The 55,135-nt window shown below is 68.7% G+C and carries 52 protein-coding genes, 7 tRNA genes and 1 pseudogene (2 of these 60 cut by a window edge); 27 read left to right on the plus strand and 33 right to left on the minus strand.

Annotation, left to right across the window (positions count from 1 at the left end; all coding sequences use genetic code 11):
* The 4 genes from fmt to D3654_RS07250 form a co-directional block, all read right to left on the minus strand.
* On the minus strand, window positions 1-772 hold the 5' portion of the coding sequence (gene fmt, locus D3654_RS07235; protein WP_120520838.1) for a methionyl-tRNA formyltransferase. 146 nt of this gene lie to the left of the window's left edge; the window shows 772 of its 918 coding nt (coding positions 1-772); its start codon is at window positions 770-772; the stop codon falls past the left edge of the window.
* Window positions 769-1,335, minus strand: coding sequence for a peptide deformylase (gene def, locus D3654_RS07240; RefSeq protein ID WP_120520839.1), 567 nt, complete (start codon window positions 1,333-1,335; stop codon window positions 769-771). Before def ends, fmt begins: the two co-directional genes overlap by 4 nt.
* A gap of 51 nt (window positions 1,336-1,386) precedes the next feature.
* A complete protein-coding gene (locus D3654_RS07245) occupies window positions 1,387-2,268 on the minus strand; it encodes a cytochrome (protein ID WP_120520840.1) in 882 nt (293 codons plus the stop codon).
* A gap of 135 nt (window positions 2,269-2,403) precedes the next feature.
* Window positions 2,404-2,475, minus strand: a tRNA-Val gene (locus D3654_RS07250).
* Between the two features lie 294 nt (window positions 2,476-2,769).
* Here D3654_RS07250 and D3654_RS07255 point away from each other — a divergent pair.
* The 9 genes from D3654_RS07255 to D3654_RS07295 all read left to right on the plus strand — a co-directional run bounded on the left by D3654_RS07255 (window position 2,770) and on the right by D3654_RS07295 (window position 6,839).
* Window positions 2,770-2,842: transfer RNA gene (locus tag D3654_RS07255), tRNA-Gly, on the plus strand.
* A gap of 54 nt (window positions 2,843-2,896) precedes the next feature.
* A tRNA-Cys gene (locus D3654_RS07260) sits at window positions 2,897-2,967 on the plus strand.
* A gap of 40 nt (window positions 2,968-3,007) precedes the next feature.
* Window positions 3,008-3,079: transfer RNA gene (locus D3654_RS07265), tRNA-Val, on the plus strand.
* Window positions 3,080-3,139: 60 nt separating this feature from the next.
* Window positions 3,140-3,212, plus strand: a tRNA-Gly gene (locus D3654_RS07270).
* A gap of 52 nt (window positions 3,213-3,264) precedes the next feature.
* A tRNA-Val gene (locus D3654_RS07275) sits at window positions 3,265-3,339 on the plus strand.
* 42 nt (window positions 3,340-3,381) lie between these two features.
* Window positions 3,382-3,454, plus strand: a tRNA-Gly gene (locus tag D3654_RS07280).
* A 286-nt stretch (window positions 3,455-3,740) separates the two neighbouring features.
* Complete coding sequence (locus tag D3654_RS07285; RefSeq protein ID WP_120520841.1) at window positions 3,741-5,201, plus strand: amino acid permease; 1,461 nt, start codon at window positions 3,741-3,743, stop codon at window positions 5,199-5,201.
* 88 nt (window positions 5,202-5,289) lie between these two features.
* Window positions 5,290-5,508, plus strand: coding sequence for an antitoxin (locus D3654_RS07290; protein WP_205571752.1), 219 nt, complete (start codon window positions 5,290-5,292; stop codon window positions 5,506-5,508).
* Between the two features lie 92 nt (window positions 5,509-5,600).
* Window positions 5,601-6,839, plus strand: a complete 1,239-nt coding sequence (locus D3654_RS07295) for a benzoate/H(+) symporter BenE family transporter (RefSeq protein ID WP_162943672.1) — start codon at window positions 5,601-5,603, stop codon at window positions 6,837-6,839.
* A gap of 12 nt (window positions 6,840-6,851) precedes the next feature.
* Here the strand turns inward: D3654_RS07295 and zapE are convergent, their stop codons facing one another.
* On the minus strand, window positions 6,852-7,889 hold the full coding sequence (gene zapE, locus D3654_RS07300) for a cell division protein ZapE (protein ID WP_120520842.1): 1,038 nt from the start codon (window positions 7,887-7,889) through the stop codon (window positions 6,852-6,854).
* Window positions 7,890-8,105: 216 nt separating this feature from the next.
* Between zapE and D3654_RS07305 the strand changes: the two genes are divergently transcribed.
* The 3 genes from D3654_RS07305 to ybaK all read left to right on the plus strand — a co-directional run bounded on the left by D3654_RS07305 (window position 8,106) and on the right by ybaK (window position 10,052).
* On the plus strand, window positions 8,106-9,026 hold the full coding sequence (locus D3654_RS07305; protein WP_120520843.1) for a sulfurtransferase: 921 nt from the start codon (window positions 8,106-8,108) through the stop codon (window positions 9,024-9,026).
* A 69-nt stretch (window positions 9,027-9,095) separates the two neighbouring features.
* On the plus strand, window positions 9,096-9,557 hold the full coding sequence (locus D3654_RS07310) for a SufE family protein (protein ID WP_205571753.1): 462 nt from the start codon (window positions 9,096-9,098) through the stop codon (window positions 9,555-9,557).
* Window positions 9,558-9,560: 3 nt separating this feature from the next.
* On the plus strand, window positions 9,561-10,052 hold the full coding sequence (gene ybaK, locus D3654_RS07315; protein ID WP_120520845.1) for a Cys-tRNA(Pro) deacylase: 492 nt from the start codon (window positions 9,561-9,563) through the stop codon (window positions 10,050-10,052).
* A 16-nt stretch (window positions 10,053-10,068) separates the two neighbouring features.
* Here ybaK and D3654_RS07320 read toward each other — a convergent pair whose 3' ends face one another.
* A complete protein-coding gene (locus D3654_RS07320; RefSeq protein WP_245413131.1) occupies window positions 10,069-11,325 on the minus strand; it encodes an alpha/beta hydrolase family protein in 1,257 nt (418 codons plus the stop codon).
* Between the two features lie 107 nt (window positions 11,326-11,432).
* On the opposite strand from D3654_RS07320, the gene D3654_RS07325 reads away from it, so the two are divergent.
* The 7 genes from D3654_RS07325 (at window position 11,433) to D3654_RS07355 (ending at window position 17,958) form a co-directional block, all read left to right on the plus strand.
* Window positions 11,433-11,924, plus strand: coding sequence for a hypothetical protein (locus D3654_RS07325; protein ID WP_120520846.1), 492 nt, complete (start codon window positions 11,433-11,435; stop codon window positions 11,922-11,924).
* Window positions 11,925-11,938: 14 nt separating this feature from the next.
* A complete protein-coding gene (msrB, locus tag D3654_RS07330) occupies window positions 11,939-12,430 on the plus strand; it encodes a peptide-methionine (R)-S-oxide reductase MsrB (RefSeq protein ID WP_120520847.1) in 492 nt (163 codons plus the stop codon).
* Between the two features lie 170 nt (window positions 12,431-12,600).
* Window positions 12,601-13,968: a DUF6421 family protein gene (locus tag D3654_RS07335; protein ID WP_120520848.1), complete on the plus strand. Its 1,368-nt coding sequence runs from the start codon at window positions 12,601-12,603 to the stop codon at window positions 13,966-13,968.
* Window positions 13,968-14,693 (plus strand): SDR family NAD(P)-dependent oxidoreductase, encoded by a 726-nt coding sequence (locus D3654_RS07340; protein WP_120520849.1) that lies wholly within the window; start codon window positions 13,968-13,970, stop codon window positions 14,691-14,693. The genes D3654_RS07335 and D3654_RS07340 overlap by 1 nt, the downstream gene beginning before the upstream one ends.
* Before the next feature lie 24 nt (window positions 14,694-14,717).
* Window positions 14,718-15,806 carry a threonine aldolase family protein gene (locus tag D3654_RS07345; RefSeq protein WP_120520914.1) on the plus strand — a complete coding sequence of 363 codons (1,089 nt, stop codon included), beginning with the start codon at window positions 14,718-14,720 and terminating at the stop codon, window positions 15,804-15,806.
* Between the two features lie 93 nt (window positions 15,807-15,899).
* The gene (locus tag D3654_RS07350) at window positions 15,900-16,556 is read left to right on the plus strand and encodes a DUF3000 domain-containing protein (RefSeq protein WP_120520850.1); all 657 of its coding nucleotides are present in this window, start codon (window positions 15,900-15,902) and stop codon (window positions 16,554-16,556) included.
* A gap of 76 nt (window positions 16,557-16,632) precedes the next feature.
* On the plus strand, window positions 16,633-17,958 hold the full coding sequence (locus tag D3654_RS07355) for an HRDC domain-containing protein (protein WP_120520851.1): 1,326 nt from the start codon (window positions 16,633-16,635) through the stop codon (window positions 17,956-17,958).
* Here D3654_RS07355 and D3654_RS07360 read toward each other — a convergent pair.
* Genes D3654_RS07360 through D3654_RS07370 form a run of 3 tightly spaced genes read right to left on the minus strand, consistent with a single transcriptional unit; the run spans window position 17,955 to window position 21,052 of the window.
* The gene (locus tag D3654_RS07360; RefSeq protein WP_120520852.1) at window positions 17,955-18,629 is read right to left on the minus strand and encodes a response regulator transcription factor; all 675 of its coding nucleotides are present in this window, start codon (window positions 18,627-18,629) and stop codon (window positions 17,955-17,957) included. The genes D3654_RS07355 and D3654_RS07360 overlap by 4 nt on opposite strands.
* Window positions 18,626-19,903, minus strand: coding sequence for a sensor histidine kinase (locus tag D3654_RS07365; RefSeq protein WP_162943673.1), 1,278 nt, complete (start codon window positions 19,901-19,903; stop codon window positions 18,626-18,628). The genes D3654_RS07360 and D3654_RS07365 overlap by 4 nt, the downstream gene beginning before the upstream one ends.
* 18 nt (window positions 19,904-19,921) lie before the next feature.
* Entirely contained in the window at window positions 19,922-21,052 is a 1,131-nt protein-coding gene (locus D3654_RS07370; protein WP_120520854.1) for a hypothetical protein, read from the minus strand.
* A 167-nt stretch (window positions 21,053-21,219) separates the two neighbouring features.
* Between D3654_RS07370 and D3654_RS07375 the strand changes: the two genes are divergently transcribed.
* Complete coding sequence (locus tag D3654_RS07375; RefSeq protein WP_120520855.1) at window positions 21,220-22,509, plus strand: thiolase family protein; 1,290 nt, start codon at window positions 21,220-21,222, stop codon at window positions 22,507-22,509.
* Entirely contained in the window at window positions 22,506-24,671 is a 2,166-nt protein-coding gene (locus D3654_RS07380) for a 3-hydroxyacyl-CoA dehydrogenase NAD-binding domain-containing protein (RefSeq protein ID WP_120520856.1), read from the plus strand. Before D3654_RS07375 ends, D3654_RS07380 begins: the two co-directional genes overlap by 4 nt.
* Window positions 24,672-24,778: 107 nt before the next feature.
* Here D3654_RS07380 and D3654_RS07385 read toward each other — a convergent pair whose 3' ends face one another.
* The 9 genes and pseudogenes from D3654_RS07385 to dxs all read right to left on the minus strand — a co-directional run bounded on the left by D3654_RS07385 (window position 24,779) and on the right by dxs (window position 33,507).
* Window positions 24,779-26,356, minus strand: coding sequence for an ABC transporter ATP-binding protein (locus D3654_RS07385; RefSeq protein WP_120520857.1), 1,578 nt, complete (start codon window positions 26,354-26,356; stop codon window positions 24,779-24,781).
* Window positions 26,353-27,126: an energy-coupling factor transporter transmembrane component T gene (locus tag D3654_RS07390; protein ID WP_120520858.1), complete on the minus strand. Its 774-nt coding sequence runs from the start codon at window positions 27,124-27,126 to the stop codon at window positions 26,353-26,355. Before D3654_RS07390 ends, D3654_RS07385 begins: the two co-directional genes overlap by 4 nt.
* The gene (locus D3654_RS07395; protein WP_120520859.1) at window positions 27,123-27,959 is read right to left on the minus strand and encodes an ECF transporter S component; all 837 of its coding nucleotides are present in this window, start codon (window positions 27,957-27,959) and stop codon (window positions 27,123-27,125) included. The genes D3654_RS07390 and D3654_RS07395 overlap by 4 nt, the downstream gene beginning before the upstream one ends.
* Window positions 27,960-28,035: 76 nt before the next feature.
* Window positions 28,036-29,116: pseudogene (locus D3654_RS07400) on the minus strand (nucleoside hydrolase).
* Window positions 29,116-30,093, minus strand: a complete 978-nt coding sequence (locus tag D3654_RS07405) for an aldo/keto reductase (RefSeq protein ID WP_120520860.1) — start codon at window positions 30,091-30,093, stop codon at window positions 29,116-29,118. The pseudogene D3654_RS07400 and the gene D3654_RS07405 overlap by 1 nt, the downstream one beginning before the upstream one ends.
* A 51-nt stretch (window positions 30,094-30,144) precedes the next feature.
* Window positions 30,145-30,360 carry a helix-hairpin-helix domain-containing protein gene (locus tag D3654_RS07410; protein ID WP_120520861.1) on the minus strand — a complete coding sequence of 72 codons (216 nt, stop codon included), beginning with the start codon at window positions 30,358-30,360 and terminating at the stop codon, window positions 30,145-30,147.
* 32 nt (window positions 30,361-30,392) lie between these two features.
* Window positions 30,393-30,953 carry a hypothetical protein gene (locus D3654_RS07415; RefSeq protein WP_120520862.1) on the minus strand — a complete coding sequence of 187 codons (561 nt, stop codon included), beginning with the start codon at window positions 30,951-30,953 and terminating at the stop codon, window positions 30,393-30,395.
* Window positions 30,950-31,537: a DUF402 domain-containing protein gene (locus tag D3654_RS07420; RefSeq protein WP_245413132.1), complete on the minus strand. Its 588-nt coding sequence runs from the start codon at window positions 31,535-31,537 to the stop codon at window positions 30,950-30,952. The genes D3654_RS07415 and D3654_RS07420 overlap by 4 nt, the downstream gene beginning before the upstream one ends.
* Window positions 31,534-33,507, minus strand: a complete 1,974-nt coding sequence (dxs, locus tag D3654_RS07425; protein ID WP_120520863.1) for a 1-deoxy-D-xylulose-5-phosphate synthase — start codon at window positions 33,505-33,507, stop codon at window positions 31,534-31,536. The genes D3654_RS07420 and dxs overlap by 4 nt, the downstream gene beginning before the upstream one ends.
* A gap of 221 nt (window positions 33,508-33,728) precedes the next feature.
* On the opposite strand from dxs, the gene D3654_RS07430 reads away from it, so the two are divergent.
* On the plus strand, window positions 33,729-34,856 hold the full coding sequence (locus tag D3654_RS07430) for an NAD(P)/FAD-dependent oxidoreductase (RefSeq protein WP_120520864.1): 1,128 nt from the start codon (window positions 33,729-33,731) through the stop codon (window positions 34,854-34,856).
* A gap of 68 nt (window positions 34,857-34,924) precedes the next feature.
* Here the strand turns inward: D3654_RS07430 and D3654_RS20980 are convergent, their stop codons facing one another.
* Window positions 34,925-35,527 carry a methyltransferase family protein gene (locus D3654_RS20980; protein WP_342635087.1) on the minus strand — a complete coding sequence of 201 codons (603 nt, stop codon included), beginning with the start codon at window positions 35,525-35,527 and terminating at the stop codon, window positions 34,925-34,927.
* On the minus strand, window positions 35,475-35,597 hold the full coding sequence (locus D3654_RS20925; RefSeq protein ID WP_280960093.1) for a hypothetical protein: 123 nt from the start codon (window positions 35,595-35,597) through the stop codon (window positions 35,475-35,477). Before D3654_RS20925 ends, D3654_RS20980 begins: the two co-directional genes overlap by 53 nt.
* Window positions 35,598-35,927: 330 nt before the next feature.
* On the opposite strand from D3654_RS20925, the gene D3654_RS07440 reads away from it, so the two are divergent.
* Window positions 35,928-36,344 carry a spore germination protein GerW family protein gene (locus tag D3654_RS07440; RefSeq protein ID WP_120520866.1) on the plus strand — a complete coding sequence of 139 codons (417 nt, stop codon included), beginning with the start codon at window positions 35,928-35,930 and terminating at the stop codon, window positions 36,342-36,344.
* A 173-nt stretch (window positions 36,345-36,517) separates the two neighbouring features.
* Here the strand turns inward: D3654_RS07440 and D3654_RS07445 are convergent, their stop codons facing one another.
* The 4 genes from D3654_RS07445 to D3654_RS07460 all read right to left on the minus strand — a co-directional run bounded on the left by D3654_RS07445 (window position 36,518) and on the right by D3654_RS07460 (window position 43,531).
* Window positions 36,518-36,961: a nuclear transport factor 2 family protein gene (locus D3654_RS07445; RefSeq protein ID WP_120520867.1), complete on the minus strand. Its 444-nt coding sequence runs from the start codon at window positions 36,959-36,961 to the stop codon at window positions 36,518-36,520.
* A 247-nt stretch (window positions 36,962-37,208) separates the two neighbouring features.
* Entirely contained in the window at window positions 37,209-40,019 is a 2,811-nt protein-coding gene (acnA, locus tag D3654_RS07450) for an aconitate hydratase AcnA (protein ID WP_120520868.1), read from the minus strand.
* A 147-nt stretch (window positions 40,020-40,166) separates the two neighbouring features.
* Complete coding sequence (locus D3654_RS07455; RefSeq protein ID WP_120520869.1) at window positions 40,167-41,558, minus strand: class I SAM-dependent RNA methyltransferase; 1,392 nt, start codon at window positions 41,556-41,558, stop codon at window positions 40,167-40,169.
* Window positions 41,555-43,531, minus strand: coding sequence for an APC family permease (locus D3654_RS07460; protein ID WP_120520870.1), 1,977 nt, complete (start codon window positions 43,529-43,531; stop codon window positions 41,555-41,557). Before D3654_RS07460 ends, D3654_RS07455 begins: the two co-directional genes overlap by 4 nt.
* Window positions 43,532-43,629: 98 nt before the next feature.
* Between D3654_RS07460 and D3654_RS07465 the strand changes: the two genes are divergently transcribed.
* A complete protein-coding gene (locus D3654_RS07465; RefSeq protein WP_120520871.1) occupies window positions 43,630-44,304 on the plus strand; it encodes a potassium channel family protein in 675 nt (224 codons plus the stop codon).
* Window positions 44,301-45,026 carry a potassium channel family protein gene (locus D3654_RS07470; RefSeq protein ID WP_120520872.1) on the plus strand — a complete coding sequence of 242 codons (726 nt, stop codon included), beginning with the start codon at window positions 44,301-44,303 and terminating at the stop codon, window positions 45,024-45,026. Before D3654_RS07465 ends, D3654_RS07470 begins: the two co-directional genes overlap by 4 nt.
* A gap of 17 nt (window positions 45,027-45,043) precedes the next feature.
* Here D3654_RS07470 and D3654_RS07475 read toward each other — a convergent pair whose 3' ends face one another.
* From D3654_RS07475 to dut, 4 genes are all read right to left on the minus strand, one after another.
* Window positions 45,044-45,844 (minus strand): DUF3159 domain-containing protein, encoded by an 801-nt coding sequence (locus tag D3654_RS07475; RefSeq protein ID WP_120520873.1) that lies wholly within the window; start codon window positions 45,842-45,844, stop codon window positions 45,044-45,046.
* Entirely contained in the window at window positions 45,844-46,185 is a 342-nt protein-coding gene (locus D3654_RS07480) for a single stranded DNA-binding domain-containing protein (RefSeq protein WP_245413134.1), read from the minus strand. Before D3654_RS07480 ends, D3654_RS07475 begins: the two co-directional genes overlap by 1 nt.
* A complete protein-coding gene (locus tag D3654_RS07485; protein ID WP_120520874.1) occupies window positions 46,178-46,915 on the minus strand; it encodes a DUF3710 domain-containing protein in 738 nt (245 codons plus the stop codon). Before D3654_RS07485 ends, D3654_RS07480 begins: the two co-directional genes overlap by 8 nt.
* A gap of 120 nt (window positions 46,916-47,035) precedes the next feature.
* Window positions 47,036-47,548, minus strand: a complete 513-nt coding sequence (gene dut / locus D3654_RS07490; protein ID WP_120520875.1) for a dUTP diphosphatase — start codon at window positions 47,546-47,548, stop codon at window positions 47,036-47,038.
* A 79-nt stretch (window positions 47,549-47,627) separates the two neighbouring features.
* On the opposite strand from dut, the gene D3654_RS07495 reads away from it, so the two are divergent.
* Window positions 47,628-48,113, plus strand: coding sequence for a DUF3093 domain-containing protein (locus D3654_RS07495; RefSeq protein WP_120520876.1), 486 nt, complete (start codon window positions 47,628-47,630; stop codon window positions 48,111-48,113).
* Between the two features lie 26 nt (window positions 48,114-48,139).
* Here the strand turns inward: D3654_RS07495 and D3654_RS07500 are convergent, their stop codons facing one another.
* Window positions 48,140-48,442, minus strand: a complete 303-nt coding sequence (locus D3654_RS07500) for a DUF4193 domain-containing protein (RefSeq protein WP_120520877.1) — start codon at window positions 48,440-48,442, stop codon at window positions 48,140-48,142.
* 192 nt (window positions 48,443-48,634) lie between these two features.
* On the opposite strand from D3654_RS07500, the gene sepH reads away from it, so the two are divergent.
* Complete coding sequence (sepH, locus tag D3654_RS07505; RefSeq protein ID WP_425359397.1) at window positions 48,635-50,137, plus strand: septation protein SepH; 1,503 nt, start codon at window positions 48,635-48,637, stop codon at window positions 50,135-50,137.
* Window positions 50,138-50,172: 35 nt separating this feature from the next.
* Here the strand turns inward: sepH and D3654_RS07510 are convergent, their stop codons facing one another.
* The 4 genes from D3654_RS07510 to D3654_RS07525 form a co-directional block, all read right to left on the minus strand.
* The gene (locus tag D3654_RS07510; RefSeq protein WP_120520878.1) at window positions 50,173-50,901 is read right to left on the minus strand and encodes a thymidine kinase; all 729 of its coding nucleotides are present in this window, start codon (window positions 50,899-50,901) and stop codon (window positions 50,173-50,175) included.
* The gene (locus D3654_RS07515) at window positions 50,894-52,090 is read right to left on the minus strand and encodes an alkaline phosphatase family protein (protein ID WP_120520918.1); all 1,197 of its coding nucleotides are present in this window, start codon (window positions 52,088-52,090) and stop codon (window positions 50,894-50,896) included. The genes D3654_RS07510 and D3654_RS07515 overlap by 8 nt, the downstream gene beginning before the upstream one ends.
* A 59-nt stretch (window positions 52,091-52,149) precedes the next feature.
* The gene (locus D3654_RS07520; RefSeq protein WP_120520879.1) at window positions 52,150-52,875 is read right to left on the minus strand and encodes a DUF5998 family protein; all 726 of its coding nucleotides are present in this window, start codon (window positions 52,873-52,875) and stop codon (window positions 52,150-52,152) included.
* Window positions 52,876-52,966: 91 nt separating this feature from the next.
* Window positions 52,967-55,135, minus strand: partial view of a bifunctional acetate--CoA ligase family protein/GNAT family N-acetyltransferase gene (locus D3654_RS07525; RefSeq protein ID WP_120520880.1) — the 3' portion only. Its footprint extends 522 nt past the window's final position; the window shows 2,169 of its 2,691 coding nt (coding positions 523-2,691); its start codon lies beyond the right edge, outside the window; it ends in the stop codon at window positions 52,967-52,969.

The following is a 55,135-nucleotide window of genomic DNA, read 5'->3' on the forward strand; positions in this document are numbered from 1 at the left end:
GGCCCGGCTCCAGGTCCCGGACGTCGGGCCGCAGCTGCAGCGGCTCGAGCTTGACCCGCTGGCCGTCAAGCATGGTCCAGGCGCCGGGCTCCGGGGTGACGCCGCGGGCCCTGCGGTTGATTGCGAGGGCGGGCTGCCGCCAGTCGATCCGCCCGTCGTCGAGCGTGAGCTTTGGAGCGAGCGAAACCTCGCCGCTCTGCGGTTCCGGGGCCGCCCTGCCGGCGTCGACGGCGGACAGCGTCTGGCTGAGCAGGACGGCGCCACTGCGGGACAACCGTTCCAGGAGGTCGCCGGCGGTGTCGTCCGCCCGGACGGCTTCCGTGACCGTTCCGAAGACCGGCCCTGTGTCCAGTCCTTCTTCCAGCTGGAAGGTGGCCGCGCCGGTGATGTCGTCGCCGGCGATGACGGCGCGCTGCACCGGAGCGGCGCCGCGCCAGGCCGGGAGGAGGGAGAAGTGCAGGTTGATCCAGCCGTGCCGCGGGACGGCCAGGGCGGCCTTGGGGACGATTCCGCCGTAGGCGACGATCGCCGCGACGTCGGGCTCGTAGGAGGCGATGCGTTCGGTGGTTTCGGTGTCCACCTTTCCCGCGTGGATGATATCGATGCCAAGTTCCGCCGCGCGGGCGGCCACCGGCGACGGCGTCAGGACCCTTTTGCGCCCGGTGGGCGCATCCGGCCGGGTCAGGACGGCGACGACGTCGAATCCGGCGTCGACCAGCGCATCAAGGGAGGGAACGGCGACCGCCGGGGTACCGGCGAAAAGGACCCTCATTCAGGGGTACCGAAGGTGCCGAAGCTGGAGCCGACGGTGGAGGCCCGCTTGCTGGTGGTCTGTTCGGTCACTGCGTGGTAGTTCGCGGCACGGATGGCCCGGAGGGCTGACTTCCGATCGTCGCCTTCGAGCCGGTCGGTGAAGAGGATGCCGTCCAGGTGGTCCGTTTCGTGCTGGAAGCAGCGGGCGAGCATGCCTTCGGCCTCGACGCTGACCGGGTTTCCGTGGAGGTCGACGCCGGTGGCGCGGGTGGTGCGGCGGCGGCGGACGGGGTAGGCCAGGCCGGGGATGGAGAGGCAGCCTTCGATCTGGTCGTCCTGGAAGTCTTCACTGTTTTCCAGGACGGGGTTGATGATGTGCCCCTCGACGCCGTCGATCCGGTAGGTGAAGACCCGCTGGCTGACGCCGATCTGCGGGGCGGCGAGGCCGGCACCGTCCACGTCCTCCATGGTCTCGGTCATGTCGGCAACCAGTTTGGCAAGCTCGGGGCCGAAGTCCGTGACAGGATCGGCCACTGTGCGCAGCACGGGGTCCCCGATGATCCGGATACTCAAAATGGCCATGCGCTGTCAGTCCTCACGATCGGCGTTTGCTTGGCGTCCATACAAGGGAAGCTAAGCCAGTTTAGTGGAGCCGGCCACGGCGGGAGCGGCGGGGTACGCCGGTGGAGCGACCGGAAGCAGGGCCGCGCCGGCCGTAGCGACGTTCGCGGACATGTCCCAGACCCGTTTCAGGGCACAGAATTTCCACCAGTGGTGCTTAAGGACATCCGGGTTGGCGCGCTGCGGGCGGACCTCGGTTTCGCCGATGGCCACGGCCAGGAGAACCGGATCCTCGCCGTACTTCCACGGCTCCCATTCCCCTGCCACCGGATCCACCAGGCTTTCCTCCGCCTTCATGCCTGCCACCAGCTGCATGACGACCTTGTCATCCAGTGCCTTGACCGTGCCGTCGCGGTTGGTTCCCTTTGTCTTGTAGTCGATCAGGCAGATCCTGCCGTTGATCCGTGCCACCAGGTCCAGCGTGCCGGCGTAGCCGACGCTGGTGTTCCAGACGGTGATTTCCGGGGCGAGCGGTTCCACGCGGTACAGCTCCCACCATTCATCGAACCGTGCCGCGAAGGCCTCTTCGCCGTGCGAAGCCAGCTCGTTCCGGGCTTCCGCCACCCGGTGCGGCCTGCCGAGCGCCCGGAGGGCCACTTGTTCGCAGTAGCCGTGTACGCGGTCCCCGCGCTGGGCAGCGTCGTCCCGGTACACCTCGGCGGCCTTTGCTGCCTTGTTGACCGCCTGCCGGAGGCCGGCGGGGCTGCCGAGCAGCCGCGGCAGTTCGGGATCGTTCGCCAGGCTGTTCGCTCCCATGTACCCGAACCAGCCATCCAGCGAGTGCGCCTGCTGCCCGATGACAGTGGTGATGGACGGCACCGAAAAGGCTTCCGTGGTGGAACGGGCGTACATCCGGCCGTAGTCGGTGGCATGGGCAAGCAGTGGATCTGTCATAGGAAAACTCTTTCACAGACCCCCGACAGGATCCGAGCCCGGAGCCGTCCGGGGGCGACGGCGACGTACGGCGCCGGAGTACGACTAAGGCCCCTGCCGTTCCTTGCAGAACAACAGGGGCCTTTGCCTCACGGGTGGGCGATACTGGGTTCGAACCAGTGACCTCTTCGGTGTGAACGAAGCGCGCTACCACTGCGCCAATCGCCCGTGCATCAAAAACACTAACCGACTCCGGCCGGAAATCAAAAACCGCCCGAACGGAATCCGAAATCACCCCCGCTGCAGATACATGAGGCGGCGCCGCCAGCCCGCGGGCGCACGCGCCGGGCAGGCTAATCACAAGCGTGTAACTCAGGAATTCCGCGCCAATCCAAGGAAGTCGACGCACAGACAGCCCCGCCGGGGCCAGCGATTTGGAGTTTCCCCGAACCTCCTATAGAGTTTTTACTCGTCGGAAAGCGACGGGCCGCCCATCGAGGCGGGCCGCGGAAATCCGGCAATGCGGACGTAGCTCAGCTGGTAGAGCACCACCTTGCCAAGGTGGATGTCGCGAGTTCGAATCTCGTCGTCCGCTCGCAGGACACTGTCACGGCACGGACTTCCGGGAAACCGGAACCCTTGCTTACACGGTGGGTTGGCCGAGAGGCGAGGCAGCGGCCTGCAAAGCCGTATACACGGGTTCGAATCCCGTACCCACCTCGGTGAAAACCCTGGATCCCGGTTCCGGCCGGATCATTACGGGCGATTGGCGCAGCGGTAGCGCGCTTCCCTGACACGGAAGAGGTCACTGGTTCGATCCCAGTATCGCCCACGGGAGCAAGGAAACTTGCTTGACGTTGAGCGGATGGCTCCGGCCATCCGCTCAACATTTGCGGACGTAGCTCAGCTGGTAGAGCACCACCTTGCCAAGGTGGATGTCGCGAGTTCGAATCTCGTCGTCCGCTCTCCGGGTTTTAAGGAACCGGAAACGGATATTTTCCGGCTCCTGACGGAAACGGGCGATTGGCGCAGCGGTAGCGCGCTTCCCTGACACGGAAGAGGTCACTGGTTCGATCCCAGTATCGCCCACCAGAGCAAGGCAACTTGCTTGTTGTTGAACCTGGTTCAGCATGTGCGGACGTAGCTCAGCTGGTAGAGCACCACCTTGCCAAGGTGGATGTCGCGAGTTCGAATCTCGTCGTCCGCTCTCCGGGCCCGCGCCCACCATGAAAGCAGCTCTTCGGAGCTGCTTTTTTTGTGCCCTCCAACTGCACGGAACCGGGACAGCGGNCCCACCATGAAAGCAGCTCTTCGGAGCTGCTTTTTTTGTGCCCTCCAACTGCACGGAACCGGGACAGCGGAACTGGATACATCGGAATATCCCACGAATAAAGCTAAGGAAAAATCGCTTTATCTGATGTGATTCGACTCGCATACTATTCCTCGGACCTTTTCGGCTTTCAGCCACCACGCCTACAGGCAGGAGCACCCCGGTGAACCAACAAACGCTCACAAGTTCGATCCTCAGGAAAAAACCGATCGACACCATCGAGGAGGAGAACAAGCACAGCGGCCTTTTCAAAAGCCTCGGCCTCTGGCAACTGACCGCCATCGGCGTGGGCGGCATCATCGGCGTCGGCATCTTCTCCCTCGCAGGCCTGGTGGCCCACGGCAACGGCAGCAATCCCGGCGTCGGCCCCGCGGTGCTGATCTCCTTCCTCGTGGCCGGCCTCGCCTCGGCGGCTGCGGCCCTTTCCTACGCCGAATTCGCCGGCATGATCCCGCGCGCCGGTTCGGCCTACACCTACGGCTATGTCGCCCTGGGTGAAATCATCGGCTGGTTCATCGGCTGGGACCTGCTGCTCGAGTACATCGCGATCGTCGCCGTTGTCGCGATCGGCATCTCCGGCTATTTCGACGCCTTCCTCTCCGGAATCGGCATCCACATGCCGGCCTGGATGACGTCCACGGTCGACGAAGGCAAAGGCGGCCTCGTCAACATTCCCGCCATCCTTGTCTGCCTGCTGGTGACCTGGATCCTGAGCCGGGGCACCAAGACCTTCGGCCGCTTCGAACTGATCGCCGTGGGCATCAAGGTGCTGCTGATCGTGTTCATCATCGGGCTGGGCATCTTCTACATCAACACCGAGAACTACAACCCGTTCATGCCCAGCGGCTTCGGCCCGGTCCTGGCCGGATCCGCCACCGTATTCTTCGCGGTCTTCGGCTATGACGCCATGAGCACCGCAGCAGAAGAGGCCAAGGACGGCAAGAAGCACATGCCCAAGGCCATCGTGCTGTCCCTCGTGATCGCCATGCTCCTCTACGTGGCCGCTACCCTGGTCCTGACCGGCATGCAGAACTACAAGGACATCAACCCCACCGCCGGATTCGCCTCGGCGTTCACCGGCGTCGGCCTTCCGGTCATCGCCACGATCATCTCGGTCTTCGCCGTGCTGTCCATCCTCACCGTCATGCTCACCTTCCTGCTGGGCGTCACCCGTGTCTGGTTCACGATGAGCCGCGACGGGCTCCTCCCGACCTGGTTCGCGAAGACGGACCGCCACGGCACCCCGCAACGTGTCACCTGGATCGCAGGCATCACCTCGGCCTTGCTTGCCGGTGTCTTCCCGATCAAGGCAGTGGCCGACCTCACCAACATCGGCATCCTTGCCGCCTTCGTGGTGGTGTGCGTGGCCGTGATCGTCTTCCGCTACACGAAGCCCGGCGCGCCGCGCACGTTCCGCCTGCCGCTCATGCCCCTGGTGCCGGCCTTCGGCGTCCTGGCCTCGGGCTTCCTCATGACGCAGCTGCCGTGGGACACCTGGCTGCGGTTTGGCGCCTGGCTGGCCATCGGCTTGGCGATCTACTTCGGGTACGGCCGCCGGCATTCGCTGATGAATCCGCTCAGCCCCCGGCACCAGGAGCACGCCAGGCTCGACAGCGGCTCCTGAGGGCCCGCCAATCCTTGCTTGGCAGGGCCGTGATCCCGGGTTAGGCTCGGAAAACGGAGGAGCGAACTGGCTCCGCGACGGAAGGGAGGTGCCCGTGGGACTAATTGACGATCTGAAGGGCAAAGCTCAAGAGCTCATTGGTGGCAACGAGGAAGCCATCAAGGGCGGCATCGAGAAGGCCGGTGATTTCATCGACGACAAGACCGGTGGAAAGTTCGCCGAGCAGGTTGATGCAGCCCAGGACGCCGCTTCCGGATTCGTGGAAAAGGCCGGTGGCGAAGCTCCGGCCACGGATGAGCGTCAGTAAAGAGCTGCCGTAACAGTTACGTCAACGGGGCACTGGTCCCGCCGGGAGGCGGCACCAGTGCCCTTGGCGTTTAACGGGTACCGTTGAGGATCATGCCTTCCCTCGATTCCAGCGCTGCACCGGCCGAAGCCACCACCGCTCCCCCAGCCCCGCCGTCCCGGCAGTTGTCGATGCCCCTGACCGCCGGCGTCGTGACGGCCCTGGTCGGCTTCACCTCCTCCTTCGCGGTGGTCCTCGCCGGGCTGCGTGCGGTGGGGGCCAGCGATGCTCAGGCGGCCAGCGGCCTGCTGGCGCTCACCCTCTGCTTCGGGATCGGCGTCCTCTGGCTCTCCTGGCGCTCGAAGGTGCCGGTGACGCTCGCCTGGTCCACGCCGGGGGCTGCGCTGCTCACGGGAGCCGGAACGCCCGACGGCGGCTGGCCGGCCGCCGTCGGCGCCTTCCTGGTGGCCGGGGTGCTGATCGCACTGACCGGGCTGCTGCCTCCGCTGGGACGGCTGATGGCGCGGATCCCCACCGCGCTTGCGCAGGCGATGCTTGCCGGTGTCCTCCTGCCCTTGTGCGTGGCCCCTTTCAAGGCCCTCGGTTCCGCGCCGCTGCTGGTGGCGCCGGTGATCCTGTGCTGGTTGCTGATGATGAAACTGGCGCCGCGGTGGTCCGTTCCGGCGTCGCTCGGGGTGGCTTTGGCCGTCATCGGGCTCTATATCGGGCTGAACGGTGGAAGCATTCCAGCGGAGAGACTGCTGCCCGAACTGCAGTGGACCACTCCGGCATTCACCCTGCAGTCGGTGGCGGGCGTGGCCCTGCCGCTGTTCATCGTGACGATGGCCTCCCAGAACATTCCAGGCGTGGCGGTGCTGAAGTCCTTCGGATACCCCACGCCGTGGCGGCCGTCGATGTTGGTGACCGGGGCGGGGACGGCGCTCGGCGCCCCGTTCGGCGGCCACGCCATCAACCTGGCCGCCCTCAGCGCGGCACTGGCCGCCGGCGAGGAAGCAGGCCCGGACCGCGGCCGCCGGTGGATTGCCGCCTTCACCTCGGGCTTGGCCTACCTGGTACTTGCAGCGTCCTCCGCGGCGCTGGTCACCGTGGTGGCCGCGGCGCCGCAAGGCCTCCTCGAAGCGGTGGCCGGCCTCGCTCTGCTGGGCACCATGGCCTCGGCGATCGCGTCCGCTCTGGCGGTCGCAGAAGAACGGATCGGCGCCTCGGTGACCTTCCTGCTGGCCGCCTCCGGGCTGAGCGTTGCCGGGATCGGGGCGGCGTTCTGGGCCCTGCTGGCGGGGATTCTTGTCCGGTGGGTGCTCAAGGACCGGAGCGCCGCGAAGCGGCGCTAACCGGCGGGAGCCTCAGGACGGTTCGTGGTTCTGGCCCTCGCGGGCCAGTGCGGTGAGGCGGGAGACGGCGCGGTAGTACTTCTTCATGTACCCGCCGCCCATCATTTCCTCGGTGAAGAGCTTGTCGAACGGAACGCCGCTGGCCAGGATCGGGACGTCCTTGTCGTACAGGCGGTCGGCGAGCACCACGAAGCGCAGGGCGACCGCCTGCTCGGTGATGGTCTCCACGTCGCGCCACACCACGCCGTCGATCCCGGCGATCAGCTGGCGGTAGCGGCTGGGGTGGACACCGGCCAGGTGGTCCACCAGTTGGCGGAAGTCGTCGACGGCGACCGTCTGTCCGTCGAATTCGGCGTGCATGTGCCGCTTGAGGTCCTCGGTCTTCAGCGGAGCCGGGGCGGCCGGCAGGCCGCGGTGGCGGTAGTCCTCGCCGTCGATCCTGATGACCTCGAACTGGTCCGCGAGGACCTGGATTTCGCGTTGGAAGTCGACGGCGGCGAAGCGGCCCTCGCCGAGGGAACCCGGCAGGGTGTTGGAGGTCGCCGCTAGCCGCACGCCGGCGTCGGCCAGTTCCCGCATGAGGCGGGACATGAGGACCGTGTCGCCTGGATCGTCGAGCTCGAATTCATCGATGCAGACGAGCTTGTAGCTGCTGAGCGCCTCCACCGTCTTGCGGAAGGACAGCGCCCCCACGAGGTTGGTGTATTCGACGAAGGTGCCGAACGCCTTGGGTCCGGGCGCGGAATGCCAGAGGGAGGCCAGCAGGTGCGTCTTACCTACGCCGAAGCCGCCGTCCAGGTAGATGCCGGCGCGCCCGGTGTCCTTCTTGCCGAAGATCCGGGAGAACAGTCCGCCGCCCGTACCGTTTCCGACGCCGGCGCCGAAGCTTTCAAGTGCCTTGACGGCGGCCGCCTGGCTGGGCTGGGAGTGATCGGGACGGTAGCTCGAGAAGGAGACCTCCCCGAACCGCGGGGAGGGATGGAACCCCTGCAGGATCTCGTCCACCGAGACCGCTGGGGTGCGTGCGGCGAGCTGTTCGATCTGTACCAAGGGGGTCCGTTCTTCCGGGATGGGTCCTCAGCAAGAATACCGGGAATGCACAGCCGCCCAGGACACGGCCGGAGGCCTGCCAGGCGACCATGTTTCACCATGTGACCGCACAGGAGCAATCCCGCAGGTGCATGGATAGTGTTGGTTCCAAGCCGGGCAAAGGAATGCCCCGCCGTCCGGTCCGGCGCCGTCCATCATCAGTGAAAGGCCATACCCATGTCCTACCCCGTTGAACAGAACGAAAAGTTCGCGAAGTACGCGCACCCGGAGCGCTTGGTTTCCACCGAATGGCTCGCCGCGGCCCTCGAAGGCGGAGCGCCCAACGACGGCACGCTGGTTGTTGTCGAATCCGATGAAGACGTCCTTCTCTACGAGACCGGCCACATCCCCGGCGCCGTCAAGATCGACTGGCACACGGACCTGAACGATGAGGTCACCCGCGACTACGTGGACGGCGCAGCGTTCGCCGCCCTGGCCGCTGCCAAAGGCATCTCCCGTGACACCACCGTGGTGATCTACGGCGACAAGTCCAACTGGTGGGCAGCCTACGCCCTGTGGGTCTTCACCCTCTTCGGCCACGAAGACGTCCGCCTCCTGGACGGCGGCCGCGACAAGTGGATCGCCGAAGGCCGCGAACTGACCACCGACATCCCGCAGCCGGCCCCGGGCGAGTACCCCGTCGTCGAGCGCAACGACGCACCTATCCGCGCCTTCAAGGAAGACGTCCTGGCGCACCTCGGCAAGCCGCTGATCGACGTCCGCTCCCCCGAGGAATACACCGGCCAGCGCACGCACATGCCGGCCTACCCCGAAGAGGGCGCGCTGCGCGGCGGCCACATTCCCACCGCGGCCTCCATCCCCTGGGCACGCGCCGCAGCCGAAGACGGCAGCTACCGCACCCGCGAGGAACTCGAGGCCCTGTACCTCGGCGAAGCCGGCCTGCAGGAAGGCGACGACGTGGTGGCCTACTGCCGCATCGGAGAGCGTTCCAGCCACACCTGGTTCGCCCTGAAGTACCTGCTGGGCTTCCAGAATGTGCGCAACTACGACGGTTCCTGGACCGAATGGGGCAACGCCGTACGCGTCCCGATCGTCAAGGGCGCGGAGCGCGGCTCCGTTCCGGTGCTGGTCCGCTAGCCTGCGCTTTCCCTGAACCACCGGTCCGGACGGGGCGAAACCCCGTCCGGACTGCGTAAGCTGGACGTGATGAGTACCAATACCCTGCCCGCCGCACTGGCGGAAATTGTCGATGATTTCCAAGCGCTGAGCGAGCCCGAGCGCCTGCAGCTGCTGCTTGAGTTCTCCCGTGGCCTGCCGGAACTGCCGGAGCGCCTGCTGGACCACCCGGAACTGCTCGAACAGGTGGTTGAGTGCCAGTCGCCGCTGTTCCTGACCATTGAGCAGGAACGCAAGGACGACGGCGGTGCCCTCGGCTACCGCCTGTTCTTCAAGGCCCCGCCGGAAGCACCCACCACGCGCGGCTTCGCCGGCGTGCTGCACGAAGGGCTCGACGGCCTGACGGCGTCCGAGATCCTTGCGGTGCCCGATGACATGCCGGAACTGCTCGGCCTTACCCGGGCGATCACTCCCCTGCGCATGCGCGGCATGACCGCCATGCTCGGCCGCATCAAGCGCAAGGTGGCCGCCGCCGACCGGCTGCAGTCCTAGGCGATGGCGAAGAAACAAGCATCAACCGGAACGCCGGCCACAGCCGCCCTGGCTGCGGCCGGCATTCCTTTTACACTGCACCCGTACACGCACGATCCCGCTGCCGAAAGCTATGGGCTGGAAGCGGCCGAAGTCCTCGGCGTGGACCCTTCCCGGGTCTTCAAGACCCTGATGGTGGACATCGAAGGCAAGCTCGCCGTCGGGGTCGTCCCGGTCAGCGGAACCCTCGACCTCAAGGCGATTGCCGCCGCCATGGGTTCCAAGAAGGCGGCCATGGCCGATCCGAAAACGGCGGAACGGCGCACCGGGTACGTCCTGGGCGGCATCTCTCCCCTCGGCCAGCGCCAGCCATCACCCACCGTCGTGGACGAATCGGCCCTGGGCTTCCCCACGGTCCTGGTCTCGGGCGGGCGGCGCGGCTTGGACATCGAACTCGCACCGGCCGACCTCGTCCGGCTGACGAAGGCGCGCGTCGCGCCGATCGCCGGAGCCTGAGCGGGCCCCCAACTAGCTAGCGGCCGCCCGTGAGCTCGGGCGCAAGCGGCGCCAGCCGCGGCTCCAGCCAGGACCGGACCAGCCGTTCCCACTTTTCGCGGTCCACGTTCCATTCCTTGGTGTGCCTGGCCTTGCGGAACGGTTCGTAGGTGACCATCTCGGGATTCCGTTCGGCGAGGCTCGCGGACGGACCATACGGCACGTAGTCGTCGTCGACGCTGTGAATCAGCAGCGTGGGGGTGCGCAGTTCCACGGCGCGGGCGTCCCAGTCCATCGCCCGCAGGTCCAGGGGTGCGGCCAGGCCGGTGAGCCTGCGGCCGAGCGAGTGGCCGAGCATCAGCTGGCCGTACCGCCCCACGGCGTAAGGGATGGAGTTCAGCCGTGCGTGGTGTGCCAGGACATTCACCCAGTCGATTACGGGCGCATCCAGCACGAGCGCCCGGATGAGGTGGCGGTAGCGGGATAGGTCGGCCGTCTGCAGGCTGATCGCCCCGCCCATCGACCAGCCGAACAGCACGACTTCCTCGGCTCCCTGTTCCAGGGCGAACGCGATGGCGGCTTCGACGTCGCGCCATTCCGTCGACCCCAGGCCGTAGCGGCCATCGGGGGCGGCCGGGGCCAGGCCGTCGTTGCGGTAGGAAATCAGGAGGCTGTCCAGGCCGAGGCTGCGCGCCACCGGAAGGGCCCGCAGGGTTTCCAGCCGGGTGGCGCCGCGGCCGTGCACCATGATGGCCCAGACCCGGGCGGTGCTTTCCCCTTCGGCCCGGACCAGCCAGGCCGGCGCTTTGCCGCCGTCGACGTCTATCTCCACATCCTCGGCCTCCAGGCCGAGCGACGCCGGCGAGGCGTAGACTGCGCCGCTCCACCAGCCGCGGTGCGCCTTCGCGAGGTCGCCGCTGTAGACCTCCTCGACTTCGCGCTGCACGGTCCGTTCGGCGGGCGAGTAGGAGACGATCCGGCCGATCCGTGCGTGGCCGGCACCCCCGTCAAAGAAGAGGCTGAACGTGCCGTGGGACGTGGAGTCCTCGGTGGCCGCCATGATGACCTGCAGCCCCTCATCGCCGCGGACGATCGCGAGGACTTCCTGGTCAGCGTTGCGCATGGCGGGGGTGATGATGCGCCGGGCGAAGTAGGCGGCCAGCGCCGAACTGCCCGCCCCGACAAGCGCGGCCAGGCCGCCGCCGGCGGCGATTCCGAACAGGGTCCACCGCGCGCGGGCGGACATCCCCACGGAGCTTGTGGCGGCGGGGTCCGGGCGCAAGGTCGATGCCATTCCACCATTGTCCATCCCGGCAGCGCCTTTGCCGGAATCGGGCGACGCCCGGCCGGATTCGGGGCCAAACGCTGCCGCGCGGCCGGGTCCGGGTCTACGCTGTAGCCATGAGCGATCCAATCGTCATTCTGAGCGAAGAACCCCTCGGCCACGATGACCGCGTCAACATCGCCAAACTGGTGGACGGCAGCGATGCCCCCATCGTGGTGCTGGTGCCGGCCAATACCGAGCGCCATCTGCTGGTCGATTTCCTGGAGAACCTCTCCATGCTGGAGGTGGCCAAAGCCTTCCGGGAGTTGCTCTCGCAGGCACCGGACCCCGAGGCCGAGCGCGCCAGCGCGCAGAGCGCCCTGGCGGCCTCGCTGGAGGCCCTGGAAGGGCTGGGCTCAGGGGTGACCGGTGAGATCGTCGACGGCGGTGCTGTCGCCGGCCTGGTGGCCAAGGTCAAGTCCCTGAATGCCTCCCAGGCGGTGGTGGTCACCCGTCCGCACGCCATCGCGGACACCTTCCACACGGACTGGGCAAACAAGGCGCAGGACCAGCTGGGCCTGCCCGTGCTGCACCTGTACGCCGGTTCGGGATTCATTGGCGACTCCTGAGCGTTGAGCACATCATGAGCACCGCAGACAACAGCAAGTATTTCCACACCGCCGACCTCACGGCCGGGGTGCCGCACCAGGATGTCCCGGACAAGGGCGTCTGCGTGGAAAAAAGTGACGCCGAATGGCGGGAGCAGCTGACGCCGGAGGAATTCCGGGTGCTGCGCCAAGCGGGAACCGAGCGCCCCTACACGGGCGAATACTGGGACACCCACACGGCCGGTGTCTACCAGTGCCGGGCCTGCGGCGCCGAACTGTTCACCAGCAAGGAAAAGTTCGACTCGCATTGCGGCTGGCCTTCATTCTGGGCGCCGCTGGCCGAAGGCACCGTGCGCTACCTCCGTGACCGCAGCATGGGCATGGAACGGGTGGAGGTCCGCTGCGCCAACTGTGACTCCCACTTGGGCCACGTGTTCGAAGGGGAGGGCTACGGCACGCCCACGGACCAGCGCTACTGCATCAACTCGGTGTCCCTGAAGCTGGTCGAAACACCGGCCGGGAGCTAGTCCTGTCAGGGCCGGGAGGTCCAGCCTGTTCCGCGGCTGGATCTCCCGGCCCTTTCCCGACCTCCATGCAATAGAGTTTCTTATGCTCATGGCACATTTGACTTAGCAACTCTGTTCGCTTGTTACGCTCGCCTCAGAACACAAACAACTGAGGAAAGGCAACGTCAACGATGACCACCACCGCCACGGCGCCCCGCACCCGCATCACCGCAGAGAACCCCGCCTGGGGCTCCCTGAAGGCCGCAGCCACCGCACTGCAGGCCCTGCAGGTCAAGGACGGTTCCGTCCCCGAGGCCACCGACCACGGGGCTGCCCGCGAGCACGTCGCCGCCATCATCGCCGCCGTCGAAACCCTTGCCCCGGCCTTCCCGCACGACGCGCTCTACCTTGACCTGCTGGTCAAGGACTTCGCCCGCTGGAGCGACGCCGGCTTCGGCGTGCCGGACTTCCTGGCCTCCCTGATGGCGTTCCAGCCGCAGGAGCAGCGCGTGGACGGCCTGCAGCACCTGGTGGTGTTCCCGATGTACACCCAGAACGGCAGCACCAGCCGCCTCGTCGAGGCCGTGCTGATCGAGGTCATCTGGCCCGAGTTCATCGGCAGCCTGGAAGGCGGCGACTACTCCAACAAGCTCTTCGTGCCGATCCGATTCATCGATTTCACTCCGGGCTACGACACCAACTCCGCCGTGCTGTTCCCCGAGACCGTCGCCGTCCGCGAAACCCCCACCTTCACCTGGGGCGCCATCTTCGCCGACCGCGAAGCGGCCCGTTTCCGCCGGGTCCTCAAGGCCGCGGCCGAAACCACGCGCCTGGAACTGCCGGCGGACGCCGCCGAACTGCTGGACAACCAGGAGCTCACCGAGCGCACCTTCGTCATGTGGGACCTGATCCACGACCGCACCCACATGCGCGGCGACCTGCCCTTCGACCCCTTCATGATCAAGCAGCGCATGCCGTTCTTCCTGTACTCCCTGGAGGAACTGCGCTGCGACCTGACCGCATTCCGCGAGTCCGTGAAGATCGAAAAGGACGAGGACGCCTCCGAGGACGCCCGCAAGCACGCCAAGCTGGTCCAGTACGCCGTCATCTTCGACCGCATCTTCCGCTTCGCGATCACCGGCAACCGTGTCCGCAACTACGACGGCCTGGGCGGCCAGCTGCTGTTCGCCTGGATGCACCAGCACCGCGTGCTGCACTGGACCGACAGCAAGCTCAGCATCGACTGGGACGACGTTGCCGACGTCGTCGTCGAACTCGGCGAGCGCATCGAGGAACTGTACTGGCGCTCCATCGACCGGCCGAAGACCGCGCACTGGCTGGCCGCATACCAGCTGATTTCCGGTACCGTAACTCCCAACCCCGCTTCGGTCTGGGCCAAGGGCCCCGACGCGCTGCCGTTGACCGGCGCGCCGCGCGAACTGACCGATCAGGTCATGGACGACGAATTCCCGCTGTCCATGTTCTACGAGGCATTGGAGAAGAAGATGCGCCCTGTCATCGAATCCACCACCGGCATCACGGGATCGACGGCGGCCTGATGACGTCCCTGAATGTCCTGGTCACGGGCGGCAGCAGCGCTTCCGGCGTTGCTGTCGCCCGGGCCCTCGCCCTTGCCGGGCATCGGGTCTTCACTGTCGGTTCGGACCGCGGCCGCATCACCGCCGCCGCGGAGGAAGCCGGCGACGGCGTCACGCCCCTGGTCTGCGACCTCGCCAGCCTGGACGCAGTGCGCGAACTCGCCGATGAGGTCCGCGCGTCCGCGGGTCCCGTGGACGGTGTCATCCACCTGGTGGGCGGCTGGCGCGGTGCCACGGGGATCGAGGACCAGCCCGACGAAGACTGGGATGTCCTGTCCACCGGCGCCGTGACCACGCTCCGGAACGTCTCGCGGGTCTTCTACCGCGACCTCGCGGACTCCCCCGCCGGGCGGCTCGCCATCGTCAGCTCGACGGCGGTCTCCGCACCGACCGCAGCGGCAGCCACCTACGCTGCGGCCAAGGCCGCGGCCGAGGCCTGGACCTTCGCCGTCGCCGACGGCTTCCGGCAGGAGCAGTCCGGCGCGACGGCCGATCCCGTTGAACAGCACAGCGCCGCCGTCGTGTTCGTCGTCAAGGCACTCCTCGACGCCGGCATGCGGCAGGCCCACCCGGAACGGAAGTTCCCCGGGTACACGGACGTGGAGGAACTGGCCGCGGCCGCCGTCGGGCTGTTCAAGCAGCCCGCAGCGGAAGTGAATGGCCAGCGCATCCCGCTGGTTCCCTGACAGACTGAAAGAGTGAACGAACCCATGACAACTGCCCTGCAGCAGTCCCCGGAAACCCTGGCCGGCCGGATCCACGATCCCGAGGTCCGGGGCTTCGCGTCCGACAACTACTCCGGCGTGCATCCGGAGGTCCTGGCAGCGCTGGCCGCCGCTAACGGCGGGCACCAGGTCGCCTACGGCGACGATGAGTACACCCACAAGCTGGAAGGGCTCATCCAGGAACTCTTCGGCGAAGGCGCCGAGTGCTACCCGGTGTTTAACGGCACGGGGGCGAACGTCGTCGCCCTGCAGTCCCTGCTGCCGCGCTGGGGTGCCGTGGTCTGCGCCGACACCGCCCACATCAACGTGGACGAGAACGGTGCACCGGAACGGATCGGCGGCATGAAGCTGCTGCAGGTCCCCACCACGGACGGCAAGCTGACTCCGGAACTGATCGACCGCGAAGCCTGGGGCTGGGGCGACGAGCACCGCGCGCAACCGCTCGCGGTGTCGATCACCCAGACCACCGAACTGGGCACCTGCTACACGCCAGAGGAAATCAAGGCGATCGCGGACCACGCCCACGCCCGCGGCATGAAGCTGCACATGGACGGCGCCCGGCTGGCCAACGCGGCCGCCCACCTGGGCGTTCCGCTGCGCACCTTCACGCGCGACGCCGGCGTGGACATCCTGTCCTTCGGCGGCACCAAGAACGGGCTGCTTTTCGGCGAACTAGTGGTGGCGCTCAACCCCGAGGCCGCCCACGGCCTGAAGTACCTGCGCAAGATGGACATGCAGCTGGCTTCGAAGATGCGCTTCATCTCCGCCCAGTTCATTGCCCTCCTGGAGGACGGCCTGTGGCTGCGCTCGGCCGGACATGCGAACGACATGGCCACCCGCCTGCGCGCGGCCGTGGACGGGATCGACGGCGTCGAGCCCACCCAGGCGACCCAGTCGAACGGTGTGTTCGCAATCCTGCCCGCAGGAGTGGCTGACCGGCTGCGGAATTCGTTCAAGTTCTATGACTGGAACGAAGCCGCGCGGGAAGTCCGCTGGATGTGCTCCTTCGACACGAGCGAAGCCGACATTGATGCCTTCGTTGCCGCGATCAAACGCGAACTGGCTGCTCAGTAGCCCTTTGGGCCACCGCGCCCGTGGGCCACAGTGCCCCCGGCCGGGGCGGCGTGCCTCCCGGATTTCGCCGCCCCGGACACATAACCTGCCAAGGTGAATGCTCTATCACAGCTTCCTGAGGACTTTCTTCACGCCTTGGGAACACTCCGCAAGGCACAGTGCAGGCCCGAGCTGAAGCTCGGCGAAATCCCGGCGCCCACGCGCCTTGCCCCGTACGCCGTAGCCATGGGCGCCGAGGTGTTCAGTCACGCACCCGCCCGCCGGCAGTTGCCCGTCCATGGCCCGGCGGCACTTGCGTTCGCGGCGGACAACCCGGCGTCGCGGGACGATGACGAGGACAACGAACTAGCCACGGGCCGCTTCATCCTGCTGCATGATCCGGATGGTTCCGCGGTGTGGGACGGCGAGTTCCGCATCGTGACCTACATCCGGGCCCAGTTGGAGGCCGAGATGGGCAACGACGCAATGCTGGGCCCGGTGGCCTGGACGTGGCTGGTCGAAGCGCTGGAGAACCATGGCGCCAAGTACCGGGCGGCCGGCGGCACGGCAACCCGGATCCTCTCGGAAAGCTTCGGCACCCTCGCCGGCCGGCCGGACACCATCGACATCGAACTGCGGGCCTCCTGGACCCCGGCCACGTCCGACGCGCAGGCCCACCTCGAAGCCTGGTCGGACATGGTGTGCACCTTCGCCGGCCTCCCGCCCCTGCCGCCGGGGGTCACACCGCTTCCGTCCCGGCGGTTGACCTGACTGCCGGCAGGCAAGTCGGCGCCGGGACAGCGGTGTCCGTCCCCGGTCGGGCAGAATCGCTAGACTGTAAGGCACCATGAGTCCTGAAAACCTGGAACCCACCACAGCCGGCGGCCCGGCTGCTGAACCCGCCCCACACATCACCGTGGAAGGCTTCGACCACCCGGTCCCCGAGGTCATCGACCTCGATGCCCCGCGCGAGGGCGTGCCACTCGTCATCGACACCCTGGCCGGCCTTGAGCGCTGCGCCGCCGCGATCGCCGGCGGCACCGGTCCCGCCGGCGTTGACGCCGAACGCGCCTCCGGCTTCCGCTACGGCCAGCGCGCGTTCCTGGTGCAGATCCGGCGCGAAGGCGCCGGCACCTGGCTGATCGACCCCGAACCGTTCGATGACCTGAAGATCATCAACGAGTCCCTGTCCGGCGTCGAATGGATCCTCCACGCCTCCACGCAGGACCTGCCCTGCCTGGCCGAACTGGGCATGTGGCCGGACAAGCTCTTCGACACCGAACTCGCCGCCCGCCTGGCCGGGCTGCCCCGCGTGGGCCTGGCCGCCGTCATCGAGCAGCTCCTGGGCTTCGGCCTGGCGAAGGAACACTCCGCGGCGGACTGGTCCACCCGGCCGCTGCCCGAACCCTGGCTGCGGTACGCCGCCCTCGACGTCGAAGTCCTCGCCGAACTGCGCGAGGAACTCATCGAACTGCTCGAAGCGGACGGCAAACTCGGGTTTGCGGAGCAGGAGTTCGCCGGGATCCTGGCGAACGGCATCCCCGCGCCGCGGGTTGACCCGTGGCGCAAGACGTCCGGACTGCACCAGATCCGGGACCGGCGCCAGCTCGCCGCCGTCCGGGAGCTGTGGCTGGAACGGGACCAACTGGCCCGCAAGCGCGACGTCGCACCGGGCCGACTCATCCCGGACTCCGCGCTCGTGGCGGCCGCCAAGTCGCTGCCTTCCACCGTTCCGCAACTGCTGGCCACCAAGGGCTTCCACGGCCGCGCGGCCCAGCGCGAAGCTCCGCGCTGGCTGCGTTGCATTTCCATTGCCCGGGGCCTGGACGAGCTGCCGCCGCTGCACCTCCCCACGAACGCCCCGCCCCCGCCGCGCGTGTGGGCGGACCGGGATCCCGACGCCGCCGCCCGCCTGGCGACCGCGCGTCCCCGCCTGCAGGCGGCCGCGGAGGAGCTGAAGCTGCCTGTCGAGAACCTCCTCACGCCGGACTACCTGCGCCGCGTCCTGTGGCGTCCGCCGTCGGACATCACTGTGGACTCGGTTGCCGCGGAACTGCGCGAACTCGGTGCCCGCGAGTGGCAGATCGCCCTCGCGGCACCGATCCTGGCCGACGCCAGCCTGAACCCCGCCCCGCTGCCGCCGAAGGATGCCAAGGACAAGTCCGCCGGCTAACCGCCGGTGCGCCGCGCCCCGGGTTTGATGAATCCCGTCTCGTAGGCCATGATCACGGCCTGGGTGCGGTCCCGCACCCGCAACTTGGCCAACAATGAGGCCACGTGGCTCTTGACCGTTTCGGGGCTGAGGTAGAGGGCCGAAGCGATCTCGGAGTTGTTCCGGCCGGCGGCGAGTTCGGCGAGCACGTCCTGCTCCCGGCCGCTGAGCGCAGCGAGCAGCTTCGCGGCGGCCTGGTCGTGGCCGGGAACCGTGAGTTGCCGGACGGCTTCCGGGAAAACCACGCTGTCCCCCGAAGCCACGGTCCGCACGGCCTGGATGATTTCCTCCGGCCGGGAACGCTTGAGCAGGAAGCCTGCCGCGCCGCAGCGCAGCGCCTCGTACACGTAGTCGTCACTGCCGAACGTTGTCAGGACCAACACCTTCGGCCCGGCGGGGGTTCCGTCGGGCCGGTTTCCTTCGAGCAGGAGGCGCGTGGCCTGGATTCCATCGATGCCGGGCATGCGGACATCCATCAGGACGACGTCGGGCCGCAGCCTCGCTGCGAGGGCCGGCACCTCAGCCCCGTCCCCCGCCTCGCCCACCACCTCCAGCCCGGTTTCACCGTCCAGGATGGCGCGCAGTCCTGAGCGCACCAAGGGTTCATCGTCCACCAGCAGGACCTTGATCATCGTTTTCCGCCTTCCCAGGACAGCTCCGCGCTCAGCTGCCACATGCCGTCGGACTCCCGGGCACTGAACGTGCCGCCCAGGAGGACCGCCCGCTCCGCCAGTCCGGCGAGGCCGCGGCCCCCGGCAGTGCGCGCGAGCGGCTGCCCGCCCGCGCGGGCGCGTGCCGCCGTCGGAATCCGGTTGGCGACTGTAAGCGACGCCGACCCGGCGGCGGCGGTGCCATTCACCTCCAGCGCCACGGTGCAGGCGGACTCCGGCGCGTGCTTGGCTGCGTTGCTCAGGCCCTCCTGGACCATGCGGTACAGCTCGGCGGCAACGTTGCCCGGGACCGCGGCGGGATCTCCGGTGAGCCGCAGTTCGGCGGGAGGGCCGGGAGAACGGTGCCTCGAAACGAGGTTCCGGAGGCGGTCCGGCAGCTCGGCCGGCCCGTCCGCTGGTGCCCGCAGGATCCCGAGCACGTAGTCCAGCTCTTCCAGCGCGGCACGGCCTGCGTCCTCCACTGCCGCCATGGAGGCCGCCGCCTTGTCCGGATCGGTGGTCAGCAGCCTGCGGGCGGCCGCCGCTTGCAGGGTGGTGACGGTCAGGGCGTGCCCGATCGAGTCGTGGAGTTCCCTGGCAAGCCCGTTCCGCCGGGCGAGCTCGCGGGCGTGCCGTTCGGCGATGGCGAGTTTCGCCTGTTCGGAAGGCCCCAGGAGCAGCACCGCCCAGACCTGCAGCTGGCTTGCCACCCCGATCAGCAGCGCCAGGGCCCCCAGGCCCGCGGCCGTCAGGAGCCAGGTCGCTTCCACGGTCCCGACGCCGGGAAGCATCTGGCCGGTGAACGGGGCAAGGCCCGCGGTGCCGCCGCCCCCGAAAACCGCGAACACGATCGCTGCTAGGGTCGGCAGCGCGAACCCCAGCACGGCGACGGCGAGTGCACCGGACAGCAGGTGCACTAGGAACCAGAGCGCACCGCGGGCGACGTCGGCCAGGCGGGTTGTTCCGGCGGGTTCCTCCAGGGCGGTGCCGAGGAGTTCGTTCGCGGCAGTCCGTTCCAGCGTGCGCATGACGCGGAGCGTGGACGGCACGGCCAGCAGGCCGGCTCCGATGAGGAGTCCGCTGGGCACGGCCAGCGGATTGGCGGCGGCAAGCCGCCACAACTGCATGATCCAGAGGACGACGGCGGCATAGGGCACGGCGAGCAGCCCGCCGATCATGAGGAACACGGCCGTCCGCGTCGCCGCGGACAGCCGTGCCCGGTTCGAGGCCTGGCGGTTCGAGTTGCTTTCCCCCACGCCCAACATTGTTCCCCATCAGCCCGCACGGTGGCACGCGACACAGGCGCCGCGCCGCCGCAGCCAGTACGCCAGGGTGGCCGCGCCCAGTGCCATACCCCAGAGCGGCCACAGGAAGGTTGGCCCCAACGGCGCCCAGTTGGTAAGGCTGAATCCCGGGATAGTGCCCTCGGAGGGCAGCCCGGCCATCATGAGCATGGTGACCGACGCCGGGATGATGGCCATGGCCACAAAGGATGCCGGGACGACGGCCAGCCCGATCGGGACGCGCTTGCCGCCGGCCCCGGGAATCCAACGGGGGAAGACTTCGCCCCAACGCTGGACCAGCCCCAGAGTCAGCACGGAGCCGAGGACCGCCATGCCACCGAGGCCCAGGGCGCTGGTGTCCATGCCCTGTCCCTGCATCCCGTCCAAGAGGGCGGGTTCCACGCCGAGCGGGATGCCGAAGGCCCAGCAGATCCGGGTTACGGCGTAGACCAGCGGGACGAACACCGCGACGGCCGCTGCGATGCGTCCCCACCGGGCGGCAGCTTGCGCACTGAAGGGACCGTCCGCCGTCCGCTCGCTGCGGCCGCATTTTGCACAGGCGTTCCGGGCCCGGCGGTTCACGGCGACTGCGAGCGCCGCCCACAGGGCAGCCCCTGCGGCGAGGACCACCAGGTTCACCTGCGCGGGATCGAGCAGCCGGGGGATGGCCTGCTGGATCTGGGGATCGTAGGCGACTTTCGCGATGATCACCGGGATGTAGCCCAGCACGGAGAGCAGCCGGGCGTCCCCCACCAGGACGAGCGCCGCCAGGCCCATCACTGCCGCCATCGCCGTCACCGCCACCCGGAGGCCGGGAACTGCCCGGTCCCGGTTGGCGGTGACTGCGGAGAGCGTGGCCAGCAGCGCGGCGACGCCGGCGAGCGCCGTCAGGCCCCAGCCGAGCAGCGCGTTGGGGGCCTGGTAGAGCAGGGCCATGGAGTAGGGATCGCCGTCGCCCACTGGAAACGGCCCGCCGGATAATCCCGCGATGACGCCGGCGAGCGCGTAGAGTGCGGCAAGGACCGCCGTCAGGGCCGCCAGCCTGCGCAGGGCTCTGCCTGCACGGGACGCTTCGGCCAGGGTGTTTGCTTCGTTCTTTGTGTTGCCTTGGTTAGTAGTCATGCTTCAACCCTCCCGCGGGCCGGTCCGCGCCTGATCCCCGCGACGGGTGGATGCGCTCCCCCGTCCGGGGGATTTCCGCCCGTTCCGCCGGCCTTGCCCCCAAAGTTACTCGCGAGTAACATTGTCCCGGAATCAGTCCTGAATCCCTGTCTCGAAGAGGAGTACACATGAGTCCCAGCGGGAACACACAGCAGCGCACGGTCCGCGACGTCGTCTTCGTCGACGGAGTGCGCACGCCGTTCGGCAAGGCCGGGGAGAAGGGCATCTACGCCGGGACCCGGGCCGACGACCTCGTGGTCAAGTGCATCCGCGAACTGATGCGGCGCAACCCTTCCCTGCCAGCGGAACGCGTGGACGAGGTGGCCATCGCCGCCACCACCCAGACCGGCGACCAGGGCCTGACCATCGGCCGCACCGCCGCCTTACTGGCCGGCCTTCCCCGCACCGTTCCCGGCTTCGCGATCGACCGCATGTGTGCGGGCGCCATGACGGCGGTGACGACGACGGCAAGCGGCATCGGCTTCGGCGCCTACGACGTCGTGATCGCCGGCGGGGTGGAGCACATGGGCAACCACCCGATGGGAGCCGGGGCCGACCCGAACCCGCGCTTCATGTCCGAGCGCCTCGTGGATCCCGCAGCCCTGAACATGGGCAACACGGCCGAAAACCTGCACGACCGCTTCCCAGCCATCACCAAGGAACGCACCGACGCCTACGCCGCGGCTTCACAGGCGAAGCTCGCCGCCGCGTACGCCAAGGAACAGATCCAGCCGGACCTGGTGCCTGTGGCCGCGAAGAAACCCGGTGCGGGCTGGGCCGTGCACAGCGTGGACGAACCGCCCCGGCCCGGAACCACCGTGGCCGACCTCGCCGAACTGCGCACGCCGTTCCGCCCGCACGGCCGCGTTACCGCGGGAAATGCCGCGGGCCTGAACGACGGCGCGACTGCGGCGCTCCTCGCCTCTTCGGATGCGGCGGAGGACCTGGGCCTGAACGTCAAGATGCGCCTGGTGGCCTACGCGTTCGCCGGCGTCGAGCCCGAAGTCATGGGCATCGGGCCGGTGCCGGCCACCGAAAAGGCCCTGAAGAACGCGGGGCTCGCAATCGAAGACATCGGCCTGTTCGAAATAAACGAGGCCTTCGCGGTGCAGGTCCTCAGCTTCCTGGACCACTACGGAATCGCCGACGACGACCCGCGGGTCAACCGCTACGGCGGGGCGATCGCCGTCGGGCATCCGCTCGCATCCTCGGGCGTCAGGCTCATGAACCAGCTGGCCCGGCAGTTCGAGGAAGATCCCTCGGTGCGATACGGCATCACCACCATGTGCATCGGCCTGGGCATGGGCGCCACCGTGATCTGGGAGAACCCGCGTCACGCCAGCTACGGGGACTACACTGCCGCCACGACCGGCACCACAGAGACCAGCAGCACCGACAGCAAGGGAGCCGCCGCATGAGCGCCGCAGATTTCCGCAAACTGGCCGACCTTTTCCCCGACGAAACGGTCACCCACTCCTACGTCCAGGACATCGTGCTCCCCGCGGTCAACGGCCAGGACAGCGCCGGCACCTTCGCGCTGATCACCCTGGACAACGACCTCGACCACAGCAAGCCCACCACCCTCGGCCCGAACACCCTGGTGGAGCTCGGCACCGTCCTGGAGGGCCTCAAGGAACGGGCCGCACGGGGCGAAATCGCCGGCGTCGGCGTGACCGGCAAGCCGTACTTCCTGGTGGCCGGCGCCGACCTGTCCGCAGTCAAGAACCTGCGCGAACGCGAGCACGGCCTATGGATGGCGCAGCTGGGCCACGAGGTCTACGGCACCTTGGCCTCGCTGGGCGTGCCGAGCTTCGCCTTCATCAACGGGGTCGCCCTGGGCGGCGGCCTGGAAATCGCGCTGCAGTCCAGCTACCGCACCGTGTCCACCGGCGCAGGCGCCCTGGCGCTGCCGGAAGCGCTCCTCGGCCTGGTTCCGGGCTGGGGCGGCGTGTACCTGCTGCCCCGCCTCGTCGGTCCGGAGCACGCCGTCAAGGTGATGATCGAAAACCCGCTGGCGAACAACCGGACCCTCAGCGGACCGCAGGCCTTCGACCTGGGCATCGCGGACGCCCTCTTCGAACCCGCGGACTTCCTGGAACAGTCCATCGCCTGGGCCGCGCAGGTCATCTCCGGGAGCGTTGCTCCGGAACGCCGCAACGCCGTCGATCCCGCCGATCCCGCCGTCGCGGAACGCTGGGCAGCCGCAGTGGCTGGCGGCCGGGCCCTCGTGGAGGCCAAGACCTCCAACGCCTCCCCCGCCCCGGCGAAGGTGCTGGACATCATGGAAGCCAACCGCACGCTCAGCCAGGCGGAGTCCGCGGCCCTGGAATGCGAAACACTCGCCGGTCTGATGCAGACGGACGAGTTCCGTTCCACCGTCTACTCCTTCCTGGACCTCGTGCAGAAGCGCTCCAAGCGGCCCGCCGGCGCACCGGACCGCAAGCTCGCCCGCCCCGTCACCAAGGTCGGCGTCGTCGGCGCAGGCCTGATGGCGGGCCAGCTGGCGCTGCTGTTCGCCCGCCAGCTCAAGGTTCCCGTGGTGATGACGGACATCGACCAGGAACGCGTGGACAAGGGCGTGGCCTACGTCCATGCCGAGGTGGACAAGCTGCTGGCCAAGAAGCGCATCAGCCAGGACGCGGCCAACCGCACCAAGGCGCTGGTGACCGGTTCGGTGTCGAAGGAGGCGTTCGTGGATGCCGACTTCGTGATCGAGGCAGTCTTCGAAGAGCTCAGCGTCAAGAAGCAGGTTTTCGCCGAGGTGGAGGCCATCGTTTCCGCCGAGTGCATCCTGGCCACGAACACCTCGTCCCTGTCGGTGACCGCCATGGCCGAAGGCCTCCGGCACCCCGAACGCCTGGTGGGTTTCCACTTCTTCAACCCGGTGGCCGTGATGCCGCTGCTGGAAATCGTCCGGGCGCCGCAGACCGAGGACGCCGTGCTCGCCACCGCCTTCGAGCTGGCCAAGGGCCTGACGAAGACGGCCGTGCTGGTCAAGGACGCCGCCGCCTTCGTGGTCAACCGCATCCTGCTGCGCCTCATGGGCGAAGTGATCGCCGCTTTCGACGAAGGCACTCCCGCCGAGGTTGCCGACAACGCGCTGCGGCCGATGGGCCTGCCGATGTCCCCCTTCACCCTGGCCGCGATGGTGGGCCTGCCTGTGGCCCAGCACGTGCAGGAATCCCTGCACGCCGCGTTCGGCGAGCGCTTCGCCGTCTCGCACAACCTGCAGAAACTGATCGACAACGGCGTCAAAACGCTCTGGGTCGAGGGGCCTGACGGTTCCCGGGCGATCCCCGCGGAAACCCTGTCCCTGATGTCCTTCGGCAACTCCCCTTCCACCGGGGACGAAGTGCTCCGCCGCACCCAGGACGCGCTGGCCGAGGAGATCGGCCTCATGCTCCAGGAGGGCGTGGTGGCCGGGCCGGAGGACATCGACCTCTGCGTCATCCTCGGGGCGGGCTGGCCGATGTTCCTGGGCGGCATCACCCCGTACCTGGACCGCACCGGCGCCTCCGAACGGGTCAACGGCAAACGCTTCCTGGCCCCGGGAGTCGCGTCGGCGCCAGCCGCCTCTTAGGCAGGCTCCCCTATACGTCCGGGCACAACCCGGAGGCTGGACCCGGAAGGGCGGCAGCGGAACACCCTCCGCTGCCGCCCTTCCGGCTGTTCTGGCTGTTCTGGCCGCTAATCCAGCGGCGTGAGCACTCCGCCGTCGAGCCGGAGGAGCCGGTCCGCGCGGGCGCGGGCATAGGCGAGATGGTGGGTGACCATCACCACGGCCGCGCCCCACGCGGTGGCCTCCGCCATGGCGGTATCCAGCACCTCAAGGCCGCGCCGGTCCAGGCCAACTGTCGGCTCGTCGAGGGCCAGCACCGCCGGCTCCCGCGCGATCACCGTGGCCAGCGCCAGCAGCCGCCGGGACGATGCCGGCAGTTCCAACGGGTGGGTGTTCACGTGTGCATCGAGGCCGACAGCGGCCAGGGCGGCGAGCGCACGTTCCCGCACCCCTGCGTCGTCTCCGTTCCGTCGGAGCAGGCGGCGTTTCGCGCCCAGCCCGAAGGCGACTTCCCGCAGCGCGGTCCGTTCGAAGAGCTGGAAGCGGGGGTCCTGGAACAGCAGCCCGACGTCGGCGGCCAGGACGCCGGCCGGTGTTCCGTCCGTGGGAGCGCCCTTGAGCAGCACGGTTCCGGAGCCGGGGCGGAGCAGCCCGTTTAGCTGGCGCAGCAGGGTAGACTTCCCGCTGCCGTTCGCTCCGGTGACGGCCAGGATCTCTCCAGGCCGGAGCGCCAGGTCGACGCCGCGGAGGGTTTCCGTCCCGGGCGCCGCCACATCGCCGGCCCTGTCGTAGCCGAAGCGGACGTCAATCAGTTCCAGTAGAGGCGTTGCGCCACCGGCGTGGATCCGCCGTGGCGCGGTAACCGGCGCGTCTTCCGGAACCACGACGCCGGAACGCGCCAGCGCGTCCCCGTCCGCCGGGACTCCGGCCACCAGCAGCGTGCCCGGGGTCCCGGCCGCAAGCTGCCGGCCGCCGTCGTGCTCCCCGCTGCCGAGCACCGTATTGCCAAGGACGGTCCAGTGCGAGGCGCTGCGGCACAGGGTGTCCGCCGTCGAACTGAACACCACCACGGCGGTTCCTTCGGCGGTCAGCCGCCGCACCAGGCGTTCAACCGTGCCGGCGCCCTCGGCGTCCAGGGACGCGAACGGTTCGTCGAGCAGCAACACGGAGGGCCGGCGGATGACGGCGCAGCCGATGGCCAGGCGCCGCAGTTCCCCGCCCGAGAGCGTGGCGGGGTCACGCTCCAGCAGGTCCTGGAGCCCGGTGAGTCCGGCGGTATCGGCGATCCGGCACCGCATCTCCTCGACCTGGACACCCAGGTTCTCCAGGCCGAACGCCAGTTCACCGGCCACGGTGTCCCGGACGGTCGAGAGCATGGCGGCGGCGTCCTGGGGGACGTAGGCCACGTGCGCGGCCCAGGCCGCGGGGTCGATCCGGGGGTCGTCGCTGCCGCCGGTGAATTCAATCCGGCCGCCGGCACCGGCGGCCCCGAGTTCGAGCCGGCCGCGGAGTTCCCCGCCGTAATGCCCGGGCAGCCAGGCCGCAAGGATCCTGGCGAGGGTGCTCTTGCCGCTGCCGGAGCCGCCAAGCACCGCCGTCAGGCTTCCGGCGTCCGCGGTGATGCTGATGTCCCGGAGCGCCGGGGTGTCCGCCCCGTGGAAGCGGAAGGAGGCCACGTGCGCGGCAAGGAGCGGCCCGGCGCTCATGCGCGTCCGCCGAACAAGGCCAGCGCCACGCGGACGGCTACGGCGGCGAGGCTCAGCACCAGAAGGACCCGGCGCGCCGCCCACTGGGGCGCGGAATCGGGCACCGTCCGGAGGCTGGTGTGCGGCTGCCGGCCGGAGAAGCCCCGGGCGTCGAGGGCCTGGGCCCGTTCCCCGGACTCGTGGACGAGGGACAGCACCAGCGGAACGGCCTGCAGGCGGGCGGCGAGGAGGCGGGAGGCCAGGCTCCGGCCGATGACGAGGCCCCTCGCCTCCTGGGCGGCCCGGATGCGGCGGATCCGGTCCGCCGCAGCGGGCAGCAGGGTCAGTGCCGAGACGACCACGAAACCGAGCCGGGGCGGCAGCCCGCGGGCGGAAAGGACCGTGAGCAGCTCCGGGACCCGGACGGTGAAGGAAAACAGCAGGAACGCCACCACGAACACGCCGGTGCGCAGGCCGGCGTCGAGGGCGAAAAGCAGGCCTTCGCGGGTGACGGCCGCCGGGCCGAGCTCCGCCAGCACCGTCCGCCCTTCGGGGAAGAACAGCCCGTGCATGAACAGCAGTGCCGTCCAGAACGGCAGCAGGATGGCTGCGGCGGCGCGCAGCACCGCCGCGGCCCGCGCCTGCCGCGCGGTGAGGGCAAGGAGTCCGCCCAGGACGGTGAGCGAAAAGGCCCAGTGGCCTGCTGCCGTCGTGATGACCGCGACGGCGGCGGCACCGGTGAGGGTGGTCAGGGGGTTGAGGCGCTCCAGCGACAGCGTGCCGCGGCTCATGCCCGGGCTGCGGGCTCCCGGCCCTGAGGCTCCCGGCCCGCGAGCACCCGGTAGCGGCGGACGAAGGGGAACTGGAAGGAGGCGCGGCGCGGCAGGGCGTACACCAGGAGCGCGGCCACGGCGAAGACGATGGCCTTGTCCGCGGGGTCGGAGATCAGCGCCTGCTTGGTGATGGCGGCGAGCAGGGAGTCACCCATCGCGCGGAACGCGGACACGATGGCGCCTGTGGCCAGCCCGGACGTACCGCCGAACACGAACGCGGCGATCGGTGCGGACACCACCCCGCCCAGTACGCCGGCGAGGAAGCCCGCGAACGGGACCAGGTAGAAGCGGCGGAACACGCCGGCACGCGCGGCCAGCCCGGCCAGCCAGCCGATCAGGGCGGCGCCGGCGGCAAACGGCAGCACGGTGGGGTTGAACAGGGACCAGACGATGGAGCTCAGGGCCCCGGTCGCGGCGCCGGCGGCCGGGCCGGCGAGGACCGCCACCAGCACCGTGCCGATCGCGTCCAGGTAGAACGGCACCAGGGTGCTGCCCACGAACTGGCCCAGCACAATGTTCAGGACCATGGCGATCGGGATGAGCACCACGGTGGAGGTGGGCAGGGTGGGTAGGACGGCGACCACCAGGAGCACCGCGCCGAGGAGGAAACCGCCCATGGCTGCGAGGGCGGCCAGGCTTCCGGGACCCGCGGCGATGTCGGCGGGCTGGGTGAGCACCAGCACCACGTAGGTCACGATGATCGATGCAGCGCCGAGGATTTCAAGGAAGCGCCGGCGCTTGGGGGCTTCGGGCAGGAGGAGGGACGGCTGCTGCGGTGACGGGGATGCCATGGTGGGTCCTTGCTGGTTCCTTGGTGTGGGCTGGGCACGCGTTTTCCGCCTATGTCACCTCGGCGCTGGAACCATCCTAGCCCTCCTGCGCGCCCGTCCCCCGGGCCAGCGCTCCCACCGAGCGGATCAGTTCGGCGAAGGCCTCCTCCGGGTGGTTCTCGGAGACGATCCGGGCGTTCGGCGCCTCGCCCCAGATCCCGCGGTAGTCGGCCACGGTGGTGCCGAACAGCCGCGGGGCCGAGGTCTCCACGTGCACCGTGGCCGTTCGGGTCCGGTAGCGGACGGTTCCCGCCGCCACCGCCGCGGCGTAGTAGTCGTGCACGTGGGCGATGTAGCCCTGGTCGTAGGCGCGGTGGAACTCGAAGTAGAAGCGCAGCATGTCGCTCAGGTGCCGGACCAGCGGGTTCGACGCGGTGCTGCGCTGGCCCTCCGGCTGGCCGGGGAGAACGAGCTCGGGCCCGGCGCATCCGGCTTCCCGGGCGAGTGCCTCCACGTGTTCCGGGCGCACTTCGATCCGCTCCGTGGTTTCCAGCGCGCACACCACCGGGAGTTTGTCTTCGGGCAGCCCGGCGAACGCGGCGAACACCTCCGCCGCGGCGTGCGGGTCCACGTGGGTGTTCCATTCAGCGGTGGGCGTGGTGTTGCCTTGGTAGTAGTAGCTGCCGCCCATGATGACGACGCCGCGCAGCAGCTCCGGGAGCCGGGGCTCCGCGCGCATGGCGAGGGCGAAGTTGGTCAGCGGGGGCGGTCAGGAGCGCGGTCAGCTCCCCCGGCCGGGCCCGGGCCGCTTCGATCCAGAGCTCGGCGGCGTCGCCCGGGTGCACGCTGCCCCGCGGTTCGGGCAACTCGGCGTAGCCGATGCCCTGCGGGCCGTGGGTTTCCGGCGTGGTCACCAGGGGAATCTCCAGCGGCGCCCGGGCCCCGATGGCCACGGGCACGTCCGGCCGGCCGCACAATTCGAGCAGGGCGAGGTTGTTGCGGGCCACCTGCTCCGCACCGACGTTGCCCGGAGTGCTGCTGACCGCGACCAGTTCCACGTGCGGCTGGCTGCACAGGTAGGCCAGGGCGAGGGCGTCGTCGATGCCCGTGTCGCAGTCCAGCAGCAGGCTGACAGGCTCCGGGGCTTCGGCCGGCGGCCAGGGCGCACGCTCCGGCATCAGAAGAGCGCGACCTTCGGCTGCGGCGGGAAGATCCCGTCCAGTTCGGCGCGTTCGTCGGCGCTGGGCACCCAGCGCACCGCGGCGGCGTTCTCCACGATCTGTTCCGGCCGGGTGGCGCCGGCGATCACGCTGCTCACGGCCGGCTGCGCGGCGAGCCAGGAGAAGGCCAGCTGCACTTCGTTCAGGCCGCGCTCCTTGGCGAACTGGCTGAAGCGGCCCAGCTGCTCCCAGTCGGCGTCGTGCACCATGTAGGTGCGGGTGTGGCTGAGACGCGAACCCTTGGGGGCCTGGCCGGGGGCGTACTTGCCGGTCAGCAGGCCGTTGGCCAACGGGAAGTACGGCAACACGCCCAGGCCGAAAGCCTCGGCCGCCGGCAGGACTTCCAGTTCGGCGCGGCGGTCCAGCAGGTTGTAGTGGTTCTGGGTGGAGATGAACCGGGCGCCGCCGCTCATGCGGGCCACGTACTCAGCCTCGGCGATCTGCCAGCCCGCGCGGTTGGAGTGGCCGAGGTAGCGGACCTTGCCGCTGCTGATGAGCTCGTCGAGGGCGGCGAGGGTTTCCTCGATCGGCGTGAGCGGGTCCGGGGTGTGGTACTGGTAGAGATCGATCCAGTCCGTGTTCAGCCGGCGCAGGGACGCCTCGACGGCCTGGACGATGTACCGGCGCGAACCCCGGGCCCCGAAGTCCTTGCCGTTGGCGCCCTTCATGTCCATGCCGAACTTGGTGGCCAAGACCGCGTCGTCCCGGCGGCCCTTGAGCGCCTTGCCAAGCATCGTTTCGCTGAGGCCGGGTTCCTTGCCGTAGGTGTCCGCGACGTCGAACAGGGTCACCCCGGCGTCGAGGGCCGCGTGGACGACGGCGTCCGTGCCCTTCTGCGATTCGGTGGCGGTGTTCGCCCGGCCCAGGTTGTTGCAGCCCAGCCCGACGACGGAGACGGTCAATCCGGAGTGTCCAAGACGGCGGTATTCAGTCATGGTCCCCAGCCTAGGCGATCCGGTGGGTCCGGTTTGCCGCGCCGGGTGGGCCTAGGACGGGAAGCTGATTCCGGCGTCTTCCATGGCATCCTGCAGCTGGGCCATCGTCTTCGGGCCCATGCCGTGCAGGCCGGCCACCCGTTCCTCACCCAGCTCCGCGACCTGTTCCAGGGTTTCCAGGCCTTCGTGGGCCAGCGCCCGGCGGGCGGGAGCCGAGATCCCCTTGGGCAAAGGCGTGTGTCCTGGCCAGTTGCTCTTGGATGTCACGGGGCTTCCCTTCCAAGCGTGGATGGTGGTCCTTAGAGGGTAAAGCCCGTGACGTTTTTGGGCGAGTGCTTGAGCTTGAATGCCTCCGGGTCCCCGTGCGGCGCGGCGGCGATGCTGAGCTTGGTGAAGTCCAGGTCCTCACCGCGGATGCAGACCTTGATGGCGTTGACGGCCTTGTTCACGTCGGGGCAGAGGCAGAAGATGTTGAGCCGGGAGTTCCCGATCTCCGAACGCTCCACCGTGCCCAGGCCACGCCAGGCAAGGGCGCTGCGCAGGGCACCGCTGGCCTTGCGTTCCAGGTAGCGGTCCCGCTCCGTGCCGTCCTTGCTCTTCAGGGCGAACTGGGCCACGAGCCAGAACTGCTCGGATTCGGGCAGTTCCGCGTAGCCGTCCTCCTCGCACTGTGCCGCGAAGGCGGCCAGGAGCCCTTCCGCGGCGCCTTCGTCGTCGACGTCGGTGGCGTCCGTGCTGCTCTGGTGGCCCACCGTGCCGTGGTTGATGACGAACTGGCCGAAGTCCTCATCGAACCAGGCCTCGCGGAACAGCAGTACGCCGTCGTCGTCACGCTTGTAGCTGCGGATGATCCCGCTCATGCCCGTCCTTTTCCGAACCATGCGGCGCAGGTGCCGGCAGGCCCGGCGCCGTCGAACGGTTCCTGTTGTGTGAGTACGTCTTGGAGAAGCCGCGCGGCTTCGGCGCGGATCGCGGCCACAGTGTGGTCCGGGTAGCCCATGGCGAGCCGGTGTTCTTCGAACTCGTCTTCGTCGTCGATGAAGACGCCGTGCTTCGTGGAACGGATGACGTCCAGGTCCATGTCGATCATGTGGAACTCCGCCACGCCGTCCCGGATGGTCTTCCAGCCGTGGTCGAGGGCGAGGTCGACGTAGATCCGGAAGTCCCCGGGGTAGCTGTCGTCGTAGAAGGTGGCCACCCAGTCGCCGCTGCGCGGGACCAGGAGCACGGCATCGGAGGCGGTGTAGAAGGCGGCGCCGGGGCGGGAACAGAATTCGTTCCTGCCCTGGAACACCCACCAGCCGTGGATGTCCTCACCGAGGTAGCGGCCGGGGACCACCCAGTGCGCGGTGCCGTCCCATTTGCGGTTGCGGGCCACCACGAGGTCGCCGGGCTGCAGTCCCTCGGGGTGCCTTTTGCCGTTCAGATGCCCTGCGTCGTTCACAGGGTGGGCAGGCTGCCGGTGGTGGGGTGCGCCTGGCCCGGCAGCGGCCGCGCGAAGGGCACCTTGGTCCCGAGCACCTGGGCCACGATGTCGTGGGTGATCTGCTGGGCGGTGAGCCCGACGCGTTCCAGGACCTGGCTGCGGGTGCCGTGGGCGAGGAACTCCACGGGCAGGCCTACTTCGTTCAAGGCGGTGTCCACGCCGGCCGCCCGCATCTCCTGGCGGATCCGCGAGCCGACGCCGCCGGCACGGACGCCGTCCTCGATGCAGATCACCAGGCGGTGCCGGGCCGCGAGGGCGATGATGGATTTGCGCACGGGCAGCACCCAGCGGGGGTCCACTACGGTGGAGCTGATGCCCTGCGAGCCGAGCCGGGCCGCGACATCGAGCGCGAGTTCGGACATCGCGCCGACGCTGACGATCAGGACATCGTTTTCGGTGGAGCCCTCGGGACGCCGGGCGAGCACATCCACGCCATCGGACAGCCGCTCGATGGCCTCGACTTCCTTGCCGACGCTGCCCCGCGAGAAACGGACCACGCTGGGCGCGTCGCCGATCGCCATGGCCTCACGCAGTTCTTCCCGCAGGCGGGTGGCGTCGCGCGGTGCCGCGAGGTGCAGCCCGGGCACGATCTGCACCATGGCCATGTCCCACATGCCGTGGTGGCTGGCGCCGTCGGGTCCGGTGACGCCGGCCCGGTCCAGGACGATCGTCACACCGGCCCTGTGCAGGGCGACGTCCATCAGGAGCTGGTCGAAGGCGCGGTTCAGGAAGGTGGCGTAGACGGCGACCACGGGGTGCAGCCCGCCGAAGGCCATGCCCGCGGCGGAGGTGAGGGCGTGCTGTTCGGCGATCCCGACGTCGAACACCCGCTCCGGGTGCCGGGCCGCGAACTTGTGCAGACCCACCGGGATCAGCATGGCACCGGTGATGCCGACGATGTCCTTGCGCTCGTCCGCGATGTCCGCGATTTCCTCGGCGAACACGGAGGTCCAGGACTGGGCGCCGGGCGATGCCGTGGGTTCGCCGGTTTCGGGGTCGATGACGCCGACGGCGTGGAACTGGTCGTCCTCGTTGGCTCGGGCCGGCGCGTAGCCGTGGCCCTTCTCCGTCATGGCGTGCACGATCACGGGTCCGCCGTAGTGCCGGGCGGTGGTGAAGGCGTTTTCGAGGGCCTGCAGGTTGTGGCCGTCCACGGGGCCAATGTACTTCATGCCGAGGTCCTCGAACATGCCCTGCGGCGCCCACCAGTCCTTGATGCCCTTCTTCATGGCGTGCAGGCTCCGGTAGGTGAACTGGCCGAGCGGGCCGCCGTTCTGCAGCCGCTTCTTCCACCTGTCCAGGGCCACCTCGTAGGCCGGGGCGGCGCGGAAAGAGTCGATGGTTGGGCGCAGCGAGGCCAGGTAGTCGGCCAGGCCGCCGACCGTGGGGGCGTAGGAGCGGCCGTTGTCGTTGACCACGATCACCACGCGGCGGCGCTTGTCCGCGGCGATGTTGTTGATGGCTTCCCAGGCCATGCCGCCGGTGAGGGCGCCGTCGCCGACGACGGCCACCACGTAGCGGTCGCCGTCACCGGTGAGCTGCCGGGCGCGGGAGATGCCGTCGGCCCAGGACAGCGAGGAGGAGGCGTGCGAGCTTTCGACGATGTCGTGCTCGGACTCGCCGCGGTCCGGGTATCCGGAGAGGCCGCCCTCCTGGCGGAGCGTGCTGAAGTCCTGGCGCCCGGTGAGGAGCTTGTGCACGTAGGACTGGTGTCCGGTGTCGAAGACGATGCTGTCGCGGGGGGAGTCGAAGATGCGATGGATCGCCATCGTCAGCTCCACGACACCGAGGTTCGGGCCGAGGTGGCCGCCGGTCTGGGCGACGTTGGTGATCAGGAAGGACCTGATTTCGCCTGCGAGCTGTTCCAGTTCAGTGCTGCCCAGCGCGGCCAGGTCCTGCGGAGTCCGGATTGTCTCCAAGAGTCCCAACGGCCCCTCCTTAGGTGATTGACGTGCCCGTTAACTCTACCGCCTTGCCCGCCGGGCCCCGTTCCCGCCGCGGGCCGGACGCTCCGCGGACACCGGCCCGGACAAACGCGGAACGACGGCGGCCCGGCCGGTCAGAAGACCGGCCGGGCCCACCGTCGTCGTGCTTTGCGTGCATCCAACGGGCATGGACGCCAGGCCGTCCGAGGCGCAAGATGAGGTGCATGGCAACAACCGTCATGATCCTCGGCGCCGGCTTCGGGGGGTTGGAACTCGCGAGCACACTGTCGGAGCGCCTTGCCGGCGAGGTCGATGTCACCCTGGTCGACGAGCAGGACGCCTTCGTGTTCGGCTTCTCCAAGCTGGAGGTCCTCTTCGGGCACCAGAAAGCGGAGCAGGTGCGGATCCCGTACCGCGGGATCCGCACGCCGGGTGTGGAGTTCCGCCAGGAGCGGGTGCTCGCGATCGACCCGGAGAGGCGGCACGTTGTCACCGATGCTGGCGTTTACGATCCCGACTTTGTCGTCGTCGCCCTCGGCGCCGACTACGACATCTCCGCGACACCCGGCTTCGCCGAAGGAGGGCACGAGTACTACACGCTCGCAGGGGCCGAGCGGCTGCGCGACGAACTGGCGGCTTTCCGCGGCGGCCGGGTGATGCTGGCCGTGCTCTCCATCCCGTTCAAGTGCCCGCCCGCGCCCTACGAGGCGATCCTGCTGCTCCATGACCAGCTCGTCGCCCGCGGCATCCGCGAGGGCAGCAACCTTCACGTGGTCAGTCCGCAGCCGTCGCCTATCCCTGTGTCGCCCCAGACATCGGCCGCGCTGGAACGCGTGATGGCCGAACGTGGGATCGCGTACACGAAACGCCACCGGATCCACGGGATCGACCCCGACGCGCGGGTCGCACAATTCAAGGACCATGACGAGCCGTACGACTTGTTCATCGGAATCCCGACCCACAAGGTGCCGGACGTGCTCGTCGAGGCGGGCCTGACGCAGAACGGCTGGGTCGCGGTCGACCCCGTGACGCTGCAGACGCCGTACGCCGGGGTGTACGCGATCGGCGACTGCGCCGAGACCGGGATCCCGAAAGCCGGCACCTTCGCCGAGAGCGCGGCCCACGTCGTCGCGGACGGGATCGTTCGCAGCATCCGAGGCGCCGGCGGACTTGCACCAGGGGGCACGGGGCTCTGCTACCTGGAGTTCGGCCACGGCGACGTCGGTCGCGTCGACGTCGACTTCCATGCTGACGGTGGGCCGACAGCCCCGCTCCAGGGGCCGTCGCCGGCGTACGCCGCTGAGAAGGCGGAGTTCGGCGCGGTGCGACGCGCCCGCTGGTTCGGGGCCTGACGCGTCCCCCACGTTCGCGCGACGGCGTTCGGATGTCGCAGGCTGGCGACTCCGCTGCCCCCATCGAATCAAGCGTGCGACCGGAGGGGGAACCCGAAGTAGCGTGGCACCCTTTCCGCGTAATCAAGATAGGACCGTCCGAACAGCTCGGCCAGCACGGCCTCTTCGCCGAGGACGAAGCGGTGTTCCACAAGCAGTTCGGCCGGCAGCGTCACGAGGACCCAAGATGAACCGGCCAAGGTTCCTGCGCCCAGTTGGATGAGCCACCAGCCGACGTACATCGGATGGCGGGTGATCGCATACGGGCCGGTGATGACCAACTCCTCCGGCCGTTCCAATGCGAAAGGGCCCTCCGAACGCCGTCGCCGTTCAGCCAGGGCCCAGAAATTCAGGCAGACGCCGGTGAGCACCAGTCCTCCCCCCGCCATTCGGTGGAGGGATCGGGAGCCGGGAAGCGGCGCTGGCCGGAGCCGGTCCAGGAGGAGATCCATGGCCATCGCGGCCACGATAGGCAGCGGCAGCGGGAGGTTGTCGTAGTGCTCCTTCCACCGGCGTGCCAAGGAGCTTGCGGAGGGCGCTGTAACCTTTTTCGCGGTCACCCAACTTTGGGGGCGCATTTCAACGGCCGCAGGTCCCCGTTCCTTCCTTGCGTCTCCGGTGGGCTTCGTCATGCTGGTTGTTCTCCTTGTACACCTGCTCGAGGCCGACTCCCAGCTCCAGGAACTGGTCCGTGAAGTTCACAATGGAACAAAATCCCTTGGCGACAGGCTTGCCAAGGGGATACGGGCGGCCATGCCGCATCCCCCGAAAGCCAATGAAATCCGCCTGACTGGATCAGGTCGGCATCATGTGTTCGCTCCGCCCGAATGTCAATCGAGGTGGCGCTTGACGAGGCGTGCGAGCGGGCTAGGCTCGGGAAGAACCGCAAGCAGTAGTCCAGCCAACCTTGAAATCCCCCAGGTCACCGCGGGCGGATTCACCACCCCGGGCCCAGCTTCCCCGGACCGTCCCCGCTTCTCTCCAGCCAGACCACAACCCCAGCACCGCCGAGCGGACCCATTAGGAGACCGTATGAACTATCCCGAGGAGAGCACCGCGGCCGATCAGGTCCGGGACCTCACCGCAGCCCACGCCCCCACCATCCTCCTGGAGCGCCTGGCCGATAAGCTCGGCACGAGGGCCTCTGTGGCCGCCGTCTACGGCGAGCCAATCAGTGGCGAAGGCGTCACCGTCATCCCGGTCGCCCGCGTCGGCTTCGGGTTCGGCGGCGGCTCGGGGCGTGAGATCCGCTCCGACAAGACAGGCGAGGGCGGTGGCGGTGGGGGCGGCGTCGGGTCCTGGCCACTCGGCTTTATCGAGATCCGGGACGGGACTGCGACATACAAGCCGATCCGGCGCCACTGGACGGATTTCATCGTTCCATTGTCTGCACTAGCTGTAGCCCTCGCCCCCAAGATCATCCGGACACGGCGAAAACGACGCACCTAACATCGGAGTGCACCCATGTTTCTCCTTTCACGGCCTCTTACTGATGAGCGCACGTTGCAGCTAACCAACGGCCCTCGCGTAGCGTGCTTTCCACATCCTTGCCGCTGAGACGGCCGCTAACTGGATGAGGATCAAGGGCTTCCCCCGTCTCCACGGGGCACATCTACCCGAGTTCAGGCTCCTGGCCCGGACAGTGATTCAGGAAGCAGTCCGAGTTGTCCCAGGAATTCCATCTGGTCGAAGAAGAACTCGTGCCGCGTAATCAGGCCATCCTCGACAGTTGCGATATCGCAGCTCCTCACCCTGATGCTTTTGCCCGTCGGGGGCAGGCTTTCGCCGGACGGCAGGGGTAGCGGTCCGGTGTTCGTTCCGATGACGAAGCCCACGTCGATCGCCACATTTCCAGCCTCATGCTTGTTCGCGTACTCAAAGCTGATGTCCGGGAACGAATCACCAAATTGCGACAGATAGTTGCTGATTGCTTCCGGACCGACGAGCTCGCCCTCCTCCGGAGTAACAGCTACCGCGTCAGCGGAGTAGCACGCGGCCTGTGTCTCCTTATCTCTCGCCGTCACAGCAGCGGTGAGGCGGTCCATCGCGTCACGTGCCTGTCCCATTTCCGACCTCCATCTATTGGCGGCCTCACGGAAAAGGCCAGGCCGCCCCATGAATGGCATCTGTCCTCTCAGAAGCCGACTCAAGTACACGCTCGACGCCGACGAGAGTCAATGGCTCAGGGCCGGGAGATACACAGCAAGTGCCCCGCCAGGCCGAAGCCTGACGGGGCACTTGTGCGAGACCCTGGAGTGACCGCCGGTGACAGCGCGTCAGCGACCAGATCCTCTGGAATCCGAGCCGATCAGCTCAGGAACCGCTGATTTGCCGAAGGACGTACTGCAGGATGCCGCCGTTGCGGTAGTAGTCCGCCTCACCGGGGGTGTCGATGCGCAGCACTGCGTCGAAGGACTTGGAGCTGCCGTCCTCGGCCGTTGCGGTCACCTTGAGCGTCTTGGGCGTGGTGCCGTTGTTCAGCTCGGTGACACCTGCCACGGAGAAGGTTTCGTTGCCGCTCAGGCCCAGGGTCGCGGCGGATTCGCCAGCCGGGAACTGCAGCGGCAGGACGCCCATGCCGATCAGGTTGGAGCGGTGGATGCGCTCGTAGCTTTCGGCGATGACAGCCTTGACGCCCAGCAGCGCAGTGCCCTTGGCGGCCCAGTCACGGGAGGAGCCGGAGCCGTATTCCTTGCCCGCCAGGACCACCAGCGGGGTGCCGGCTGCCTGGTAGTTCTGGGCGGCGTCGTAGACGTAGGCCTGCGGGGCGCCTTCCTGGGTGAAGTCCTTCGTGAAACCGCCCTCGACGCCGTCGAGCAGCTGGTTCTTGATGCGGATGTTCGCGAAGGTGCCGCGGATCATGACTTCGTGGTTGCCGCGGCGGGAACCGTAGGAGTTGAAGTCCTTGCGCTCCACACCGTTGGCCAGCAGGTACTGGCCGGCGGGGGTGTCCGACTTGAAGGAACCGGCCGGGGAGATGTGGTCGGTGGTGACCGAGTCTCCCAGCTTCAGCAGAACGCGGGCTCCCTGGATGTCCTGGACGGGGTCCGGCTGGGCCTTCATGCCCTCGAAGTACGGGGGCTTACGGACGTAGGTGGAGTCCTCGGCCCAGGCGAAGGTGTCGCCGGCGGGGGTGTCGAGGGCCTTCCAGCGCTCGTCGCCGTCGAAGACGCCTTCGTAGCCCTTGGCGAACATGCCCTCGTCGATCGAGGAGTCGATGACTTCCTGGACCTCGGTGGGGTTCGGCCAGATGTCCTTGAGGAAGACCTCGTTGCCTTCGGAGTCCGTGCCCAGGGCGTCGGTCTCGAAGTCGAAGTCCATGGTACCGGCCAGGGCGTAGGCGATGACCAGCGGCGGGGACGCCAGGTAGTTCATCTTGACGTCCGGGTTGATGCGGCCTTCGAAGTTGCGGTTGCCCGAGAGGACGGCCGTGACGGAGAGGTCGTTGGCCTGGATGGCCTCGGAGATTTCCGGCTCCAGCGGGCCGGAGTTGCCGATGCAGGTGGCGCAGCCGTAGCCCACGATGTAGAAGCCGAGCTTCTCCAGGTACGGGGTGAGGCCGGACTTCTCGTAGTAGTCGGTGACGACCTTCGAGCCCGGGGCCACGGAGGTCTTGACCCACGGCTTGGCGGCCAGGCCCTTGTTCACGGCGTTGCGTGCCAGCAGGGCTGCGGCGAGCATCACCGAGGGGTTGGAGGTGTTGGTGCAGGAGGTGATCGAGGCGATCGACACGGCACCGTGGTCCAGTTCGAACTCGCGGCCGTCGGCGGTCTTGACGTGCACCGGCGCGGACGGGCGGCCGTGGGAGCCGTTGGCTGCGGACTCCACACGGGCGGTTTCCGTGGTGTGGGCGTCAGCGTGCGTGAAGGACGGGGCGTCGGAGGCCGGGAAGGACTCGGCCAGGGACTCGTCCACGCTGCCGTCGGCGATGTTGACGTAGTTGTGGATGTCCTTGCGGAACTGTTCCTTGGCGTCCGAAAGCTCGATGCGGTCCTGGGGACGCTTCGGGCCGGAGATGGACGGAACCACGGTGGACAGGTCCAGCTCGAGGTATTCGGAGAAGCGCAGTTCGCGGGAAGGATCGTGCCAGAGGCCCTGTTCCTTGGTGTACGCCTCGACCAGGGCGACGTTGTCCTCGGAGCGGCCGGTGAGGCGCAGGTAGTCCAGGGTGACGTCGTCGATCGGGAACATGGCGGCGGTGGAACCGAATTCCGGGCTCATGTTGCCGATGGTGGCGCGGTTTGCCAGCGGCACAGCGGCAACGCCTTCGCCGTAGAACTCGACGAACTTGCCCACCACGCCGTGCTTGCGCAGCATTTCGGTGATGGTGAGGACGACGTCGGTGGCGGTGGCGCCGGCCGGGATGCTGCCGTTGAGCTTGAAGCCCACGACGCGCGGGATGAGCATGGAGACCGGCTGGCCGAGCATGGCGGCTTCGGCTTCGATGCCGCCGACGCCCCAGCCCAGCACGCCCAGGCCGTTGACCATGGTGGTGTGCGAGTCGGTGCCGACGCAGGTGTCGGGGTAGGCGCGCAGGACGCCGCCCACTTCGCGGGTCATGATGGTGCGGGCCAGGTATTCGATGTTGACCTGGTGGACGATGCCGGTTCCCGGCGGGACGACCTTGAAGTCGTCGAACGCGGTCTGGCCCCAGCGCAGGAACTGGTAGCGCTCACCGTTGCGCTGGTATTCGATTTCCATGTTGCGCTCGAGGGCGCCGGCGTTGCCGAAGACATCGATCTGGACGGAGTGGTCGATGACCATTTCGGCCGGTGCCAGCGGGTTCACGCGCTTGGGGTCGCCGCCGAGGTCCTTGACGGCTTCACGCATGGTGGCCAGGTCCACGACACAGGGGACGCCGGTGAAGTCCTGCATGATGACGCGGGCGGGGGTGAACTGGATCTCGGTGTCGGGCTCCGCATTCGGATCCCAGCCGGCCAGGGCGCGGACGTGGTCGGCCGTAATATTGGCGCCATCCTCGGTCCGCAGGAGGTTTTCAAGCAATACCTTGAGGCTGAACGGAAGGCTGTCTGCGCCCTCTACGGAGTTCAACCGGAAAATTTCATAATCGGTGCCGGCTACATTCAGTACGCCTTTGGAACCGAAGCTGTCCACAGTGCTCATGGCAGGACTCCTCTCGCAACAGCTTTCATCTTTGTCGCGCGGGTCAGCGCTATCTAGTTAGGTAAACCTAATTCAAGCGCCGGGCATCGTGGCCTGCCATGGCCAAGGACGCGACATGGGACGACTATGGCCCCATCGTAATGTCGGCTATGCGTCGGGCACCAGCAATGCCACCGTTTCCAGGTGGTGGGTGTGCGGGTAGAGGTCGAAGGCCCGCAGTCCCCCGAGTTTCCACCCGCCGGCGTGGAAGTAGCCCAGGTCCCGGGCGAACGACGCCGGGTCGCAGGACACGTACGCGATGGCCCGCGGCCCCGAATCCATGAGCTGCCGGACTACGGCCTTGCCGGCACCGGCGCGCGGCGGGTCGATGATGAGCGAGTCGAAGCGGCGGGGGCGGCTGCGCAGCACCCGTTCCACCCGTCCCTGCACGATCTCGACGTGGCCTTCGCCGTGCAGGTTCTTGCGGGCGTCCCTGCTGGTGCCCGGGGAACCCTCCACGGACAGCACCGATCCGGTGATGCCGACGGCGTCCGCCAGCGGGGCGGTGAACAGCCCCGCCCCGGCGTAGAGGTCGGCGACGGCCGAGCCGGGAAGGAGGTAGCCGCCGTCGTGCAGGAAACCGCGGACGGCGTCCACCAGGGTGTCCGGGGCGTCCTTGTGGATCTGCCAGAAGCCTTCACCGGTGACCCGGTACTCGTGCCCGGCGGCGGTTTCCTGGACCCAGGTGCGGCCGCGCAGCTGCAGCACGTCGCCCTTCGCAGGATCGAAACGCGCCACTGAAACGTCCTGCGGCAGCCGGGCGAGGATCCTGCCCAACCGCTTGGGGTCGGCGTCGTCCTCGGGCGCGAGCAGCACCAGCGGCCGGGAGCCGTTGGCGGGGGCGGCGACCTCGACGCGGGCGACGCCGCGCAGGTCAAGCTCCCACAGTTTGAGCTCGTTGATCGCCTGGACGGCGAGCGGCATCTCGCGGACGGGCACCACGACGTCGGAGCGGTGGGCGTGCATGCCGAGCCGGCCCCCGGGGGTCACGGCAAAGCCGGCGCGGGTGCGCCAGGCCAGCCCGCCGCCGTCGTGCCGCCCGGACTCCGCCGCGGGACGTGGCTCAGCGGGACCGGCCGCCTCCACCTCGACCTGCAGGTCCAGGCCGGCGAGCCGCTTGAGCTGCTCGGCCAGGACCTCGGACTTCAGCTGCCGCTGGCGTTCCAGGCTGATGTGCCCGAACTCGGCGCCGCCCACCGGCGGGCCGCCCTTGCGCCAGGCGGCGGCGGAATCGGCAAGCTGCCAGAAGTGCGGCCGCCGGTCGTCGGAGGCTTCCAGTACCTCGACGACGTCGGCCCGCCAGAAGCGCGATCCGTCCTCTGCGTCGGTGAGGCGCGCCCGGACCTTCTCCCCCGGGATGCCGTGCCGGACGAAGACCACCCGGCCTTCGTGGCGGGCGACGAAATGCCCGCCATGGGCGACGGGCCCGACGTCGAGCACCAGTTCGCGCGGGGCCGCGTCGCTGGGGCGGCCGGGACGGGAAAGCTGGTGTTGCGTCATAGGGTGTCCTGCAGTGCCTTTGCTTCTTCGGAGGATTTGAGCTGCCACGGCACGCTGGCCACCATGACGCCGGGTTCAAAGTGGAGCCGCGCCTTGATGCGCAGCGCCGTCTGGTTGTGCACCAACTGTTCCCACCATTTACCCACCACGTATTCGGGAATGTAGACCACGATCAGGTCCCGCGGGGAATCCCGGCGCATGTTCTTCACATAGGACAGGATGGGCGTCACGGTTTCGCGGTACGGGCTCGCGAGCACCGTCAGCGGCACCGGGATATCCAGTTTGTCCCAGTCGGCCACGGTGTGCGCGGTCTCTTCCGAGTCGATGTCCACGATGATGGCATCGAGCCGCGACGGGCGGGAGGCCCGGGCGTAGGCCAGCGCCCGCAGCACCGGCTTGCGGACGTGCGAGACCAGCAGGATCGCGTGCACCCGGGTGGGCAGTGCACGCGGCGAGGAGTCCTCGTCCACGGCCAGTTCCTTGGCCACGTTGTCGTAGTGGGCGCGGATGCTCCACATGATCAGGAACAGCACGAACATGGCCAGCAGGGCCAGCCAGGCGCCTTGCTCGAACTTGGTGATGAGCACGATCGTCAGGACCAGCGCGGTCATGCCGAAGCCCACCATGTTGATGGTGCGCGACTTGAGGACCCGGAGCCTTACGGCCTTGTCGCGGGCCAGCTTCAGTTCCCGGCCCCAGTGCCGGATCATGCCCAGCTGGCTGGCCGTGAAGGAGATGAACACGCCCACGATGTAGAGCTGGATCAGGCGCGTGACGTCCGCATTGAAGGACAGGATGAGCACCAGCGCCCCGGCGGCCAGGGCGAGCACGCCGTTGCTGTACGCCAGGCGGTCTCCCCTGGTACGGAGCTGGCGCGGCAGGTAGCCGTCCTGGGCAAGGATGGAGCCGAGCACGGGGAAGCCGTTGAACGCCGTGTTGGAGGCGAACACGAGGATGATGCCGGTGGCGGCCACCACAATATAGAAAGGAATGGAGCCCGGGCCGAAGATGGTCAGGGCGATCTGGCTGATTGCCGGGTTCTGGATGTAGTCCTCCGGGAGGGGCTGGCCGTTCAGCAGGAACTCCGTGGCCGGATCCAGCACGATGTGCACCTTGGTGGCGTTGGCCAGATAAATGATCCCGGCGAGCATGGCCGAGGCGATCACGCCGAGCATCAGCAAGGTGGTGGCGGCATTCTTGCTCTTGGGCTTCCGGAAGTTGGGCACGCCGTTGCTGATTGCCTCAACACCGGTGAGGGCCGCAGCACCCGAGGAGAAGGCGCGCAGCAGAAGGAAGGCGCCCGCCAGGCCCACGAGGCCTTCATCGAAGCCGTGCTCCGGAACGATGGTGAACGCCGCGGACGGTGCCTGCCCCAGCTGGCCGGTGACGGCCTGGAAGATGCCGACGGCGGTCATGCCCAGGATGGAGAACATGAAGATGTAGGTGGGGACCGCGAAGACCGTGCCGGCTTCCTTGATGCCGCGCAGGTTGACCAGCGCCAGTATGATGACGCCGACCGTGGCGATCAGCGCCTGCTGGCCGTGCAGGGACGGAACCGCCGTCGTCAGGTACGTCGCGGCCGAGGACATCGACACCGCCACGGTGAGGACGTAGTCCACCAGCAACGCCGAGGCGACGGTCAGGCCGGCGTATTTGCCGAGGTTGACGTTGGCGATCTCGTAGTCGCCGCCGCCGGACGGGTAGGCGTGCACGTTCTGCCGGTAAGACGCCACGACTGTGAGCAACACCACCATGACGGCCAGGCCGACGAGCGGTGAGAAAGACACTGCGCTCACGCCGGCCAGGGCCAGGGTGAGGAGGATTTCGTCCGGTGCATAGGCCACGGAGGACAACGCGTCGGAGGCGAAGATCGGCAGCGCGATGCGTTTCGGCAGCAGGGTGTGGGACAAGCGGTCGTTCCGGAAGGGCCGCCCCACCAGAACCCGTTTGACCGCGTTGAAAATAGTCAGCACCCGGCCACGTTACTCGCAATCACAGGCGATGTCATGGCACACGACATCGCCCCCGGTAGAGTCTTACGCAGCGACAGGCACAAGTTGAAGGAGAGAGCGTGGCTCACTTCGTGATCATGGGTTGCGGAAGGGTCGGAGCCACCTTGGCCCACACCCTTGAGGACTCCGGCCACTCTGTGGCCATCATCGACCAGGACGACCGGGCGTTCCGCCGCCTCCGCAGCGGTTTCACCGGCCGGAAGGTCACCGGCGTCGGCTTCGACCGGGACACCCTGAAGCAGGCCGGCTGCGATGAGGCCTACGCCTTCGCCGCCGTCTCCAGCGGTGACAACTCGAACATCCTGGCCACCCGCGTGGCCCGCGAAACCTTCCATGTGGCCCACGTCGTTGCCCGTATCTACGATCCCGGCCGGGCCGAGATCTACCAGCGCCTCGGGATTCCCACCGTGGCTGCCGTGCGCTGGAGCGCGGACCAGGTGCTGCGCCGCATCCTGCCCGAACAGCACCTCGCCGGGGACTACCGGGAGCCCTCGGGGCGCCTGGTCCTGGCCGAAGTCGACCTGCACGAAAAGTGGATCGGGCACCCGGTCAGCGCCATCGAGGCCGCCTCCGGCACCCGTGTGGCCTTCCTGACCCGCTTCGGCGAAGGCATCCTGCCGGGCCCCGGCACCTCGTACCAGGAGGGCGACACCGTGCACGCGATGCTCGAAATCGGGCGCAGCGGCGAAGTGCAGCGCATCCTGGCCAGCGTTCCCGCGAAGGAGTCCGAGTGAAAGTCGTCATTGTCGGTGCAGGCAGCGTGGGGTCCTCCATCGCCCGCGAACTGCTGGCCCACAAGCACGAAATCCTGCTTATCGACCTCAAGCCCGAGGTTATCGGCCGCAGCGGCCTGCGCGGGGCGCGCTGGCTCGTGGGCGACGCCTGCGAACTGAGCACCCTGCAGGAAGCGAAACTGGAGGAGGCCGACGTCGTGGTTTCCGCCAGCGGCGACGACAAGGTCAACCTAGTGGTCTCCCTGCTCGCAAAGACCGAGTTCGGCGTCGGCCGCACCGTGGGCCGGGTGAACAACCCCAAGAACGACTGGATGTTCAACGATTCATGGGGCGTGGACGTTGCCGTGAACACCCCGCAGCTCATGACCGCGCTCGTGGAAGAGGCAGTGGAAATCGGCGACCTGGTGCGCCTGCTGACCCTGCAGACCGGGGTGTCCTCGCTGGTCGAGTTCACGGTGCCGCACGATTCGCACATCATCGGCAGCACCGTGGGCGGCATCGACTGGCCGGATGATTCCACGCTGGTGGCGATCCTGCGCGACCACGCCCCCATCACCCCGAGCCGGGATGACGTGATCGACGGCGGCGACGAGCTGTTCTTCGTCACCACCATCGCCGCGGAGGACGGGTTGCGGTCGCTCCTGTCGCCGTCGGCGGCCGGCGGCGAGCCGGCCGAAGAGGAGCTTCCGGAGCAGGCAGACGACGACGGCTTCGACGGCTAGGTTGCCGCCTGAATCGGCTACCGGGCCGGCCGGCTACCCGCGGGCCGGCTCAGCAGCCAGGCCACCCACAGGCCAAGGATGTACAGCGGCGCGCCCATGATCAGGCGCATCGTGGCCAGGGCGGCCAGGCCAGGCTCGCCTTGCAGGTAGAGCGGCACCTGGACCACCAGCCGGAGCACCAGCACGCCGATCACCACCCAGGTGGCGATGTTGTAGGCGCGCAGCCGTTCGGGGTCCTTGCGCCATTCCAGGCCTTCGCTCCGCACCAGCCCGAACAGCAGCCCGGCGATGGGCCATTTGAGCACGATCGAGAGCAGCATGCCGGCGATGTAGGCGGCGTTGGTGTAGAAGCCCAGGACGTAGAAGTCCTCTGCCTTGCCGGTGGTGTTGGCCAGCCAGGCGGAAATCGCGACGCCGGCGATTCCGGCCAGTGCCTGCGTCAGGGGACGCTTCTGCACCAGCCGGGTCACCGTGAAGAGCGCGGCGGCCGCGAGGGCGGCGACCAGCGAGACCGTGAGGTCGCGGGTGATGGTGAAGGCGACCAGGAAGACCAGGCCGGGGAGGATGCTTTCGGCGATGCCCTGGATGCCGCCGGCCGACTTGAGCAGGTCGATGTCGCCGTGCTTGTTTCGCTGCAGTCCGGCTTTCTCCGCGTAGCCTGCGGCCAGTGCGGCGATTCCCGGCTCGGCGTCCTTCCCCGGCTCGGCGTTCGGCGCGGCGTTCGGGCCGGCGGATTCCAGGCCGGTTGCGGGTTCCAGGCTCGTTGCGGGTTCGGGGGAACCGTTCTTGTCCGGTTCTGTGCCGTTGGCGGCGGTCATCAGCGCTCCTGCCGGGTGAGGATTTCGTAGCGGGGGTTGAACATGGTGGGCAGTCCGTCGCGTTCCGTGACCATGCCTTCGAAGTGGAGCTTGGCGCCCGGTTCCAGCCCCGGCACCTTGCGGCGGCCGAGCCAGACCACCCGCAGGCGGGCCGGCGACGCGGCAACACCGCCGTGGATGATGTTTTCGACCACGATCGCCGTGAACTGGGCCTGTTCGCTGGCGGGCGGATATGTCACCGATTCAATGAATCCGGTGCAGCTGACGCGCCCGCGGCTCGGAAGGTCGCTGATCTCGTGCGGTTCGCCGGGGAGGCTGCCCCGGGCGTGTCCGTCAACCAATCTCGGTGATCTCCGGGCCGCGTTCGGGCCTGGCAAGCCCGGGAGCGGGAGCACCGTCCTGGCCGGCGACGGCGGCATCCTTGGGCAGGCGGAGCTGCAGCAATTCGCGCGGCGGCATGGGGTTCTCGCCGCGGACGACGACGACCCGCCGGAAGAGCTCTTCGAGCCCGGCAGCGGCGTCGCGCTCGAGCGCGGCAGGACCGCCGATGACGCCGCGGAGGAACCACCGAGGACCGTCCACGCCCATGAAGCGTGCGGCGCGGAAGCCCTGCAGGCCCTGCGCGGTTTCGCTGGGCAGCTTCGCGACGAGCTCGGGGCCGAAGGTTCCGGGAATTTCCTCGGTCTCCCCGCCCTGGCTGGCGACGGATTCGGCGATCTGTTCACGGATCTCGTCCCACAGGCCCTCGGAGCGCGGAGCGGCGAAAGCCTGCAGCTGCAGGCTGGAGCCTTCGAGGTCCATGGTCACGGCGACCACCCGCTGGCTTGCCTCTTCGACTTCGAGCCGAAGCTGGAGACCTTCGACGGGCTGGATCAGCAGGGCGCCCAGATCGAGGTAGCCGTCCTGGCTGTCGATTTCGGACACGTCCCAGGGTCCCTTGGCCACCCGGAAGTCGCCCTTCGGCTTCGCCCCTTCCGCGGCGCCGCCGTCGGCGGGCAGGGCGTCCACCGTGTCCTGCTCTTCAGCCTCCGGCTGGACGGCTTTGGACTTCTTACCGCGCCCAAAAAACATGGGGTTCTCTCCTTAGTTGTGGTCTATCCCCCGGTAAACCGCCCGGATGGTCGCGGGATGTCCTGATCCGGATCACCCTGGGCTTGCCGGATGCGGCGGAATGGCGCCAGGCATGAGCTTTCAGGCTGTGGCGGCCGAGAAGCCGCCGGTGGAACCGAAGCCGCCTTCGCCGCGTACGGTTTCGGAAAGCTCGTCCACCTGGACGAAGCCGGCGTATTCGACGCGCTGGATCACCATCTGGGCGATCCTGTCGCCGCGCTTGAGTTCGATCGGGTGCACCAGGTCCGTGTTCAGCAGGGTCACGGCGATTTCGCCGCGGTATCCGGCGTCGACCGTTCCGGGGGCGTTGACGACGGTGAGGCCGTGCTTGGTGGCGAGGCCGGACCGCGGGTGGATCAGGGCGACATAGCCGTTCGGCAGGCCGATGGAGACGCCGGTCGGCACCAGTTTCCGTTCCCCGGGCGCCAGGGTGACGTTTTCGCGGGCCCGCAGGTCCGCCCCGGCGTCGCCCGGGTGGGCGTACGACGGTACTTCCAATCCGGCGTCGAGCATTTTCAGCTCGACCCGGAGGGTGGGGGCGCCGTATTCGGCGGAGGCTTCTGCTGGGCTGATGACTGCGGACTCCTGGCTCACAATGCCTCATTCTAGCGTCCGCGGCAGGCCTGCCGCGCCCGCGTCCGGCGGTATGTGGACGGAAGGATAAGCTGGAGCCATGCCTGAAGCGACTCCGTCCTCCCCCGTGCCCGGCCGCTCCCAGAACGGACCGGACGTCCTGTTCACGGAAAAGCTGTGGCCCTCGGTGTGGATCTGGCTGATCGTCCTTGGCCTGTCCGGTGCCGGCATCCTGGTCTTCGCCCCGATCAGCTTCCTGGCGGGAATCATCGCGGCCCTTGTGCTGGCCGCAATCATGGTGGTCCTGCTGCTGCTGTCCACACCGAGCATCGTGGTCCGCAGGGACACCCTGCAGGTGGGCCGGGCAAGCATCCCGCGCAGCCTGCTGGGCCAGGCAGAAGCTTTCCGCAAGGACGAGGCCACGGCTGAGCGCGGCACCCGGCTCAACGGCCTGGCCTTCCTGTGCATCCGCGGCTGGATCGATCCGGTGGTGCGGATTCCCGTCACCGACCCGCAGGACCGCACCCCCTACTGGCTCACCTCGACCCGCCGCCCGGAAGAACTGCTGAAGGCCCTGGCTGCCTGATCCGGGCTTCTTGATCCGGGCGTCCGTCAGCCTTCGCACTCCATGCAGTACAGCTTTCCGTCCCTTTCCCGGGCAATCTGGGAACGGTGCTTCACGAGGAAACAATTGGCGCAGGTGAACTCGTCGGCCTGGGCGGGGAGGACCTGGACCTGCAGTTCCTCGTTCGACAGATCGGCGCCGGGTAGTTCGAAAGCGTCAGCCAGATCGCTTTCGTCAAGGTCGACCGCCGCGGACGATGATTTCTCCGTCCGACGGGTCTTGAGCTCTTCGATGGAGTCCTCGCCCGCTTCGTCGTCGACCTTCCGAGGGGCATCGTAGTCCGTTGCCATGGTCCCTTCTTTGCTGCCTAGCGCATCCGGCCAGGGGTTGCTCCCCTGGCCTAGATATGTAACGCAGCGGCGGGTGCTTTTGTGCCCGCTCTCCCGCCGGGGCCCGGAATTCTCGGAAAATCGCGGCACGCCCTTTGTCCTAGTAGGAATTGCCCCGTGCTGGTGGCAGAGTTTCGACTGTCGGAAAAGGCCATGGTGGAGGATTTGATGCGGGAACTACGGCTTGTTGGCGTCCACGACGACGGCGGACATCTCCTGCTGAGCGGAAGCGGCGGCGAGACGTTCCGGCTGCCCATCGACGAGGCCCTGCGCGCAGCCGCCAGCCGCACCCCCGCCCAGGTGGCCGCCCGCGCGTCCATCGCCCCCGTCGCCATGTCTCCGCGCGACATCCAGGCCCGCATCCGCTCCGGGGCGAGCGCCGCCGAGATCGCCGAACTCTCCGGGCTTCCCCTCGCCAACGTCCAGCGCTACGAGGGCCCGGTGCTGGCCGAACGCGAATACATCGCCCAGCAGGCCCGCAAGGTGGAAGTCGCCTCCCCCTCCCCCGGCCACGATCCCTACCGTGCCGCGTTCGGCGACGCCCCGGCGAGCCTGGACGACATGGTGTCGCACCGCCTCTCCGCCCACGGCATCGACCCGTCGACTGTTGAATGGGATTCCTGGCGCCGCACCGACGGGACCTGGACGGTGGTGGCCCGTTTCGAGCCCAACCCCGGCGCGCCCGCAAGCATCGGCGAGGAACCCCCGGCGATGTGGACCTTCACCCCGGGCCGCAAAACCCTGCAGAACGCCAACCGCTGGGCGCAGCAGCTCAGCGAACTTGAGCCGCTGGACGGCCCCGTTCCCGCCCGCCGGCTGTCCGCCGTCGCGGACCGGCCCTTCGACTTCGAGGCGGACTCCGACGACGGCGCCGGCTCGTCCGGCCCGGATGCCGACGGACTGCTGGACATGCTGCGCCTGCGCCGCGGCCAGCGCCTGGGCATCGACGAGGACGGCGACGACGCCCTGGCGCTGCTGCTGAGCGGCGGCGTCCCAGCCGCACACCCTCGTGCCGAAGAACAGGACACCGCCAATGCTGAGGACGCGTCATCCGGCGAGGAAGACGCCGGCCGCCCCGTGGCCCGGCTGAGCCTTGCCTCCCTGAGGCCGGCGTCCCTGAAGCCGGCCCATCCGGAGCGCTCAACGGACGACCAGGACGACGAAGCCCAGGACGCCGAGCTGCGCGACCCCATGCCCCCGCACGGTCCCCTCCACCTGCACGACGGCGTCAGCACCGATACCCGCGAGATCACCGTGGTCCCGGCCCAGTTGCGGGCGCTCGGGAACACGCCGAACGGAGCCAAGGACGACGACGATGCAGCCGGTGCTCCCGGCGTCGCCGGGGCGTCCGCCGGGCCGGCCGAGGAGCTTGCTGAGGAGGAGCGGAGCGAAAGCAGGCACCGCGCCGGACTCGATGAACTGCTGGGCGGCGCCTCCCGGCGGCAGAGCGAGGAACCCCGGCGCCGCCGGACGCCGTTGAGCCCGTGGAACCGCCAGGCCTCCCCGGACGCCGGCGGCAGCAAGCCTGACAGCCCTGGTCCGGCTGTGCGGGACGAGGAAAAAGACTCCCAGCCCGCGGAGCGCCAGCACAGCCGGCCGAAGCGTTCGAGCGTGCCGAGCTGGGATGACATCGTCTTCGGCACCCGCGGCGACTAGCGTCCCGGCTCCCTGCCCCTGGTGTCCCTGCGCCCCTACTGACCCTGCCCGCTGGAGCCCTGCCAGAGGCACGCGTCCAGCTCGAACGGCAACGATTCCTCACGTCCGGCCATGAGGTCCGCTGCGTGCGCGGTGACCCGGCGCATGTAATGGCGGCGGCACAGGGTTTCATAGCCCACGGCCGGGCCGGCACTTCCGTCCGGGGCCCCGACCCCATCCGGGCCGCCGCCGTCGGTGGCGACGTCGCCCACCACCACCTGCTCGCCGGTGACCACCATCATGCCGTCCACTGTCCGGGCGTTGTGCGTCGCCCGCCGGCCGCACCAGCACAGTGCCTGGACCTGCAGGACCTCGATCCTGTCCGCCAGTTCCACGAGGCGCTGCGAACCGGGAAACAGCCGCGCACGGAAGTCCGTGGTGATGCCGAAGGCGAACACGTCCACGTCCATTTCGTCCACCAGGCGGGCCAGCTGCTCCACCTGCCCGGGCGAGTAGAACTGCGCTTCGTCGCAGATCAGGTAGTCGACGCGCAGCCCGCCGGTCCGGCGTCGTGCGGTTTCTTCCCAGAAGTCGGTGCCGTCGGTGACTTCGACGGCGTCGCTGCGCAGGCCGAGGCGGCTCGAGATAACGGATTCCCCGGCGCGGTCGTTGCGGCTGAAGCGGATGCCGCCGCGGCCGCGGGCCCGGTGGTTGTGGTCCATCTGCAGGGCGAGGGTGGACTTGCCGCAGTCCATGGTCCCGGAAAAGAAGACCAGTTCAGCCACGCCGGCGCTTCGATCCGGCTGCCTGGAAGCAGAGCAGCGGCACTTCGCGTTCGGGTTTGGTCAGGGAACCGTGCTGGCCCACGACTTCCAAGGCCTGCGGGCGGACCCTGCGGGTGTCGTAGAGGGCCAGGGTGTCGCGGGCGGCGATCATCACATCGCCGATCCGCGGCGCTACCTCGGGGCGGAGGCTGCCGAACAGCCCGGCGGCGAGTCCCTGCTCGCGCGTGAACGCCCAGATGCGTTCGCCGAAGCGGCGGCGCCAGGCATCGAGGAGCGCGTCCCGGGCTGCCTCGCCGGCGTCGGGTTCGAGGTAGAGGTGCACCATGCGCGGCTCGCCGGCCGTGTGCCGCACCCCGGCCACCAGCGCGGGTTCGGCCGAGTAGTCGAGGCGCTGGGATTCGGGCACGTCCACCATGCCGTGGTCGCCGGTGAGGAGGATGGTGGTTCCGGCAGGCAGGGTGGCCGCCAGCCGTTTGACGGTGGAGTCGAGTTCCTCGAGCTGGTGTTCCCAGCGTTCGGAGGCGCAGCCGTAGCGGTGGCCGGCCTTGTCGAGCTCGTTGACGTAGAAGTACATCAGGGAACGGGTTCCTGTGGCCATCGCCTCCGCCGCGAGCGCGGTGCGGGCGTGCAACGAGGTGCCGCCGACGAAGCGGCTGCCCCGCAGGGCCGCACGGGTCATGGGCGACTGCCCGAACTGCGGAAGGCTGACGGTGACCACGTCCAGCTCTTCGGCGGCCCGTTCGAACACCGACGGGAACGGCTGCCATTGCAGCGGATCCACCTTGGCGTCCCAGTTGCCCAGCAGGTTCACCACCTTGTCCTGCGCGGGGTCCAGGACGTCGTAGCCCACCATGCCGTGCTCGCCCGGGGTGCGCCCGGTGCCGAGGCTGGCCAGGGAGGAGGCCGTGGTGGACGGGAAGGCGGCATCGAGCCACACCGGGACGCGGCCCTGGCCCGCGGCGGCCGCGGAGCGCAGGAACGGGGTGTGGGCGGCCTTCTTCTTCAGCAGGTTGCGGCCCAGTCCGTCGGCGAGGACCACGCAGACGCGCTGCGCCGGGGGCAGGTGCAGGGTGTTCTCGAAGCCGGGCAGGCCCAGGCTCGCGGCGGCGCTGGTGAAGACCTCCGCGATGGACTGCCTGCCGTACAGGGGCGCCGCCGGGAGGTCGTCCGGGGAAAGGGTCTGCTCCATGGAAGCGAGGGGCACCGCGGAATGTCCGGACCCTGCCGGCTGCTCTGCGAATTCCATGCTCAGCGCTGGTGTCCGCGGCTCAGGCGGTTGCCGAACACGCCCGACCGGGTCCGGGGCGCCGGGATGGATGCGTGGGCGATCGGTGCGGGGGCTCCGGTGTTGACGGCGCGCAACGCCCGGGCGAACACCTTGGCGTCATGCACGGCGCGGGGGCCGTCGGCTTCGGAGCTGATCCGCAGGACGATGTCCTCCTGGCTGATGGTGCCGGTGTAGCCGTGGTCTGCTTCGCAGTTCGGGTCCCCGCAGCTGGCCGGGCCGACGTCGAGCCGCTGCCCGCCGGACCAGGCGATGGACAGGGTGAGCTCGCGCACGGGATCGCTGGGCTTGTAGTTCTGGGGCTGCGCGTACATGTAGCTCAGCACCACCGAGCGGATCTGCGCCACGGGGACGGACTCGGTGGAGATCTGGGCGACGATCTGTTCACCGGCGTCGTCGAGCTGCTGGTCGTCCACGTGGGTGATGACCAGCATGTCCTCGGTGAGGACCAGCACGGTGATGTGCCGGCGGACCTCGGCCCGGTCGAAGTGGGTCTCCAGGTGGACGAGGTGGGCCAGGCAGTCGCGGCCGTCCAAGGCGTCGTCCACGACGTCGGCCACCAGCACCGGGTAGAAACCGGCCCGCTGCAGGGCCTGTTCCAGGCTTTGCCCCTGCGTGCTGTGGTCATGCGCCGCATGGTGCCCGGCTGCTGCCGGGCCGGAAGGGGACATCGGGGACTTCGGGCTCATTACCCCATTTTCACAGATCCCCCGGGGGACTTCCTAACTGCCCGGCCGCCGTCGCCGGGTCCGGGGCCGGGCCCCGGACCCGCGTCGAGGCTCAGCGGCGCATCGCCCGGCGGGCGCTGTCCGTGCGCTGCGCAGCGTTGCCGATCCACACTTCGGCCGCCAGGATCCGGGCCCCTTCCGGGCCGGCGAGGACCGGGTTGAATTCCACCAGGGCGATCTCCGGGTGTTCGTCCTTCAGCAGCGCCAGCCGGGCCGCGAGGTCCTCCAGGGCGGCGACGTCGACGGCGGGCAGGCCCTGGTAACCGAACAGCTTCAGGGAGGCCCGCGGCGAGCGGATGAAGTCGTGGACGTCCGTGGCGGAGAGCGGCGGCACCCGGTGGGCCCAGTCGTCGAGGAGGTTCACGGCGTCCCCGGCCAGGCCGAAGGACACCACGGGCCCCAGCAGGGGGTCCTCGATGGCCCGGAAGGTGCACGCCTGGCCCACCGGGGCCATGGCCTGGACTTCCAGGGCCGGGGAACCAAACGGGGCCAGGGCCCGCCGCATCTGCGCGATGTTGCGGCGCAGCGAGTCGGCGTCCTCGATGTCCAGCCGGACCCCGCCGAGGTCGATGCGGTGGCGCAGCGCCGGCTCCGTGGTCTTGAGCACCACGGGCCAGCCCAGCCGCCCGGCGGCGGCGACCGCGTCGTCGTCGTGCTCGAAGACCGCGGACGGTTCCACCACCATGCCGTAGCGGGCCAGCAGGGAGGCGGCATCCTCCGGATCCAGGCGCAGCAGCTGCTCGCCGTGGACCGGGGCGAGCAGGCGGTCCAGGTCTTCCCGGGTGCCCTCCGGATCGCAGCCCTCCGGTTCGACAAGGAGGCCTTGGTCCCTGCCGAGCCAGGCGGAGTACCCGACGACGGCGGACAGCGCCGCCACCGCATTGCCGGGACTGGAGTAGCAGGGCACGCCGGCGTCGGCCGCGTCCGCGGGCAGCAGCCCGTCCAGCCGCGCCGCCGGATCCAGCACCCCGCCGAACGCGGCGACCACGGGCTTGCCTGTCCCGGCGGCACACTCGGCCAGCACCTTCGCGACGTCCTCGGTGGAGACGCTGCGTGCCGGGATCATCGCAACCAGGAGGGAATGGACTTCCGTCCCGGCCAGGGTCTCCTGGAGCTGCCGGCGCAGGCGGTCCAGCGAAACGGAGGCCCCGGCATCCAGGTCGATGCCGCTCAGCAGACGCTCCACGCGGAGCCCGTGGTGGCCGGCCGAATCGGCCACCACCTTGCCCAGGGCGGCGGAATTGCTGACCACGGCGAGCCCGGGGCCCTGCGGGAGGGGCTGGCTGGAGACGATCTGGGCCACGTCCATGAGCTGTTCGACCGTCTCCACGGAGATCACCCCGGACTGGCGCATCATCGCATCGAGCGCGGACGGCGGGGCCATGGTGGTCCGGCCGACGTGGCCCGGCGGCAGGCTGAGCCCGGTGAGGTCCGACTTGGCGACGATCACGGCCTTGCTGCGGGCCAGGCGCCGGGCCAGCCGGGAGAACTTGCGCGGGTTGCCCATGGACTCCAAATAGAGGCCGACGGCGGCGGTGTCTGGATCGTCCTCCCAGAACTGCATGACGTCGTTGCCGGAGACGTCCGCCCGGGTGCCCGCGGAGAGGAACGAGGACAGGCCCAGGCCCCGGCGGACGGCCGCGGCGTAGACCGACACCCCGATCGCCGCGGACTGGGTGAACAGGCCCAGCCGGCCTGGCCGCGGCATCGCCGGGGCCATCGAGGCGTTCAGGGACACCGCCGGGTGGGTGTTGATGATGCCGAGGGATTCGGGGCCAATCACGCGCATCCCGTGCGAGCGGGCCTGGCGCACGAGTGCCTGCTGCCGCTGCAGGCCGCGTTCGCCGCCGTCGGCGTACCCGGCGGTGGCGACCACCAGCCCGGTGACCCCGGCGGCCGCGCACTCGTCCACCACCTTCGGCACCTCCTCGCCCGGCACGGCGATGACGGCCAGCTGCACGGGGCCGGGGAGGTCGGCGATCCGGGCGTAGGACTTCATGCCGGAGAGTTCGAAGGCCTCGGGGTTCACCGCGTACACGGGCCCGCCGAACCCGCCCTCGATGATGTGCTCGAGCAGCTGGTAGCCGACGCTCCCCCATTTGCGGCTGGCCCCGATGACAGCGATGGACGACGGCGCCAGGAGGTCCCGCACGCTGCGTGCCTCGGCGCGGTGCTCGCGTGACTCCATCACGGCGAGGGATTCGCGCGTGGGGTCGATGTT

The sequence above is a fragment of the Arthrobacter celericrescens genome, from assembly GCF_003614925.1.
GTDB lineage: Bacteria > Actinomycetota > Actinomycetes > Actinomycetales > Micrococcaceae > Arthrobacter > Arthrobacter celericrescens.

Excerpts from the sequence above, each read along its gene's own strand:
- def (WP_120520839.1), bottom strand. The coding sequence starts at position 1,335 with ATGGCCATTTTGAGTATCCGGATCATCGGGGACCCCGTGCTGCGCACA.
- D3654_RS07245 (WP_120520840.1), bottom strand. The coding sequence starts at position 2,268 with ATGACAGATCCACTGCTTGCCCATGCCACCGACTACGGCCGGATGTAC.
- D3654_RS07295 (WP_162943672.1), top strand. The coding sequence starts at position 5,601 with ATGCCTTCCCTCGATTCCAGCGCTGCACCGGCCGAAGCCACCACCGCT.
- D3654_RS07305 (WP_120520843.1), top strand. The coding sequence starts at position 8,106 with ATGTCCTACCCCGTTGAACAGAACGAAAAGTTCGCGAAGTACGCGCAC.
- D3654_RS07310 (WP_205571753.1), top strand. The coding sequence starts at position 9,096 with ATGAGTACCAATACCCTGCCCGCCGCACTGGCGGAAATTGTCGATGAT.
- ybaK (WP_120520845.1), top strand. The coding sequence starts at position 9,561 with ATGGCGAAGAAACAAGCATCAACCGGAACGCCGGCCACAGCCGCCCTG.
- D3654_RS07320 (WP_245413131.1), bottom strand. The coding sequence starts at position 11,325 with ATGGCATCGACCTTGCGCCCGGACCCCGCCGCCACAAGCTCCGTGGGG.
- D3654_RS07325 (WP_120520846.1), top strand. The coding sequence starts at position 11,433 with ATGAGCGATCCAATCGTCATTCTGAGCGAAGAACCCCTCGGCCACGAT.
- msrB (WP_120520847.1), top strand. The coding sequence starts at position 11,939 with ATGAGCACCGCAGACAACAGCAAGTATTTCCACACCGCCGACCTCACG.
- D3654_RS07335 (WP_120520848.1), top strand. The coding sequence starts at position 12,601 with ATGACCACCACCGCCACGGCGCCCCGCACCCGCATCACCGCAGAGAAC.
- D3654_RS07340 (WP_120520849.1), top strand. The coding sequence starts at position 13,968 with ATGACGTCCCTGAATGTCCTGGTCACGGGCGGCAGCAGCGCTTCCGGC.
- D3654_RS07345 (WP_120520914.1), top strand. The coding sequence starts at position 14,718 with ATGACAACTGCCCTGCAGCAGTCCCCGGAAACCCTGGCCGGCCGGATC.
- D3654_RS07355 (WP_120520851.1), top strand. The coding sequence starts at position 16,633 with ATGAGTCCTGAAAACCTGGAACCCACCACAGCCGGCGGCCCGGCTGCT.
- D3654_RS07360 (WP_120520852.1), bottom strand. The coding sequence starts at position 18,629 with ATGATCAAGGTCCTGCTGGTGGACGATGAACCCTTGGTGCGCTCAGGA.
- D3654_RS07370 (WP_120520854.1), bottom strand. The coding sequence starts at position 21,052 with ATGACTACTAACCAAGGCAACACAAAGAACGAAGCAAACACCCTGGCC.
- D3654_RS07375 (WP_120520855.1), top strand. The coding sequence starts at position 21,220 with ATGAGTCCCAGCGGGAACACACAGCAGCGCACGGTCCGCGACGTCGTC.
- D3654_RS07380 (WP_120520856.1), top strand. The coding sequence starts at position 22,506 with ATGAGCGCCGCAGATTTCCGCAAACTGGCCGACCTTTTCCCCGACGAA.
- D3654_RS07385 (WP_120520857.1), bottom strand. The coding sequence starts at position 26,356 with ATGAGCGCCGGGCCGCTCCTTGCCGCGCACGTGGCCTCCTTCCGCTTC.
- D3654_RS07390 (WP_120520858.1), bottom strand. The coding sequence starts at position 27,126 with ATGAGCCGCGGCACGCTGTCGCTGGAGCGCCTCAACCCCCTGACCACC.
- D3654_RS07395 (WP_120520859.1), bottom strand. The coding sequence starts at position 27,959 with ATGGCATCCCCGTCACCGCAGCAGCCGTCCCTCCTCCTGCCCGAAGCC.
- D3654_RS07405 (WP_120520860.1), bottom strand. The coding sequence starts at position 30,093 with ATGACTGAATACCGCCGTCTTGGACACTCCGGATTGACCGTCTCCGTC.
- D3654_RS07415 (WP_120520862.1), bottom strand. The coding sequence starts at position 30,953 with ATGAGCGGGATCATCCGCAGCTACAAGCGTGACGACGACGGCGTACTG.
- D3654_RS07430 (WP_120520864.1), top strand. The coding sequence starts at position 33,729 with ATGGCAACAACCGTCATGATCCTCGGCGCCGGCTTCGGGGGGTTGGAA.
- D3654_RS20980 (WP_342635087.1), bottom strand. The coding sequence starts at position 35,527 with ATGACGAAGCCCACCGGAGACGCAAGGAAGGAACGGGGACCTGCGGCC.
- D3654_RS07440 (WP_120520866.1), top strand. The coding sequence starts at position 35,928 with ATGAACTATCCCGAGGAGAGCACCGCGGCCGATCAGGTCCGGGACCTC.
- D3654_RS07445 (WP_120520867.1), bottom strand. The coding sequence starts at position 36,961 with ATGGGACAGGCACGTGACGCGATGGACCGCCTCACCGCTGCTGTGACG.
- acnA (WP_120520868.1), bottom strand. The coding sequence starts at position 40,019 with ATGAGCACTGTGGACAGCTTCGGTTCCAAAGGCGTACTGAATGTAGCC.
- D3654_RS07455 (WP_120520869.1), bottom strand. The coding sequence starts at position 41,558 with ATGACGCAACACCAGCTTTCCCGTCCCGGCCGCCCCAGCGACGCGGCC.
- D3654_RS07475 (WP_120520873.1), bottom strand. The coding sequence starts at position 45,844 with ATGACCGCCGCCAACGGCACAGAACCGGACAAGAACGGTTCCCCCGAA.
- D3654_RS07485 (WP_120520874.1), bottom strand. The coding sequence starts at position 46,915 with ATGTTTTTTGGGCGCGGTAAGAAGTCCAAAGCCGTCCAGCCGGAGGCT.
- D3654_RS07495 (WP_120520876.1), top strand. The coding sequence starts at position 47,628 with ATGCCTGAAGCGACTCCGTCCTCCCCCGTGCCCGGCCGCTCCCAGAAC.
- D3654_RS07500 (WP_120520877.1), bottom strand. The coding sequence starts at position 48,442 with ATGGCAACGGACTACGATGCCCCTCGGAAGGTCGACGACGAAGCGGGC.
- sepH (WP_425359397.1), top strand. The coding sequence starts at position 48,635 with ATGGTGGAGGATTTGATGCGGGAACTACGGCTTGTTGGCGTCCACGAC.
- D3654_RS07515 (WP_120520918.1), bottom strand. The coding sequence starts at position 52,090 with ATGGAGCAGACCCTTTCCCCGGACGACCTCCCGGCGGCGCCCCTGTAC.
- D3654_RS07520 (WP_120520879.1), bottom strand. The coding sequence starts at position 52,875 with ATGAGCCCGAAGTCCCCGATGTCCCCTTCCGGCCCGGCAGCAGCCGGG.